This window comes from Halorussus sp. MSC15.2 (genome assembly GCF_010747475.1).
GTDB lineage: Archaea > Halobacteriota > Halobacteria > Halobacteriales > Haladaptataceae > Halorussus.
In genome coordinates this window covers 340,142-395,523 of record NZ_VSLZ01000004.1, presented here as the reverse complement: position 1 = coordinate 395,523, position 55,382 = coordinate 340,142, and the positions used below count along the sequence as shown (strand labels likewise).

At 66.1% G+C, this 55,382-nt stretch carries 53 protein-coding genes and 3 pseudogenes (2 of these 56 running past the window's edge); 26 read left to right on the top strand and 30 right to left on the bottom strand.

The annotated features are described in order from the left end of the window. Window positions 1–172, bottom strand: the 5' portion of a protein-coding gene (locus FXF75_RS16775) for a hypothetical protein (protein WP_163522991.1). It extends 56 nt beyond the left edge of the window; the window shows 172 of its 228 coding nt (coding positions 1–172); its start codon is at window positions 170–172; the stop codon falls past the left edge of the window. A gap of 77 nt (window positions 173–249) precedes the next feature. On the opposite strand from FXF75_RS16775, the gene FXF75_RS16770 reads away from it, so the two are divergent. After that, window positions 250–444: a hypothetical protein gene (locus FXF75_RS16770; protein ID WP_163522672.1), complete on the top strand. Its 195-nt coding sequence runs from the start codon at window positions 250–252 to the stop codon at window positions 442–444. A gap of 108 nt (window positions 445–552) precedes the next feature. Here FXF75_RS16770 and FXF75_RS16765 read toward each other — a convergent pair whose 3' ends face one another. Next, window positions 553–966 carry an EamA family transporter gene (locus tag FXF75_RS16765; protein WP_163522990.1) on the bottom strand — a complete coding sequence of 138 codons (414 nt, stop codon included), beginning with the start codon at window positions 964–966 and terminating at the stop codon, window positions 553–555. A gap of 235 nt (window positions 967–1,201) precedes the next feature. Here FXF75_RS16765 and FXF75_RS16760 point away from each other — a divergent pair, with 235 nt between their 5' ends. The 3 genes from FXF75_RS16760 to FXF75_RS22215 all read left to right on the top strand — a co-directional run bounded on the left by FXF75_RS16760 (window position 1,202) and on the right by FXF75_RS22215 (window position 7,921). Continuing rightward, window positions 1,202–2,686 carry a hypothetical protein gene (locus FXF75_RS16760; protein WP_163522989.1) on the top strand — a complete coding sequence of 495 codons (1,485 nt, stop codon included), beginning with the start codon at window positions 1,202–1,204 and terminating at the stop codon, window positions 2,684–2,686. Between the two features lie 193 nt (window positions 2,687–2,879). Next, entirely contained in the window at window positions 2,880–5,729 is a 2,850-nt protein-coding gene (locus FXF75_RS16755; RefSeq protein ID WP_163522988.1) for an FG-GAP-like repeat-containing protein, read from the top strand. A gap of 47 nt (window positions 5,730–5,776) precedes the next feature. Beyond that, window positions 5,777–7,921 (top strand): hypothetical protein, encoded by a 2,145-nt coding sequence (locus tag FXF75_RS22215; RefSeq protein ID WP_205427741.1) that lies wholly within the window; start codon window positions 5,777–5,779, stop codon window positions 7,919–7,921. Window positions 7,922–7,993: 72 nt separating this feature from the next. Here the strand turns inward: FXF75_RS22215 and FXF75_RS16740 are convergent, their stop codons facing one another. Beyond that, on the bottom strand, window positions 7,994–8,419 hold the full coding sequence (locus tag FXF75_RS16740) for a helix-turn-helix domain-containing protein (RefSeq protein WP_163522987.1): 426 nt from the start codon (window positions 8,417–8,419) through the stop codon (window positions 7,994–7,996). A 177-nt stretch (window positions 8,420–8,596) separates the two neighbouring features. Between FXF75_RS16740 and FXF75_RS16735 the strand changes: the two are divergent. Both FXF75_RS16735 and FXF75_RS16730 read left to right on the top strand, forming a co-directional pair. Continuing rightward, window positions 8,597–8,764, top strand: a pseudogene (locus FXF75_RS16735) (galactonate dehydratase); the annotation flags it as partial. Window position 8,765: 1 nt separating this feature from the next. Then, entirely contained in the window at window positions 8,766–9,101 is a 336-nt protein-coding gene (locus tag FXF75_RS16730; protein WP_163522986.1) for a hypothetical protein, read from the top strand. A 44-nt stretch (window positions 9,102–9,145) separates the two neighbouring features. On the opposite strand, the gene FXF75_RS16725 is transcribed toward FXF75_RS16730, so the two are convergent. Together FXF75_RS16725 and FXF75_RS16720 are read right to left on the bottom strand one after the other, a co-directional pair. Next, window positions 9,146–10,117, bottom strand: a complete 972-nt coding sequence (locus FXF75_RS16725; protein ID WP_163522985.1) for a Gfo/Idh/MocA family protein — start codon at window positions 10,115–10,117, stop codon at window positions 9,146–9,148. Between the two features lie 132 nt (window positions 10,118–10,249). Beyond that, a complete protein-coding gene (locus FXF75_RS16720; RefSeq protein WP_163522984.1) occupies window positions 10,250–11,323 on the bottom strand; it encodes a nitrogen regulation protein NR(II) in 1,074 nt (357 codons plus the stop codon). 161 nt (window positions 11,324–11,484) lie between these two features. On the opposite strand from FXF75_RS16720, the gene FXF75_RS16715 reads away from it, so the two are divergent. The 3 genes from FXF75_RS16715 to FXF75_RS16705 all read left to right on the top strand — a co-directional run bounded on the left by FXF75_RS16715 (window position 11,485) and on the right by FXF75_RS16705 (window position 13,131). Continuing rightward, entirely contained in the window at window positions 11,485–12,249 is a 765-nt protein-coding gene (locus tag FXF75_RS16715; protein WP_309221851.1) for an SDR family oxidoreductase, read from the top strand. Between the two features lie 154 nt (window positions 12,250–12,403). Continuing rightward, a complete protein-coding gene (locus FXF75_RS16710; RefSeq protein WP_163522982.1) occupies window positions 12,404–12,760 on the top strand; it encodes a HalOD1 output domain-containing protein in 357 nt (118 codons plus the stop codon). 119 nt (window positions 12,761–12,879) lie between these two features. Continuing rightward, window positions 12,880–13,131 (top strand): hypothetical protein, encoded by a 252-nt coding sequence (locus FXF75_RS16705; protein ID WP_163522981.1) that lies wholly within the window; start codon window positions 12,880–12,882, stop codon window positions 13,129–13,131. 17 nt (window positions 13,132–13,148) lie between these two features. Here the strand turns inward: FXF75_RS16705 and FXF75_RS16700 are convergent, their stop codons facing one another. From FXF75_RS16700 to FXF75_RS16690, 3 genes are all read right to left on the bottom strand, one after another. Then, window positions 13,149–15,332, bottom strand: coding sequence for a S9 family peptidase (locus tag FXF75_RS16700; RefSeq protein ID WP_163522980.1), 2,184 nt, complete (start codon window positions 15,330–15,332; stop codon window positions 13,149–13,151). Between the two features lie 91 nt (window positions 15,333–15,423). Further along, the gene (locus FXF75_RS16695; RefSeq protein ID WP_163522979.1) at window positions 15,424–16,920 is read right to left on the bottom strand and encodes a PAS domain-containing sensor histidine kinase; all 1,497 of its coding nucleotides are present in this window, start codon (window positions 16,918–16,920) and stop codon (window positions 15,424–15,426) included. Next, entirely contained in the window at window positions 16,860–17,456 is a 597-nt protein-coding gene (locus tag FXF75_RS16690) for an MEDS domain-containing protein (protein WP_163522978.1), read from the bottom strand. The genes FXF75_RS16695 and FXF75_RS16690 overlap by 61 nt, the downstream gene beginning before the upstream one ends. Window positions 17,457–17,686: 230 nt before the next feature. On the opposite strand from FXF75_RS16690, the gene FXF75_RS16685 reads away from it, so the two are divergent. Beyond that, window positions 17,687–18,586: a polysaccharide deacetylase gene (locus tag FXF75_RS16685; protein WP_163522977.1), complete on the top strand. Its 900-nt coding sequence runs from the start codon at window positions 17,687–17,689 to the stop codon at window positions 18,584–18,586. A gap of 171 nt (window positions 18,587–18,757) precedes the next feature. On the opposite strand, the gene FXF75_RS16680 is transcribed toward FXF75_RS16685, so the two are convergent. Then, a complete protein-coding gene (locus FXF75_RS16680; protein WP_163522976.1) occupies window positions 18,758–19,654 on the bottom strand; it encodes a DMT family transporter in 897 nt (298 codons plus the stop codon). Window positions 19,655–19,911: 257 nt separating this feature from the next. Between FXF75_RS16680 and trxA the strand changes: the two genes are divergently transcribed. The 3 genes and pseudogenes from trxA to FXF75_RS16665 all read left to right on the top strand — a co-directional run bounded on the left by trxA (window position 19,912) and on the right by FXF75_RS16665 (window position 23,479). Then, a complete protein-coding gene (gene trxA / locus FXF75_RS16675; RefSeq protein ID WP_163522975.1) occupies window positions 19,912–20,352 on the top strand; it encodes a thioredoxin in 441 nt (146 codons plus the stop codon). Window positions 20,353–20,424: 72 nt separating this feature from the next. Then, on the top strand, window positions 20,425–21,093 hold the full coding sequence (locus tag FXF75_RS16670; protein ID WP_163522974.1) for a class I SAM-dependent methyltransferase: 669 nt from the start codon (window positions 20,425–20,427) through the stop codon (window positions 21,091–21,093). A 1,143-nt stretch (window positions 21,094–22,236) separates the two neighbouring features. Further along, window positions 22,237–23,479, top strand: a pseudogene (locus FXF75_RS16665) (orc1/cdc6 family replication initiation protein). 620 nt (window positions 23,480–24,099) lie between these two features. On the opposite strand, the gene FXF75_RS16660 reads toward FXF75_RS16665, so the two are convergent. The 4 genes from FXF75_RS16660 to FXF75_RS16645 form a co-directional block, all read right to left on the bottom strand. After that, window positions 24,100–24,909 carry a hypothetical protein gene (locus FXF75_RS16660; RefSeq protein WP_163522973.1) on the bottom strand — a complete coding sequence of 270 codons (810 nt, stop codon included), beginning with the start codon at window positions 24,907–24,909 and terminating at the stop codon, window positions 24,100–24,102. Between the two features lie 91 nt (window positions 24,910–25,000). Next, window positions 25,001–26,620, bottom strand: coding sequence for a response regulator (locus tag FXF75_RS16655; RefSeq protein WP_163522972.1), 1,620 nt, complete (start codon window positions 26,618–26,620; stop codon window positions 25,001–25,003). A 167-nt stretch (window positions 26,621–26,787) separates the two neighbouring features. Continuing rightward, the gene (locus tag FXF75_RS16650; RefSeq protein ID WP_163522971.1) at window positions 26,788–27,459 is read right to left on the bottom strand and encodes a ThuA domain-containing protein; all 672 of its coding nucleotides are present in this window, start codon (window positions 27,457–27,459) and stop codon (window positions 26,788–26,790) included. A gap of 2 nt (window positions 27,460–27,461) precedes the next feature. After that, window positions 27,462–28,484, bottom strand: a complete 1,023-nt coding sequence (locus FXF75_RS16645) for an MBL fold metallo-hydrolase (protein ID WP_163522970.1) — start codon at window positions 28,482–28,484, stop codon at window positions 27,462–27,464. 145 nt (window positions 28,485–28,629) lie between these two features. Here FXF75_RS16645 and FXF75_RS16640 point away from each other — a divergent pair, with 145 nt between their 5' ends. Then, a complete protein-coding gene (locus FXF75_RS16640) occupies window positions 28,630–28,884 on the top strand; it encodes a hypothetical protein (RefSeq protein ID WP_163522969.1) in 255 nt (84 codons plus the stop codon). Between the two features lie 30 nt (window positions 28,885–28,914). Here the strand turns inward: FXF75_RS16640 and FXF75_RS16635 are convergent, their stop codons facing one another. Next, window positions 28,915–29,511: a ferritin-like domain-containing protein gene (locus tag FXF75_RS16635; protein ID WP_163522968.1), complete on the bottom strand. Its 597-nt coding sequence runs from the start codon at window positions 29,509–29,511 to the stop codon at window positions 28,915–28,917. 71 nt (window positions 29,512–29,582) lie between these two features. Between FXF75_RS16635 and FXF75_RS16630 the strand changes: the two genes are divergently transcribed. Next, window positions 29,583–29,753, top strand: coding sequence for a hypothetical protein (locus tag FXF75_RS16630; RefSeq protein WP_163522967.1), 171 nt, complete (start codon window positions 29,583–29,585; stop codon window positions 29,751–29,753). 31 nt (window positions 29,754–29,784) lie between these two features. On the opposite strand, the gene FXF75_RS16625 is transcribed toward FXF75_RS16630, so the two are convergent. The 6 genes and pseudogenes from FXF75_RS16625 to FXF75_RS16600 all read right to left on the bottom strand — a co-directional run bounded on the left by FXF75_RS16625 (window position 29,785) and on the right by FXF75_RS16600 (window position 36,371). After that, a complete protein-coding gene (locus FXF75_RS16625; RefSeq protein ID WP_163522966.1) occupies window positions 29,785–30,474 on the bottom strand; it encodes a uracil-DNA glycosylase family protein in 690 nt (229 codons plus the stop codon). A 98-nt stretch (window positions 30,475–30,572) separates the two neighbouring features. After that, window positions 30,573–32,813: an LUD domain-containing protein gene (locus FXF75_RS16620; RefSeq protein WP_163522965.1), complete on the bottom strand. Its 2,241-nt coding sequence runs from the start codon at window positions 32,811–32,813 to the stop codon at window positions 30,573–30,575. After that, the gene (locus FXF75_RS16615) at window positions 32,810–33,319 is read right to left on the bottom strand and encodes an LUD domain-containing protein (protein ID WP_163522964.1); all 510 of its coding nucleotides are present in this window, start codon (window positions 33,317–33,319) and stop codon (window positions 32,810–32,812) included. The genes FXF75_RS16620 and FXF75_RS16615 overlap by 4 nt, the downstream gene beginning before the upstream one ends. Before the next feature lie 262 nt (window positions 33,320–33,581). Beyond that, complete coding sequence (locus tag FXF75_RS16610; RefSeq protein WP_163522963.1) at window positions 33,582–33,770, bottom strand: DUF5786 family protein; 189 nt, start codon at window positions 33,768–33,770, stop codon at window positions 33,582–33,584. Window positions 33,771–33,834: 64 nt separating this feature from the next. Continuing rightward, window positions 33,835–35,099 (bottom strand): annotated as a pseudogene (gene tuf, locus FXF75_RS16605) (translation elongation factor EF-1 subunit alpha). A gap of 66 nt (window positions 35,100–35,165) precedes the next feature. Continuing rightward, window positions 35,166–36,371: an MFS transporter gene (locus tag FXF75_RS16600; protein WP_163522962.1), complete on the bottom strand. Its 1,206-nt coding sequence runs from the start codon at window positions 36,369–36,371 to the stop codon at window positions 35,166–35,168. A gap of 255 nt (window positions 36,372–36,626) precedes the next feature. Between FXF75_RS16600 and FXF75_RS16595 the strand changes: the two genes are divergently transcribed. The 4 genes from FXF75_RS16595 to FXF75_RS16580 all read left to right on the top strand — a co-directional run bounded on the left by FXF75_RS16595 (window position 36,627) and on the right by FXF75_RS16580 (window position 40,641). After that, on the top strand, window positions 36,627–37,721 hold the full coding sequence (locus FXF75_RS16595; RefSeq protein WP_163522961.1) for a hypothetical protein: 1,095 nt from the start codon (window positions 36,627–36,629) through the stop codon (window positions 37,719–37,721). Window positions 37,722–37,795: 74 nt separating this feature from the next. Next, on the top strand, window positions 37,796–38,752 hold the full coding sequence (locus tag FXF75_RS16590) for a VOC family protein (protein ID WP_163522960.1): 957 nt from the start codon (window positions 37,796–37,798) through the stop codon (window positions 38,750–38,752). Continuing rightward, complete coding sequence (locus FXF75_RS16585; protein WP_163522959.1) at window positions 38,749–39,438, top strand: alpha/beta hydrolase; 690 nt, start codon at window positions 38,749–38,751, stop codon at window positions 39,436–39,438. Before FXF75_RS16590 ends, FXF75_RS16585 begins: the two co-directional genes overlap by 4 nt. A 141-nt stretch (window positions 39,439–39,579) precedes the next feature. Continuing rightward, window positions 39,580–40,641 carry a zinc-dependent alcohol dehydrogenase family protein gene (locus FXF75_RS16580; protein ID WP_163523019.1) on the top strand — a complete coding sequence of 354 codons (1,062 nt, stop codon included), beginning with the start codon at window positions 39,580–39,582 and terminating at the stop codon, window positions 40,639–40,641. Window positions 40,642–40,704: 63 nt separating this feature from the next. On the opposite strand, the gene FXF75_RS16575 is transcribed toward FXF75_RS16580, so the two are convergent. Continuing rightward, window positions 40,705–40,920, bottom strand: a complete 216-nt coding sequence (locus FXF75_RS16575; protein WP_163522958.1) for a hypothetical protein — start codon at window positions 40,918–40,920, stop codon at window positions 40,705–40,707. Between the two features lie 192 nt (window positions 40,921–41,112). Between FXF75_RS16575 and FXF75_RS16570 the strand changes: the two genes are divergently transcribed. After that, window positions 41,113–42,366, top strand: coding sequence for a hypothetical protein (locus FXF75_RS16570; protein ID WP_163522957.1), 1,254 nt, complete (start codon window positions 41,113–41,115; stop codon window positions 42,364–42,366). Window positions 42,367–42,399: 33 nt separating this feature from the next. Here FXF75_RS16570 and FXF75_RS22210 read toward each other — a convergent pair whose 3' ends face one another. The 3 genes from FXF75_RS22210 to FXF75_RS16560 form a co-directional block, all read right to left on the bottom strand. Next, complete coding sequence (locus FXF75_RS22210) at window positions 42,400–42,543, bottom strand: hypothetical protein (RefSeq protein ID WP_205427730.1); 144 nt, start codon at window positions 42,541–42,543, stop codon at window positions 42,400–42,402. A gap of 100 nt (window positions 42,544–42,643) precedes the next feature. After that, window positions 42,644–43,246: an HD domain-containing protein gene (locus FXF75_RS16565; protein ID WP_163522956.1), complete on the bottom strand. Its 603-nt coding sequence runs from the start codon at window positions 43,244–43,246 to the stop codon at window positions 42,644–42,646. A 158-nt stretch (window positions 43,247–43,404) separates the two neighbouring features. Beyond that, window positions 43,405–44,070 (bottom strand): HD domain-containing protein, encoded by a 666-nt coding sequence (locus tag FXF75_RS16560; protein WP_163522955.1) that lies wholly within the window; start codon window positions 44,068–44,070, stop codon window positions 43,405–43,407. A 146-nt stretch (window positions 44,071–44,216) separates the two neighbouring features. Here FXF75_RS16560 and FXF75_RS16555 point away from each other — a divergent pair, with 146 nt between their 5' ends. Together FXF75_RS16555 and FXF75_RS22800 are read left to right on the top strand one after the other, a co-directional pair. Beyond that, window positions 44,217–44,555, top strand: a complete 339-nt coding sequence (locus tag FXF75_RS16555; RefSeq protein ID WP_163522954.1) for a DsrE family protein — start codon at window positions 44,217–44,219, stop codon at window positions 44,553–44,555. A 148-nt stretch (window positions 44,556–44,703) separates the two neighbouring features. After that, window positions 44,704–45,432 carry a class I SAM-dependent methyltransferase gene (locus tag FXF75_RS22800; protein ID WP_309221846.1) on the top strand — a complete coding sequence of 243 codons (729 nt, stop codon included), beginning with the start codon at window positions 44,704–44,706 and terminating at the stop codon, window positions 45,430–45,432. On the opposite strand, the gene FXF75_RS22795 is transcribed toward FXF75_RS22800, so the two are convergent. The 3 genes from FXF75_RS22795 to FXF75_RS16540 all read right to left on the bottom strand — a co-directional run bounded on the left by FXF75_RS22795 (window position 45,417) and on the right by FXF75_RS16540 (window position 47,966). Then, window positions 45,417–46,319, bottom strand: a complete 903-nt coding sequence (locus FXF75_RS22795; protein WP_240334717.1) for a hypothetical protein — start codon at window positions 46,317–46,319, stop codon at window positions 45,417–45,419. The genes FXF75_RS22800 and FXF75_RS22795 overlap by 16 nt on opposite strands. A gap of 76 nt (window positions 46,320–46,395) precedes the next feature. Then, window positions 46,396–46,872, bottom strand: a complete 477-nt coding sequence (locus FXF75_RS16545; protein ID WP_163522953.1) for a cupin domain-containing protein — start codon at window positions 46,870–46,872, stop codon at window positions 46,396–46,398. 125 nt (window positions 46,873–46,997) lie between these two features. Continuing rightward, window positions 46,998–47,966 carry an NAD(P)-dependent oxidoreductase gene (locus FXF75_RS16540; protein WP_205427729.1) on the bottom strand — a complete coding sequence of 323 codons (969 nt, stop codon included), beginning with the start codon at window positions 47,964–47,966 and terminating at the stop codon, window positions 46,998–47,000. Window positions 47,967–48,160: 194 nt separating this feature from the next. On the opposite strand from FXF75_RS16540, the gene FXF75_RS16535 reads away from it, so the two are divergent. Then, complete coding sequence (locus tag FXF75_RS16535; RefSeq protein WP_163522951.1) at window positions 48,161–48,982, top strand: phosphatase PAP2 family protein; 822 nt, start codon at window positions 48,161–48,163, stop codon at window positions 48,980–48,982. A 27-nt stretch (window positions 48,983–49,009) separates the two neighbouring features. Here FXF75_RS16535 and FXF75_RS16530 read toward each other — a convergent pair whose 3' ends face one another. Continuing rightward, window positions 49,010–50,251, bottom strand: coding sequence for a cytochrome P450 (locus tag FXF75_RS16530; RefSeq protein WP_163522950.1), 1,242 nt, complete (start codon window positions 50,249–50,251; stop codon window positions 49,010–49,012). A gap of 104 nt (window positions 50,252–50,355) precedes the next feature. Here FXF75_RS16530 and FXF75_RS16525 point away from each other — a divergent pair, with 104 nt between their 5' ends. Continuing rightward, a complete protein-coding gene (locus tag FXF75_RS16525) occupies window positions 50,356–51,324 on the top strand; it encodes an LLM class oxidoreductase (RefSeq protein WP_163522949.1) in 969 nt (322 codons plus the stop codon). A 136-nt stretch (window positions 51,325–51,460) separates the two neighbouring features. On the opposite strand, the gene FXF75_RS16520 is transcribed toward FXF75_RS16525, so the two are convergent. Continuing rightward, a complete protein-coding gene (locus FXF75_RS16520; protein ID WP_163522948.1) occupies window positions 51,461–51,940 on the bottom strand; it encodes a hypothetical protein in 480 nt (159 codons plus the stop codon). Between the two features lie 138 nt (window positions 51,941–52,078). Between FXF75_RS16520 and FXF75_RS16515 the strand changes: the two genes are divergently transcribed. Further along, complete coding sequence (locus FXF75_RS16515) at window positions 52,079–52,675, top strand: hypothetical protein (RefSeq protein WP_163522947.1); 597 nt, start codon at window positions 52,079–52,081, stop codon at window positions 52,673–52,675. Window positions 52,676–52,724: 49 nt separating this feature from the next. Here the strand turns inward: FXF75_RS16515 and FXF75_RS16510 are convergent, their stop codons facing one another. Continuing rightward, window positions 52,725–54,422 carry a thiamine pyrophosphate-binding protein gene (locus FXF75_RS16510; RefSeq protein WP_163522946.1) on the bottom strand — a complete coding sequence of 566 codons (1,698 nt, stop codon included), beginning with the start codon at window positions 54,420–54,422 and terminating at the stop codon, window positions 52,725–52,727. Between the two features lie 131 nt (window positions 54,423–54,553). Between FXF75_RS16510 and FXF75_RS16505 the strand changes: the two genes are divergently transcribed. Continuing rightward, window positions 54,554–55,382: the 5' portion of a hypothetical protein gene (locus tag FXF75_RS16505; protein WP_163522945.1), read on the top strand. The gene runs 125 nt beyond the window's last position; 829 of the gene's 954 nt are visible here — the first part of the coding sequence; its start codon is at window positions 54,554–54,556; its stop codon lies off the right edge, out of view.

The following is a 55,382-nucleotide window of genomic DNA, read 5'->3' as shown; positions in this document are numbered from 1 at the left end:
ACTCGGGGTCGCGGGGGACGTTCTCCGTTCGTCGGTCGGCGGGGGCGGAACCGCTGTCGGTCGTCGAGTCGTTACAACCGGCGAGACCCGTGAGGAGGGCGACTGCTCCGTGGAGAACGCGTCTGCGCGAGAGGGCGGGCGTACCATCACGAACAGGACAACGCCCGAACATCAAGATTCCGGACACGCGACGGTGACGCGAAGAGTCGTCACCCCACAGTTAAATCCCCGTAGGCCCTCAGTTTCCGTATGACTTCGACGTGGCGGCAGTTGCTGCCGCAGTTTCTGATAATGCTGTTGTTGTACTTCGCGGGTGTCCTCGTGCTGGAGGCGGCCGGTATCGGCGGGTTCGTCCCCCGAATCGCAATCGCGCTGGTGGTCGCGTTCGGCTACCCCGCGGCGCTGCGACGACTCGACCGCGCGCCGCCTGCGTGGGAGCGGTGAGACGTACTCCGGCCGCTACTCGTCGTCACGCCCAGTGACGGAACTCGTCCTGGCTTCAATCGGCGACCCGACCAGTTCTCCGGAGAACAACACCGTCTAGTTGAGCAGTCAGGTCGAGAGCAACGCGACCGCGCCGACGGCGAGCGCGATACCCGCCGCGTCCCGGGTCGTGAGCGAGTCGCCGAGGAAGAGAACGCCGAGGACTGCCGCGACTACGAAGTAGAGCGCGGTGACGGTGGTGGCGACACCGGCGGACCCCCGCTGGAGCGCGACGTAGTAGCTTATCGCCCCGATACCGGAGAAGAGACCGCCGAGCACTGCGTAGCCGACGCCGACCGTCGAGAGCGCCGGACGCTGCCCTTGCGCGAGGACGTACACCACGGCGACGCCGATACCTGCGACGTAGGAGACGACCATCGCAACTTCGGGAGCGAGCGACCGCGTAGCGAAGTCGGCGAACACCGCCCAGAGTCCCCACGCGACCATCGCCACGAGCGCGAACGCGATTGCCGTTCGAGTCATACGCGTTCGGTCTCGCGGCGGTGACGTATAGCCACGGATTGGAGACAGAATCGTAGTCGCTTCTTCTCGGTGGCTCCGTCGGGAGGGTAGCTACTGCTGGAACCGTCGGGTACGGCACGACGCTACCGACAGTACGCGACTCCCGACCGCCACCACCTCGTAGATAACCGACAGGTCCGGCCTACGCCATCACAGACGGCCCATAACAAAGCGAATCAGGCCCCGAGGGACGCGCATGCGAACACTCGCAGTGGCACTGGTCGTGTTGGTCGTGGGCGCAGGGGTCACAGCGGCCCTCCCCGCGGCCGCGAACAGCGACCGAGCACCCAGAGACGCCGACTCAGAGACCCGAGACGCACTGGCGGTCCGAGCGGACGGGCCGGTCGAAGGCGACTCCTCGGCGAACGAGACGCTGGCAGTGGAAGCACGTGAACCGCCGACGCTCCCCGAGCGGTGGCAACGCACCTACGGCGGAAGCGGCGACGACATCTTCGCCGACGCGGTGCGGACCGACGACGGCGGCTACCTGCTCGTGGGGTGGACCGGCGGTGAGAACCGCGACGGGTGGGTCCTGAAGACCGACGGCGAGGGCAACAAGCAGTGGGCCGAGACCCTCGGCGGGTCGGGCACCGACCGACTCTGGGGCGTCGCCCGGACCGACTCCGGCTATCTGCTCGCTGGCCGGACCGACGACGACGGCGCGAACGGATGGGTCGTCGAGATGAGCGCCGACGGTGAGACGCTGGAGAATCGGACCCTCGGTTCCGGGGCCTTCTACGCCGTCGAGCGCCGCGACGCGGGCGACGCCACCGGCTACCTGCTCGCGGGGTGGACCGACGGCGACGGAAGTACAGCAGGGTGGACGGTCGGACTCGACGCGAACCGCTCGACGGCGTGGCAGGAGAGCCACGCTGTACCCGAGGGCTACGACGCTGGCTACATCCGGGCAATCGTCCCCACCGACACGGGCTACTACCTCGCCGGGAAAATCGAGGGCGACAGCGACGACGCGTGGGCGCTCCGACTCGCCGCCGACGGCACCCGGGAGTGGCAGACCACGGCGGGCGGCCCGAGCAGAGACGACGTGTGGGCCGCCGCCTCGGCCGCCTCGCCCGGACCGAACGCCTCGGACGCCGACGCTGGCTTCGTCCTCGCCGGGGAGACCGAGAGCAACAGTACCGGCCCGCGCGACGGGTGGCTGGTGAAGTTCGGTCCCGACGGCACCGTCGAGTGGGAGCACAGGCCCGGCGGCGAGGGGACCCAGTGGCTCGATTCGGCGATGCGCACGGACGAGGGCTTCCTGTTCACCGGCGGGTCAGACGCCGGGCCGAAGGGGAGCGTGGACGGCTACCTGCTGGCGACCGACGCCGCGGGCGAGAGCGAGCGGCAGACGTACTACGGAACTGACGGCTGGGACAAGCCGTGGCCCGCCATCCGCGCCCACGGCGGGGGGTACCTGCTCGCCGGACAGACCTCCGGGAACGGCGCGACCGCCAGAGACGGCTGGCTCCTCCGAATCGGCGGGCAGTCGGCGAACGGGACCGGAACGACTGGCGAAGCGACCACAGACGGCGGAGGCACCACCGACGAGGCGATGCGGGGTGACACCGCCACTGCCACCGCGACCTCCGAGGGACCAATCCCCGGATTCGGCCTCGACGCGGCGCTGGTCGCGCTGGCGGGTCTCCTGCTGGTAGCCCAGCAGTGGGAGTCGAGGTGAGGTCGTGGTGACCGCGTCCGAGTGAGCGCGACGAGAGTCGGACGGAGGTCCGGCGCGGTCCGCGCCGACCGCAACGCCTTCGGGTGATAAGCCGACCCTGTCGCTCGGTCAGGTCCGGGCAACGCGACGTTACGCACCGCTTGCGCTCCCCATAACAAAGAACGGACGTGGGGTACTCCGCGAACGAGACAGAATGACACCCGGGGAGGGAGGCGACACGACACGGCGGCAAGACGCGTTGATTATCGCGTGGTTGTTGGTCGCCAGTAGCGTCGTCGGCGCGAGCGGACTCTCGCTCGCGGCCGGGGGAACGGTGGTCGGGGGTGCAGCGAACGGCGGTGGAGCAGTGTCCGGGAGCGCGGCGTCCGGTCACCCTGCGAGCGCGGGTGCGCCTGCATCCGGAAGCGGAAGCGCGGGCGCTCCCCCGAGCGAGGACACCGACGTTCCCGACGCTCGCGAGGACGAATCCTCGCAGGCACAGGAAAACCCGAGGGCGAGACGGGCGAACGCGGGGACGAGTGAGCAGGACCCGGCGACCAGATGCGGCCGGGGCGCGATTCCTCGCGGTCCGGCCGGGGCCGCGAACCTCTCGGACGCCGACGCCGAACTCTCCGGGGCGGCGAGCAACGACCGCGCCGGGTGGTCTACCGACTCCGGGGACGTGAACGGCGACGGCTACGCCGACGTGCTCGTCGGCGCGCCGTCCAACGACTCCGCCGGGAGCGACTCCGGCGCGGCCTATCTCTTCTACGGCCCGGTGAACCTGAGCGAGGTCGAACTCGCCGAGGCGAACGTCACCTTCCGTGCGCGAGCGCCCGGCGAGCACGCCGGGTTCGCGGTCGAACTCGGCGACCTGAACGACGACGGCTACGCCGACGTGTCGGTCGGCGCGCCCCTCGCGGACGCGAACGGTCCGAATTCGGGCGCGGCCTACGTCGTCTACGGCGACGCGGACCTGCCCGAGGTGGTCGAACTGAAGTACGCTACCGCGACGTTCTACGGTGCCTCGGCGGGTAACCGGGCCGGATGGGCGCTCGGCACGATGGCGAACGCGAGCAACGGGAGCGCGGGCCTGCTCGTCGGCGCGCCGTACCACGACGGGGTCGCCGACGACGCCGGTGCGGCCCACCTGATGTACATGCCGCTCGTGGGTACCTACAGCCTCGAAACCGCCAACGTGACCTACCTCGGGGAGGCGCGCAACGACTACGCCGGGTCGGCGGTGGCGGCGCTCGACGCGGACGGCGACAACGGGAGCGACGTCCTCGTCGGCGCGCGAGGCAACGACTCGACCGCCACCGACGCCGGCGCGGCCTACCTCCAGTACGGCCCGCAGTTGGAAGGCGTCTCGCTGCTCGTGAACGCGCCGGTCAAGTTCCGCGGACCGGCCGAGGACGACCGGGCCGGGTTCTCCGTGGCGGACGCCGGGGACCTGAACGACGACGGGCGCGACGACGTGGCTATCGGCGCGCCGTTCCACGACGTGCCCGCCGACGACGCCGGGGCGGCCTACGTGGCCTACGGCGGGGACCTCTCGCGCCTCGTGAACCTCTCTACGGAAGCCGACGCCGCGCTCCCCGGCGAGGCGGCGAACGACTACGCCGGGTGGTCTATCGCTGGGGCGGACGACGTGAACGAGGACGGGTACGCCGACCTGCTCGTCGGCGCGCCGTACAACAACAGCACCGCGAGGAACGCCGGGGCGGCCTACCTGCTCTACGGCTCTCAGATAGCCGAGCGCCACTCGCTGTCGGGTGCCCACGCCAAGTTCAGCGGCGAGGGCAGGGGCGACCTCGCCGGGTTCGCGGTGGCGGGCGGCGACGTGAACAACGACTCGGCGACCGACCTCTCGGTGGGCGCGCCGTTCACCGACGGGAGCGTCAACACGGGGTCGGTCTACCTCGTGAAAGGCGACTGTCCGCAGAAACCGCCAGAGGAGAACACGACGACAACGACGGAGACGACCACTACGACCGGGACGACAACAACGACCGAGACGCCGACGCCCGAACCCCTCCGGATTCGAGTCGCCTTCGACTGCCGGAAGGCGACCGTGGCGGCCGAGCAGTACACCCGCGTCGTCCTGACGTTCGCCGACGGCGACAGGCAGACGTTCTCCGGCGTCTTCAGCGGGACGAACACCTTCTCGGGCACCGGTGAGAACGCGGGCGAGGTCGTGACGCAGGTCCGGGTGTTCAACGGTCCGAACCGATTCGAGGTCCGGCGCAGCGACGCGAGCGGTTGCGAACCGGCCACCGAGCGACCGGACGAACCGTTCGCACCGAAGATATTCTTCCAGAGTTGCGAGAAGGTCGTGGTGCAGGCCGACGAGTTCCAGTCGGTGACGCTGGTGTTCGCCGACGGCGACCGTCAGACCTTCCGCGGGAACTTCCACGACCGCGCGCAGTTCGTCGGTACCGGCGACAATCAGGGCGAGGTTGTGAAGTTCGCCATCGTGAGAGGACCGGGTGACGAATCCGTGACGCGCCGGAACCCGAGCTTCGAGGCCTGCGCGCAACCGGAGACGACGACCACCACGACCACGACGACGACCGAGACGACCACGACCGAGACGCCCCGACCGCTCGAACCGGAGTTCGACTTCGCGTGCGAGGAGGTGGCCGTGACCGCGCACAGGTACGACGCCGTGACGCTGGTGTTCGCCGACGGCGACCGCCAGACCTTCCGGGGGAACTTCCGCGGCCGGAACGTCTTCTTCGGGACCGGAGACGACCGGGGGAAGGTCGTCGAGCGCGCGATAGTCAAGCGCGACGGCGAGACTGTCTCCGAGGACAACCCCGACTTCGAGGACTGCGTGGAACGGGACACGACGACCACCACGACCACGACGACGCTCGAACTGCCGACGACCACCACGACGGAGACCACGACCACCACCACGACTACGGAGGAACCGGGGCCGCCGCCGAACGCCCGCGCCTCGTCGCCGGACTGCGAGCGCCTGCGACTGGCGAACCCGACGACCGAACGCATCACGTTCTCGGTGACGGGAGAGTCGGGACTGACGAGGTCGTCATCCTGAACCCGGGACAGGCCGAGACGTTCGCCATCCCGCCGGGAACCTACCGGGTGCAGGCGAAGGCGGGCGGTCTGGTCGAACCGACCCGGCCTGCCACGGTCAACGGGAACGAGATAGCGACTATCGGCGTCGAGGCGTGTCCGACGCCGACGACCACGACGACAACCGAGACCACTACGACCACCACCGAGACGACTACGACGACGACCAGAACAAAAACCGAGACCACCACGACAGAAACACCGACTACAACTACAGAAACGCCGACAACGACCGAGACCACCACCACGGAGACGACAACGACGACAACCACGGAGACCACGACCGAGACTACCACTACCACCACGACCCCGACGACGACTGAGACGACCACCACGACTGAGACGACCACCACTACCACCACGACTGAGACACCCGAACCGCCGAACGTCGAAGTCCGTCCGGAGGAGTGCGAGGCGTTGACGGTCGAGAACCCGAGCGACCGGAACGTGACCGTCAACGTCACCGGCCCGGACGACTCCACCCGCGAGTTGGTGGTCGGTCCCGGCGAGAATCGGTCGCTCGCGAACCTGACGCCCGGCGACTACGCGGTCCGGGCGTGGGTGCCCGGCGGCGTCGACGTCGGAGGGGGCGAGGCGGACGAGGACGACCGCGGAGCGGCGACCGTCAACGGCGACGAGAGGGCGACCGTGAGCGTCGCCGACTGCCCGAACGTCGAGGTCGAGTCCGCCGCTCCCGAGTCGCTGACCCTCAGGAATCCGACCGACGTGAACGTGACGGTCAACGTCACCGGACCCGGCGACTTTAGCGACACGGTGGAACTGGCACCCGGCGACGAGGTGACGCTCGACGAACTGCCGCCGGGCGACTACGCGGTTCGCGCCCGGACCGGGTTCGTCGACGAGGAACCGGGGAAGGCGACAGTCAACGACCGTGCGAACGCGACCGTCTCCGTGGCGGCAGCGACGACCACAACCACCGAGACGACCACGACGACTACGACTGAAACACCAACAACGACCACAACGACGGAAACGACGACAACAACAGAGACCACGACTACCGAGACTACCACGACGACTGAGACGACAACAACGACAACCACGGAAACGACGACCACGACCACGGAGGAACCGGGTGCGGTGAACGTCGTCGCCGCGAGCGACGACTGCGAGTCGCTGACGCTGCGGAACGAGGGTCAGCGCGCGGTCCGCGTGAGCGTCTCCGGACCGGACGAGTTCGTGGAGGAGGTCACAGTGCCGCCGGGCCAGTCGCGGGCGCTGACCGACCTCGAATCCGGAGAGTACGTCGTCAGGCCCACCCGCGAGGGCGTGACGGTGAACGGAACACGGAGCGTCTCGGTCGCCGTCGCGGACTGTCCGACCGCTGCGGACGAGGAGACGACGACCCCGACGACGACAGAGACGGCGACCACGACAACCGAGGAGGCCACCACGACGACAACCACGACCACGACGGAGACCACGACCACAACCACTGAGACCACTACCACGACAGAGACGACAACCACCACGGAAACAACTACGACCGAAACGACCACGACCACTACCGAGACGACTACCACGACAACCGAGGAGACCACGACGACGACTGAGACGACTACAACAACGGAGGAAACCACTACGACAACCACGACTACCACCGAAATCCCCGCGCCGACGGTCACGCCGCGTCCGGTCGCCGGGTTCACCGGGTGCGAGGAGGACTTGGGTCTCGAACGCGGACTGACGCTGACGTACGAAGGCGGCGAGTTCACCAGCGAGAACGCCACTCGGGTCGGGACGAACACCTTCCGGTTCTCCGTCGAGGGCGAGACTCACGAGGTGGAGTTGGTGAACGTCGAACGTAACGAGGAGGGCGAACCCGTCTCGGTGACGTTCGACTCGACGCTCCGCGTGGACGCTGTCGTCGTCCGCGGCGGACCGGGCGGGAACGTCTACGCGTTCCCGGAGGGCGTCTCCGGCCGGGCCGAACTGCAGGCACCCACGAACCAGAACTCCGGCCGACCGTTCGCCATCGAGGAAGTCGCGTTCTGCTACGACCCCGAGACGCCGAACGATGCGGACCGGACCGACGGAGCCTTCGACCTCACGGGGTCGCTCGCTGGCGAGGCGACGACCACGATGGTCGGTCTGGCGGCCGCAGGAGCGCTCGTCGCTCGGCGGCGACGGTGACGGGAGCGACGAGACAGTTGACGGCGAGAGAAGCGGCGAGGCGGACGGTTCGACTCGGCCACCCGCGGCGACTCACAGGGACGCGTCGGAGTCCCGAATCAACCGCCGGACGTGCCCGAGCGAGTAGGAGACGTCGAACTCGCGCTCCACGAACTCCCGGACGAGTTGGGCCGTCCACGACGACGCGTCGAACCCGTACGCGGCGGGCGAGTCCGCGAGGGCGTCGAACAGGGCTTCGCGCTGCTCCGCGTCGAGTTCCGAGGGCCGCCCGGGTCGGTCGTCGTCCTCGACGGCCTCTGCGAGCGGTTCCTCCGCGATTCGGTCGAGCCAGTAGTACAGCGTCGATTCGGGGACGCCGTACCGCTCGGAGAGCACCGAGACCGACACGCCGTCCTTGTAGGCGATGGCGACCATCACGCGCTTCGCCGCCTTCGCACTCTCGACCGCGTCGAGTTGCTGCTGGAGCGACGAGAGCGGGACACCGTCGAGTTTGTCCATCGGCGTGAATTTTCACATTTTCGGGCTTTAATTCTGTCTGTTTTCGTCCGGTTGGAGGGGCGGTGATTCCACCGACAGCGAGGCGACGGTCGGGTCCGTATCGGGCTGACGACGTTCGAACGGTCGGCGCGTTCCCGAGGATTTAGGCCGTGGCCTGCGTAGTCGGTGAGCATGAAAGTCACCGACGCCTCGGTGTTCGAGTACGAGGACGGCTACGTCGAACTCCCGAACGGTCCGGGTCTCGGCGTCGAAATCGACGAAGCGGTCGTCTGCGAGGTGGCGGACGAGGTGGACTGGCACAACCCCGTCTGGCGACACGGCGACGGGAGCGTCGCGGAGTGGTAGCATGGCGGAACCACTCGACGCCTTTCCGGACGTGGGTGACGAGACGGACCGCGACCTCGTCGCGCGCCAGCAGGAGGCGGTGCGCGACCTCGACGGCGTGACGGTTGACGGACTGGTGTACGAGTACCGGACGCAGTTCCACCGCGACCCGCTCGTCACCCAGAGCGAGACGGCGTACTACCTCTCGGTCCGGGACCACGTCTGGACGGAGTTCGCCGAGCGGATGGGGTTGAGCGACGACGAGTTAGAGCGGTTGAAGCGAGCGCACGCCGAACAGTTCGCGGCCACCGTGGGTGAGGAGGCCGAGGACGAGGCGATGATTCTGACGAAGGAGTGACCGCACGGCTCTCGACGGAGGGAGTTCTCGCGGCGCTCGTCACTTCAGCCCGATTCGTGGACCCGTCTCGTGGCTCCGTCGGAGGCGAAGAGCGCGTCCAGCACTCGCTGAACGCTGTTCGCCTCTTCGAAGGAGACCAAGTCGCCGCCTTCGCCGTCGAGTTCCGCGACGAACTCGTCCACGAGGGTGAGGGTCGTCTGGCTCCGGGTATCGTTCAGTACGGTCTCGTCGTCCTCGCCGCGGTTCTCGACCAGTCTGTACCAGTCGAGGAGCGAGAGTTCGGCGTCCGACCCGAGGACGGTAATCGAGTTCTCCTCGGACTGCTGGTGGTCGGTCACGAGGTCGATGGTCCCGTGGATTCCGTCCACTGAGAAGTGGCCAGCCACCGAATCCTCATAGCGGTCTGGACCGGCGTAGGTGACGTTCGCGCTCACCGACTCGACGGGACCGAACAGTTCCTGCACGCCGAACAGGAAGTGGGTGCCGACCTCGCGGAGCGGACCGCCCTGTTCGCGGGACGTGAGCCAGTCCACGTCCTGCCACTCGCGGGGCCACTGCGGGAACCGAAAGGTGAGGTTGACTCGGCGTGGCGCGCCGATGTCGCCCGCCGCGACTCGCTCGCGCATCTCCACGAACCCGGGCGTGTAGCGGAACGGCAGGTTGATAGCGGTCGTGGCCTCGCTTTCTTCGGCGGTCTCGACCATCTTCCGACCGCGGGCAGCGTCCTCGGCGATTGGTTTCTCGCAGAGGACGTGCTTGCCGTGGTCCAGCGCGGCCGCGACGATTTCCGGGTGGTGTTTCGGCGGTACACCGACGTAGACGATATCGACGTCGTCGCTCCGGACGAGTTCGCGGTAGTCGGTGAACGCCTCGCAGTCGTACTCGTCGGCGAACTCGCTCAGTTTCTCCTCGTCTAGGTCACAACCCGCCCGGACGGTGGTACGCTCGTGGTCGGCGAACGATTCGGCGAGTCGATTCCCGATGACCCCGCAACCGACGATGCCCGCGTCGTACATACTGGAGCAGTTCGGCTTTCGGCATTTGTAACTGCGGGTTTTGAGACGGGTTAACAGGCGCGAGTCCGTAGTTCGGCACGACGAAAAGCGACGGCCGAGTGGGACACGGGAGAGCGAGGGGCGGTCACTCCGTCAGTCGTCGGTGACTATCTCTACGTCGGTGAACTCGAACCGCGCGCCGCCCTCCTGACTCTCGGCGACGACGAACTCCCACTCGTATGCGTCGGCCAGTTGCGCAACGAACGTCAGTCCGAGGCCGATTCCGTCCTCGTCGGTCGTGTACCCTGCCTCCGTGACCGTCTCGCGCTTGTCCTCGGGAATCCCCGGTCCCGTATCCTCGACGTAGAAGCCGCCTTCGATGGTCCCGACTCGCACCGTGACCGTCCCGTCACTGTGTTCGACCGAGTTCCGAAACAGGTTCTCGAAGAGGGACTGCAGATGCGTCGAGTTCGCGCGTATCGTCAGCGAGGTGGTGAGTTCGATATCGGCGTCGCCGGTCGCTGTGTCTTCCCACGCCTCCGTGGCGGCAGTAGCAAGGTCTACTGACTCTCGGTCGCCGACTCCGCCGTGACTCCGAGCGAGCACCAGCAGCATCTCGATTATCTCGTCGATTCGGTCGAGCGCCGTCGCTATCTCCGCGATGGTCGCCTCGTCGCCGTCGTCGAGGAAGTCGAGATATATTTGGGCGATTTCCAACGGGTTACGGAGTTCGTGGGCCAGCATGCTGGCGAACTGGTCGAGTCGCTCGTTCTGGCGTTCGAGGCGACGCTCGGCCTCCTTCCGTTTCGAGATGTCGCGGAACGTCCCCACGAAGTAGTGGTCGTCGTCGTGTTCGAACTCGTTGAACGAGATGGCGAGCGGAACTTCGTGGCCCTCCTCGTGGTAACCCGGGAGTTCGATGTAGGTCCAGTCGAGTTGTCTCTCGCCGGTGTCGAGATACTGCTGAAAGGCGCTGGTGTGGGCTTCCTTGAATCGGTCGGGAATTATCGTCAGCAACGGTTCGCCGACGAGTTGGTCCGGCGCGTAGCCCAGAATGCGTTCGACGGCCGGATTGGCGTATCGGACGACGCTGTCGTCGTCGAGCATGACGATGCCGTCGGCGGAGGCTTCTGCTAACGCGTCGAACGCTTTCCGGCGTTCCCCCGCGTCGTCGGGGTCCTCTGTCGGCGTAGATGGCGGCGTCTCCATCGACAGTTCGTTCGTCACTCACGTTGATAAGGAGAGGGATACCCCTTTCGTCACCGAGGTTAGTACAGTCCAACCCCGATTTCGGTCCGGACGAGCAACCGAACGCCACACCGTCCGCCTTCCGACGACGCAGACAGAGAACTGAAACGTCGCGCGAACGAGTATCTAGCCATGAACCGATTCGAGGACCGGTCGTCCTCGTTACGGGGTCGACCAGAGGTATCGGTGAGGGTGTCGCGAGGCGATTCGCACGCGAAGGCGCGTCGGTCGTCGTGACGGGACGAACCGCCGAAGACGGCGAGGCGACCGCGGAAGCGATTCGGGAGTCGGGCGGCGAAGCCACCTTCGTGCGGGCCGACATGCGCGACCCCGACGACATCGCGGCGCTCGTGGACGCGACCGCCGAGGAGTACGACGGCATCGACGTGCTGGTGAACAACGCGGGCGTCGAGACGGACACCTCGGTCACCGAGGCGACGATGGACGACTGGGACCTCGTCCTCGAAACCGACTTCCGGGCCTACTGGCTGACGGCCAAGCGCGCAGTCGAACACATGGACGAGGGCGCTATCGTCAACGTCTCCTCGAACCACGCGTTCGTGACGATGCCCCAGATGTTTCCGTACAACGCCGTCAAGGCCGGAATCGACGGGATGACTCGCGCGATGGCTCTCGACCTCGGACCGGACATCCGCGTCAACACCGTCAACCCCGGGTGGGTCGAAGTGGAGCGCACCGATGCGGGTCTCTCGGCGGAGAAGCGTGACCACCTCGAATCTATCCACCCCGCGGGACGCATCGGCGACCCCGAAGACGTCGCCGGGGCCGTCACCTATCTCGCCAGCGACGACGCCGCTTACGTGACGGGAACCAGTCTCCTCGTTGACGGCGGCCGGACCGCAGTCATGCAGGACGACACGCTCCCAGAGTACAACGCCGATTGACGTCCCGCGAATCCGACAGGAAGAACGAACCCAATCCGAAGGGGTAGCTACCGCTACTACTCCACGTTTTAACAGTCTAAATCGTGAAACTTTTCTGGTAGAAACTCGACGAACAGACACGTCGATTCGGAGAGCGGGGGACTTACGAACACGCATGAACCCAGACACACCGACCCTCACGGAGCGCGCGCCGTCACTCGACCGAGACGGACGTGCGGCGTACCGAGTACCGTCCACCGACTGGAGCGTCAGCACCGCCGTCGTCGAGGCCGTCGCCGAGGTAGCGGACTGTGACCCGCTCGCCGATAACTTCGTGCTGTACGACGCGGTCGACCCCGACGCGCTGGACTGCATCTTCGCCGACCACGAGAACGGAGCGGCCCGGACGTCGGGCCGCGTCGTCTTCGACGTTCGGGGGTGCCGCGTCGAGGTCCACGCCGACGGCGACCTCGTCGTTTTCGAACCCGGTGACAGTGAGGACGTACGCCGGTCGAGCGCACGGTCGGTGTGAAGTCGAGCGGCCAGAAAGAACGACCCGTAACGCCGGATACCGCGGTGAAACGGTCGGAATCAACATACGAAAGGGTAATCACTCCGTGCCCGAACCCTCCTTCAAGGAGCGATTACCGAATGGCCGCCACCGACAACGTCACGTTTTGGGAGATGTTCCGCGACCTGCCCGTCCGCACGACCGTCGCGACAGTCGTCCCCCTCTTTCTCGGTCTCGCACAGTTACTCAACGGATACGTCCACGGAGTGCCGATGGTCCGCGTCGCCGGGTTCGCCGCCGGGATGGTCATAGCGGCCGTGCTGGTGACCCAGTACCAACTCGTGGAGTACAACCGCAAGGAACTCCAGCGCGAGGTCTTCGGCGACGAGTAAGCGCCGACTGAGTCCGCTCACGACCCGGGGTCGTGGCGCTCGAACCACTTGCACAGTTCTCGGAGTCGGTGAATCGCACGGTCCGGGTCGCCGATATTGTGGTGTTCGTCGGGGTAGACGACCAGTCGCGCGGGAACGTCCTGTTTTTTGACGCTGACGTACAATTGCTCGCTCTGGGACGGCGGACACCGCCAGTCCTCACCGCCCGCAGTCACGAGCAGCGGCGTGTCCACCTCGCCGACGTCGGTGATGCTGGAGGCCGCGTCGTACCCCTCCTCGTTCTCCCACGGCAATCCGAAGTCGTTCTCCCACCAGACGTGACTGTCGTCGGTGCCGAACGCCGACCGGAAGTCGTAGACGCCGTGTTCGGCCGCGGCGGCCGCGAATCGGTCGCTCTCGGCCACGAGGTAGCCCGTCGTGATACCGCCGTAGGAGAACCCGGTGGCGAAACAGCGGCCGGGGGCGGCCCAGCCGCGTTCGACGGCCGCCTCGACCGCCGCCAGCACGTCGGCGGTCTCGCGCGGTCCCCACTCGCCGCGAATCTGCTCGCTGAACGTCCGACCGTAAGACGAACTCCCCCGATAGTTGGTCCGGACGACCACGTAACCCTGTCCCGTCAAGTAGGCGTGTTCGAAGGAGAACGTCGGCGCGTCGTAGGAGATTGGACCGCCGTGGATGGAGGCGACGAGCGGTCGCGGGGAGGGGTCTTCGGGGTCGAAGTCGTCGGGGAAGTAGGCGATGGCTTCGACTTCGTCGCCGTCGGACTCGAACGTGAAGCGCCGTGACTCCGGCGTGTGCCGGTCCGCCAGTAGGTCGTCGTTGAGAGCAGTCAGACGCCTCGGTTCGGCCTCACCGGTTCCCGCGCCGTCATGTAGTTCGATATCGTCTCCGGATTCGACGTCGGCGAGGTCCGCAGTGAAGAGGTCCTTGCCGTCCTCCGGGTCCGAGAGGACGACCGCCGCGGTTCCGCCGCGCGCGTCGAACCCCTCGACGGTCCGGTCCCGTCCCTGCGCGCCGAAGGTCCGCTCGGGGTCGCCGTCCTCGCGGAAGCGCGCGAGGCGGGTCAGTCCCTCGTCGCCGACGGCCGCGAGCAGGTCGTCGCCGTCCCACGAGGGGCGACCGTATCGGGCGACTGTCCGGTCGAGGTCGCCGGACCACGATTCGGACGCCCCCGTTTCCGCCTCGACGACGAACACCTCTGACGGCCGGTACCAGTTCTCGGGGTCGCCGCCGACGAACGCGAGTTGGTCCCCGTCCGGGTGCCAGCGAAGTCGGCCCGCGGTCAGGTCGGAATCGGTCAGTTTTCGGAGGTCGGAACCGTCGGGAGCGACGGTGTACACGTCCATCACGTAGTTGTCGTCGGGTCGGTCGGTGCGGTTCGAGAGGAACGCGATGCGGCTACCGTCGGACGAGTCGTCGCTCGCGGCGACGCCTGCGGGCGACCACGTGGGCTGGAGTCCCGTCGCCGGTTCGCGCGCTCCGCCGCCGTAGGCGTCGTCGAGTCGCTCGGTCTCGCGGGTGTCGTAGTCCACGACGAAGAGGTAGGTCGTCACCTCGTCTAACCAGCCCCGTCCGTCGAACTTGTGCTGGAGGCGCTCGGTCACGACCGGACCGTCCTCCTCCCGGCGGTGTTTCAGGTACTCGCGCTGGTCGTCGGTCGGGTCGCGGGCCGCGACGACGAGTCGCTCGCCCGCCGGACCCCAGTCGAATCCCTCCGCGCCCTCCTCGAAATCGGTTAACTGACGCGCGTCGCCGCCCAGTTCGAGGTCGAACGCCCACACCTGCGGTTTGGGTTCGTCGTTCGCGCCGTCCTCGGTTCCGTCTCCGGCGTCTTCGTCGCCGTCCACTTCGCTCCGGGAGTCGTCCTCGCTCTCGGTGTCGGCGTCCGCCGATTCAGGGTCGCCGTCTCCGTCGGGGGAGCGCGTCACCTCGATTTCGGCGTCGGTATCGCGAGCGGCGGTGAACGCGAGTTTCGACCCGTCGGGACTCCACGCCGGGGCGCTGGCGTCGGAGGCCCGCGAGAGTCGGTGGGGGTCGCGGCTTCCATCGGCCGGGACGACGAACAAGGAACTCCGGCGCTCGTCCTCGGCGCGGTCGAACTCGTCTGCGACGAAGGCGACCCGAGTGCCGTCGGGCGAGACGGCGAGGTCGGTCAGGAGCGTTAGGTCGTAGAAGTCGTCGAGTTCGAGGGGGTCGCTCATGTGGAACGCGTCACGGGCCGCCTCCTTGAGCGTGTGGGGAGAGGCAAGGCGGGATTCCGGACGTTCTCCGGTCCCGTTCAGTTGCGACGCCTCAGCGGACGTTCCGGAACTCGAACCGCGCTCCGCCGCTCTCGCTCTCGGTGACCGTGATGTCCCACTCGTACACGTCCGCGAGCTTTCTGACGAACGCGAGTCCGAGACCGGTACCCCCGCTGTCCGCGGCCGTGGTGTACCCCTGGTCGAAGACCGTGTTGCGGTCCTCCGGCGGAATGCCGGGTCCGTCGTCGGCCACGTAGAATCCCGACGGGAGTTCGCCGACCGTGACGGTGACGTCCGACCCACCGTGTTCGACGGCGTTTTCGAGCAGGTTGCGGACCATGTGCCGGAGGTAGGTCTCTTCGCCCTCTATCGTCCGTTCGAGTTCGAGGTCGAGTGCGGCGTCGGGTGCGTCGATTTCGTCCCACGCCTCCCGGGTCACCTCGGCGAAATCGATGGGTTTCGACTCGCCGACCGCCTCGCGGCCCCGCGTCAACACCAATATGACGTCTATCATGTCCTCGATGCGGTCGAACGCCTCCGAGACGTACTCGACCGCCTCCGGGTCCGTCTCCTCCCGGAGTTGCTGACTGTATATCTGGCCGACCGTTACCGGGTTCCGAAGTTCGTGGGCCAGCATGCTGGCGAAGCTTTCGAGTCGTTCGTTCTGCTGTTCGAGGCGCTCTTCGTGCTCCTTGCGTCCGGTGATATCGTTCCCGCTCGGCATGATGGCGACGACCTCGCCGTCCTCGTCGTACACCGGCTCTAACATCGCGTCCATGATGACGGTCTCACCGTCAGGGGACCGATGCGGAATCTCGGACCGGACGTACTCGCCGTCCGCGGCCCGTTCGATACCGGCCCGCAGTTCGTCCTGAAGTTCCTCGTCGTGGACGAACCACGGCGTCTCCCAGAATCGCTCGCCCTGAACGTCGGACTCGTCGATGCCGGCGAACTCTAAGGCCGTCTGGTTGATGCGCCGGACCGTGCCGTCGGGGTCGAGCAGGGCCACGAACGAGCTAGGGTTGTTGAACGCCGCCTCGAACTGACGCTCGACGCGTTCCAGTTCTCGCTTGCGCTCCTTCTGTTTGGTGATGTCGCGAGTCAGCGCCACTTGGACGGTCGTTCCGTCGGGACGACGCAACGGGGCGGCGTGCGATTCCATGTGTCGCCGCGTGCCGTCCAGTCCGACGATATCGAACTCCAACGTCCCGCGTTCACCCTCGCAGATTCGCTCGTTGAAATCGCGGAACCGCTGGCGGTCCTCGGAAGCAATCAGGTCGTAGACGGACTCGCCGACCACGTCCGAGTCCGAATCGGCCTCCACCATCCTCAGTCCGGCGGAGTTCATCTGAAGTAGGGTTCCGTCGGCGGCGACGGTTTTGATGCACTCGGGGGTGGTCTCGACGAGCGCACTCAGGTGCTGAGTGCGTTCGCGTAGCTCGCGCTCGCGCTGGCGGCGTTCGAGTTCGTACTCCGTCCACTTCCCCATCAAGTCGAGGAACGTACGCTTGGCCTGCGAGAAGTCCGCGTCGCGGGACTCCTCCGACACGAAGAAGAACGTCCGGTCCCGACCGCCCTCGACGGCGAGGGACGTGCCGAGATAGGTCTCCAGTCCTCGTTCGCGAGCAGGTCGCCCACTCTCGCCTCGTATTCCACGACCTGTTCGACCGTCGCGTCGGCCGGAAGCCACGTCGTTTCGGCCACGATTCTGAGCGACTCGTCCTCCTCGGTGGCGGTTCCGTCGGTGACCTCGTCGCGCTCGACCATCTCCGTGGGGTCGAACGAACTGTTTCGGACAGAGGTGTCACGAACGGTGTAGAACGACAACGCGCCCGGCTTAAGCGCTGCTCGAACGTCGATACCCCCGTCGCGCAGTGCCGAGCGCACCGCGGCTTCGCTGTCCTCGTCCGTGACGTACACGACGCGCTCGCCACGGTCGAGACCCCGGCGCACGAACGGGACGGCCGCGGCGAATCGCTCGGCGTCCGTCTCGTAGACGTTTGCAAAGTGGTGTTCGCAACGACGGCCCTCTCGGTGTTCAGTCGGCCCGCGGAACGCCGCCCCCGGCTCCGACGCTTCTGACACCCCCTCGAACCTCGTCGACTCTCGAAAACTGGCGTTCGGGGAGGCGTCCTCAGTCACGTGGACCCACCACCCGACGCGAGACCGCAGTCCCTCGACGCACAGTCTTCGCTCGTTTCATTCTACGGGACGACAGCGCCCGAACAGGTAAAAATATACTGCACCCTTCCACCGGGGAAATCGACCCCCTGCCACTATCTATTACTCGATGCGAGTACGATATAGCGGTAGATATGGGGGACATCGACGTAGCGATTGGTGTCGATGCGGACTGCGTGGCCGGATGGCTCGGGTCGTACGGTGGCGCGGACTCACCGGCAGACCTCTCGCGCGGGCTTTCGGCGGGAAACGAGGGGATTCCGCGGCTCCTGCAACTGTTCGAGGACGAGGACGTCCAGACATCGTGGTACGTGCCGGGCCACACTATCGACACGTTCCGGGACAACGTCGAGGAAGTTGCGGCCGCCGGGCACGAACTCGGCGTCCACGGGTACTCCCACGAGAACCCGACGGACCTGTCGCGCGAACAGGAAGACGAGATTCTACAGGTCTCGATAGACCTTATAGAGGAGGTGACCGGAGAGAGACCGGTCGGCCACCGGGCGAGTTGGTGGGAGTTCAGCGAGAACACGCCAGACCTCGTGGAGAAGCACGACTTCCTCTACGACAGTAGCCTGATGGAACGGGAGTTCGAACCGGGGTGGATGCGGAACGGCGACGAGTGGACGCCGATTCAGTACGAGGAGGACGCAGAGACGTGGATGGAACCGTACGAGTACGGCGAGGAGACCGACGTGGTCGAGATTCCCATCAGTTGGTACCGCGACGACATCCCGCCGATGCTGTTCATCAAGCAACCGCTCTACCACGCCGGATACAAGGACCCGCAGATGATGTACGAGCAGTACTACGAGGCGCAGTTCGACTTCCTCTACGACCGGCGCGGGGCGGGCGTCTACACCTTCACGATACACCCGGACCTCCACGGTCTCCCGCACATGATTTCGCACCTCGAAGCGTTCATCCAGTACGTGAAGGGTCACGAGAACGCCGAGTTCAAGACTCTCGAAGAAATCGCTCGCAAGTACAAAGACGACCCGTCGGTCTACGAGAGCGAGGGAGAGTACGTCTGAGCAATCGGTAACCGACGGCTAAATTTCTCTGAGAGTTCGACACACATTTATCTTTCATCACAGTCGTCTGTATGCCACCACAGTCACCTGCCTTGGTAGAGCGACGGCGGAATCTGGAGAGTGACCGCGAGACGTGTTCATTTCAAAACTGGTGGTAGCGAACGTCTCTACTCACGAGGTTGTAGAGGTGGAGACGATGTAGACGCCAACGGCCATGACGGCCCCGCCAACGACGAAATCCGGTCCGATTGCCTCACCGAGTAGCAGCGCACCGAGTAGCGCGCCCACGAGTGGTTGAACGAAGAAGAAGACCGCGACCGTCCCCGCATCGACGAACTCCAGTCCCTTGTACCAGAGATACCACGCGACGGCGGTCGAGAGCACCCCCAGATAGAGGACCGCCCCAGCGACCGGAAGCGAGAGCGGTACGTCGCCCAGCGAGAACCCCGAGACGGCGAGTTCCGCGGCCGCGAGGACGCCCAGCATCGGCACCGCAGCGACGGTCGAGTAGGTCGCGGTCTCCAGCGCGGAGTAGGCCCGCACGAGCGGTTTGCCGTAGACGGTGTAGGCGGCCCACGCCAAACTCGCCACAAGCAGGGCCGCGACACCGACGGCGTTCCCGGACGCCATCCGGGTCAAGTCGTACCGCCCCGCGAGGACCGACAGGGTGCCGACCGCCGCGAGCGCCATACCCGCCGACTTCCGACGGGTCATGGGTTCCGAGAGCGCCGAGACTCCGAGCAGGAGCGTGAACACCGGCGTCAGGACCGTCAGGAGCGCACCCTGACTCGCGTTCGTGAGGTCGGTGCCGACGAACTGAGTGACGATGGTCGCCGTGACCGCCACGCCGAGGGCTACGAACCTGCGCCGGTCGGTGCGCGAGAACTCTCGCGCGGGTCGAGCGCGGCGGACCACCACCAGCAGGACCGCGGCCCCGATTACGACCCGGAGGAATCCGAGCGTGACCGGGGGTATCGCCGAAAACCCCCACTTGCTGACGACGTACATCCCGCCCCAGAGCGACGCCGCGGCGAGCGGCGCGAGGGCGTAGACGGGATTGGTTTCCATCTCGTAGACGATACTGTGCGCTCCGGTATTTTAACGTTCGTGTCTTTGCCGGGACAGTATATCTGAGCGTGATTCCGACGCACGGGTGGTCCGACTACGCAGTACCGACTTGTCGGATTCGTTCGGTGCTTACTCGACGGTCGGACTTGTCCGATACGTCGGGATTATCACAGTTGTCCGATACTCGGTCACTTCACGACGAGTATTGTAGGGTTTTTACAGAGCAATTAAATCCGTGGAGCGGTAACCGTCGCGTGATGAACGAGGACGAAGTCGAATCTATCCCCGACCGGAAATACGACGAACTTCTCGACGAAGATGTGAATCTTTCCACCGACGGGAGTCTCGATACCGAGGAACTGGACGATAGCGCGGCCGAACCGGACGAAACGGTTCACGTCGAAAGCGTCGAACAGTTTTCCGACGTTACTACCCGAGACGATGTGGTGCTCGTGGACTTCTACGCGGACTGGTGTGGCCCGTGCAACATGCTCGAACCCATCGTGGAATCCGTCGCCGCCAACACGGTGGCGACGGTGGCGAAGGTGGACATCGACCAGCAGCAGGGTCTCGCCGCGCAGTACGGCGTCCGGAGCGTCCCGACGTTGGTGCTGTTCGCCGACGGTGAGCAGGTCGAGCAACTGGTCGGCATGCAGAACGAGCAAAACCTGACGAGACTCGTCGAGCGGTACAGTTAGAGTTCAAGCAGTCTTGCATCTCTTCCACACGTCACACAGTTGTTAAGGTGGTCGGCCCTCGATTCCGTGACGATGGGCTTTCACACGTTCGACCCCGAGTCGGCCGACAGACTCGAAGACGAGTCGCGGTATCGCTACCTCTCGCGAGAGGAACTGGTCGGTGCGCTGGCTCTCGGGTCCGGCCGGGGCGACACGGTGGCGGACCTCGGAAGCGGGACCGGTTTCTACACCGACGACGTGGCTCCGTTCGCCGGTGAGGTCCGCGCTATCGACGTGCAGGCCGAGATGCACGAGTTGTTTCGCGAGAAGGGCGTCCCGGAGAACGTCGAGTTGGTGACCGCCGACGTCGGAGACCTGCCGTTCGCCGACGGCGAACTCGACGCCGCGTTCTCGACGATGACGTTCCACGAGTTCGCCGGAGACGGCCACGGTGCAGAGGCCGAAGGAGGAACTGAAGACGGCGCAGGGGACGGAGCAGAAGAGGAAGCAAGGACCGGAGCAGAAGACGACGCAGAGACCGAAGTCGGACCCGGTGCAGAGACCGAAGTAGCCCGCGTCCTCGCCGACGGCGGACGCTTCGTCGTCGCCGACTGGTCGGCGAACGGTGACGGCGAGAGTGGTCCGCCGGTCTCGGAACGGTACGACCGCGACGAAGCGGTCGAACTTCTCGAAAGCGCGAACTTCGAGGTGCTTCGGGCCGACGAGCGCCCCGAGACGTTCTTCGTCGTTGCAGAGCGGTAAGCGACCGTTCGGACGGAGGAGTACGAGTCACTGGAAGTTGACGGAAACCGAGTGCTCGCGGGAGAACGCGTCTCCCGACTTGCTTCGGCGACCCCGCGGTTTCCGCTGTCTCGACGGAGGCGGGGTTCGTTTTAGAGGCGTTAAGACGGCCGGTATCGGAAGAAAAGAGACGGTCGAGACGAGATACTCGAACCAAGACGGCGAACGTAACCCCACAGTTTCCGCAGTTTTCGGGCCACCATCTCGGAAACCGAGAAGGACATCGATGTTCTCGACCGTCAAGTGACGGCGACGGAGAGAGGACGAGAAGGTAGGTACACCACGATTTCCGCTGTCCACCGCCGTATCTTGGGTTCAATCGCCGGCCGTGTGTGGTTCTACCGTCTATCGTCTGTGATTTGGTCGTCGGTGGTTCGGCCTGCTGTCGCCAATCGTCCGAGCGTACTTCGATGGTCCGTTCGACCCCTGTCGGGGTTTCATCGGCGTCAGCGCGGGTCGAGCGAACGGAGGGACACCCACCCCACTGTTTCCGTTGTTGTCGAGAGTGCGTCGGAGGGGGTGTGTCGAGGGAGAGGGGGGACACCCACCCCATCGTTTCCGCTGTTTCGGTGGACGAGAGGGGGACGGAGAGAATCGAGACGGTGAGGGTGGTGATAGAACCCGAGCAGAGAGCGTCAATTTCGAGAGAGAAGGTGGTTCGAAGAGAAACGCAGAACAGAGAACGCGAAATACCGATACCGAGCGCTCGGCCGCAGAGTGTTTCGGACATCGTCAGAAGTTGTCGAGTATCTAGTTAAACTATCGAGCGGTTCTAACGTGCGTTCTTTAGCGGTTTCTCTAAGTAAAAGTATACTCCAACAGCTAGGAGGCGTTTAGTCTATTTTGCTTATTTGTACTACGGATATGGTTTTCCACGTTCCTATATAAATCTTTCCCCTCATTTAGAAGCAACGTGACACCCCACACTTATCCTGCCGATAGCTCCGGAAACGATGGGGTGGGTGTGTGTTTAAGTCAATCGGGACAACGGAAACGCCGGATACCCGCCATTGCATCCGGACATAAATATGTCCGGGACAGAAGAAACAGCGGACACGCCGCTAACCACGACACTTTATATCCCCATCCGTTCAAGCATCGTGCATGTCATCGTTTAGCTTCGACCGGGACAACTCCCTCTACAAGAATCGGGACGCTCTGCTCGAGGAGTACACCCCGGACAACCTCGTGGGACGAGACGAGGAACTGGAGGAGTACCACGCCGCACTCCAGCCTATCATCAACGGCGAGGCCCCTTCCAACATCTTCCTCTACGGAAAGAGCGGGGTTGGAAAGACGGCGGCCACTCGCTTTCTCCTGAACCGACTGCAGGACGACGCCGCCAAGTACGACGATATCTCGCTCAACGTCATCGAAATCAACTGCGACGGTCTCAACTCCAGTTATCAGGTCGCCGTCCGTCTGGTCAACACGCTCCGCGACCCCTCCGAGCAGATTAGTAACACTGGCTATCCCCAAGCGCAGGTCTACAGTTTCCTCTGGGAGGAACTCGACAAACTCGGCGGTACAGTCATCGTGGTTCTCGACGAGGTGGACCACATCAACGACAACTCCATCCTCTACCAGATTCCGCGCGCCCGCAGCAACGGCTACCTCGAACACGCCAAAATCGGTCTCGTGGGTATCTCTAACGACCTCTCGTTCCGCGACTCGCTCTCGGCGAAGGTTCGGTCGTCGCTCTGCGAGAAGGAAGTCTCGTTCCCCCCCTTACGACGCCACAGAACTCCAGAAAGTCCTCAGCCAACGCGAACAGGTCGCGTTCCACGACGACGCGCTCGCCGAGGACGTGATTCCGCTCTGTGCGGCGTACGGCGCGCAGGACGCCGGAGACGCTCGGCAGGCTCTCGACCTCCTCCTCGAAGCGGGGGACCTCGCTCGTAAGGAGGCCGTCGAGCAGGTCACAGACGACCACGTCCAAGAGGCCCGCGAGAAACTCGAACGCGACCGAATCATGGAGGGCGTGGCCGACCTCACAGAACACGCCCGCCTCGTCCTCTACGCGCTCACGTCGCTCGAAGCCGAGGAAGAGACGCCCGCCCGTTCACGCGACATCCGGCCTCGGTACGAACAGTTGTGTAACCACGTCGGTACTGAACCCTTGACGAGTCGCCGAATGCGCGACCACCTCGCGGACCTCGCCATGCTCGGGGTCATCTCTTCGACGGAGAAGAACGAGGGCATGTCCGGCGGGAAGTACCGAAAACACGCCTTGAAACAGGACCTCCAGTTGGTGGTCACTGCACTCGAAGACACCATCGAGTTCGCGGGTGTCCACGAGAGCATCCGCCCCTACTATCAGACGACGTTCGAGGACGCGGAGAACTGACTCTCTTCCTCCCGCATTTGCTATTCCGTCGTCTTCTCTCGTCGGCGGCGACCCCACTGTTTCCGCTGTCTACTCCCGACCTCCCTGCGAATCAACCCCGTAGTTTCCGCTGTCTACCGTCAACCGTGCGTTGTTTTTTCGGTAACACGACCCTGATTCCGTTCGAGCAACTGCGATTCTATCCGATTACAGTCTCCGACCCTCGACTCGCCGGACTCGGAGAGAAAGACAGCGGAAACGGTGGGGTTGCAGTGAGACTCGGTTACCGCCATAACAGCGGAAATACTGGTGTTGGGAGCGCCGTTACCCGAGTCGAAAACAGCGGAAACTACGGTGTTCCGCCGACCGGAAATCGGACGGAGTGACGAGAACCGTCGGAAGACAGCGGAAACAGCGGGGTCGTGGTGACCGCGATAGACAGCGGAAACGATGGGGTCGAACGTCGGCGAAACTTCGTGCGAGAACGTCGTGCGAGTTCGAGGATAACACCCAACAGCGAATCGGGAGTATCGGGGCAGGAAGAAAACTGAAACCGAAGACGAGAGAACTGAAACAGTGAAGGCGTGTGATAGAGACCGAAGACGTGGAATAGCCCACGAAGACCCGACCACGAACTGCGGTTACTGGTCGTGTTCGACTTCCAGAATTCGGGAGTCGCATTCCGAACAACTGACTGCGACCACGTCCATCGTCCGACAGCACGATTCGACGGTTTCCTGTTCCATCGCGATGTCGCCGCCGCAGTCGGGACAGGCGTCGAGGAAGATTCGGAGACCGCTCAGCACGCGACTCTGGTTCGTGACGCTCAACGCGTCCCAGTCGGGGTAGCGAGTTTCGAGCACCTTCGCAGCTGCGAGGTCGGCGACGAGTGCCGCGCGCGACTCCCACTGTCCGAGGTGGCCGCCGTCGTACTGCGCGACCAGCGCTTCGTCGTGTTCGTCGAACGTGAGTTTCTCCTCCTCCACGTCGAGGACGTGACTCAGGTCGCTCTTCTCGGTTCCGTCTGACTTGATGGACTCCATGTTGTCGTACCACGTCTGTCGGAACGACTCGGAGAGACAGAGGTCGTCCATCTCCTCGCAGGGTTCGACCGCTCCGGCGTCGGCCAGCACTTCCTCCGGTTCGCGCTCGTCCTCACTGATTTCCACGGATTCGTCTTCGAGTTTGTCGAATCGCGCCAACACCCAGTCGGGGAAGTAACGCTTCGTCAACGTCGGCGTGCCCGGCACCAGATACCCCCGGAGGTAAATCGACGCCAGCGACAGCGCGAACACCACTGCACCACCGACTGGCGTCAGTAGGTATGAAGCGACCCCGCTCGCCACGACTGCGATGACGACGTTGACGATGGTACACGGTGTACATCGATTCTCGCCGGTGTACTCCGGTTGGCGGAACCGTTCTACGAACCCATTCGATTTCGTGCTCATATTGTCTGTATTAATCACTTTGCTCGTATATATTTGTCGGTGGTGCGAACGAGTCGGCTCCTTCCGATGGACGACGGTTACGCTGGTGTAGTTACTCGTACTCTAACGGCGAAATATCTTGCCACGGTGAAACTCCCTCGGTCGCCTGCTGGAGTCGCAGAGTCACTTCACCGCCGTTCGTATGGTAGTCGTCGAACGTCAGGTCGCCGCCGAACTTGCCGACAATCCAGTTCGAGAGCCAGAGACCGAGACCGCTCCCGTGGTGAAGCGCCGTCTCCTCGCCTTCTGCGAGGACTTTGCGCTCTTCCTCCGGGATACCGGGTCCGTCGTCCAAGACCGTCACTTCTACCCACTCGTCGTCCCCGCTGGCCGAGACCGTCACGCTCACCGACGGGCGGTCGCCACCGTGTTCGATGGCGTTCTCTACGATTTCGCTTATCGCGGCTTCGAGCGTCTTGTCGCCGTACACGACTGCGCTCTGTGGGGTGTCGGTCGTTATCGCGACGTCCGGGTACGACTGGCGGAACTCCTCGCAGGTTCGTTTCACGCAATCGGTCACGTCTATCTGCTTGGTGGCCCGGTTCTCGCCGTCGAGGGTCTTCCCGACCTCGCGCGCCTTCTCGCTAATCTCGATGAGTTCGCTCGCTTTCTGCCGAATGATACTCGCCTCGTTCGCGGCCGGGGGAAACTCTTCGGCGATGTTCTCGGCCCGACCCAGTACGACGTTGAGGTCGTTTCTGAGGTTGTGTCGCAGGATTCGATTGAACACCTGCAGTCGCTGTTCGCGCCGGACGAGTTCCTTGCGCGTCTGGACCGAATCGATTGCGTACGCGAGGTTGTTGCCGAACTTCGAGAGGACGCGGCGCTCGGTCTCGCCGAACGCGTGCCGGACGTCCGACCAGACGCTCAGGACACCGTACGCGCGGTTCTCGTACACGAGCGGGACCGCGGCGACGGCGTAGCGTTCGACGTTCGCGTCGACTTCGTTCTGGAACCGCTCTTTCAGTCTCGCACCGCGTTTGACCTGCACTTTTTGGGTTTCGACCGCCTTCCTCACGGGGACGCTGTCACCTTCTTCTCGGTCCCCGTCGAGAATCACGGTGTCGAGATACCGTTGCTCGACGCCCGCGGACGCCTCCGGTCGAACGGAGGCGGTCTCTTCGTCCACGGTTCCGACCCACGCGAGGAGGTAGGGTCCCGAGTCGGCGAGGCGTTCGCAGACGATTTGCTCGATATCCTCGCGGGACGACGCCTGTAAAATCGCTTGGCTCACGTCCCAGATGAGGTCGTTGACCGCGATTTGACGGTTCGCCAGTCGCTCGGCGCGTCGCCGCGAAACGGCGTTCTCGATGCGATTGGCCAACACTGCGAACTGCTCTTGGTCCGTCCCCTTTTTCAGGTAGTCGGTGACACCTGCCGAGATTGCCTTACTCGCTATCTGTTCGCTCCCGCCGCCGGTCAGGAGGATAAACGGGACGTCTCGGTCGGTCTCTCTGACCGCGTCCAGTAACTCCAACCCGTCCATGCCGGGCATGTCGTAGTCACTGACGATACAGTCGAACCGGTTGGTTTCCAACCGTTCGAGTGCTGCTTCCGCGCTCTCCACCGTGAACACGTCGATGTCGTACTCGTCGGCGAGAATTCCTGACGTGACCTTAGCGAAGAAGTCGTTGTCCTCGACGTGCAGTACACGGGGGTGCGCCTCCGGCATCCTCTGTCTTGCCGGAATCACGGCTACCTAATAAATGGTTTCCTTCCTTTAACTTTACAAAATCAGGCGGTAGAGCCGATGATTGGAGACCGAGAGGAACGACAACGCCGGAGACGGCCGTTTTACTCCCGATGAGATGAACGCGGAACGTTCCCGACTGAAGATGATTACGTTTCGACAGGTGTCGCCCACGAGACGGCGTTGGCCACGACCGTCTGAATTTCGGGGTGGTGGTAGATGGGGTACGTCTCGTGGCCCGGCCTGAAGTAGAAGATTCGGCCCGACCCGCGGCGGTAACAGCACCCGCTTCTGAACACTTCGCCGCCCTCGAACCAACTCGTGAACACCAAGGTATCGGGTGCCGGGACGTCGAACCGCTCGCCGTACATCTCGGTCTCTGGCACCTCGATGCACTCGCCGATACCCTCGGCGATGGGGTGGCCGGGTTCGACCGTCCATATCCGCTCCGTCTCGCCCGACTCGCGCCACTTGAGGCCGCAACTCGTCCCCATCAATCGCTTGAAAATCTTCGAGAAGTGGCCCGAGTGGAGGACGAGCAGGCCCATCCCCGACAGCACTCGCTCGTGGACGCGCTTGACCACCTCGTCGCTGACCTCCTCGTGGGCCTCGTGACCCCACCACGTCAGCACGTCAGTATCGTCCAGCACGTCCGGCGTGAGGCCGTGTTCGGGGTCGTCCAGCGTCGCCGTCCGAACGTCGAACCCCCGTTCGTCGAGGGACTCGGCGATGGTCGCGTGGATACCGTCGGGGTAGACCTCGCGGGCCGCGTCGTCCTCTCGCTCGTGACGGTACTCGTTCCAGACTGTGACGGTGGTCACGGTCAGTCCTCCGTCGCCGCGCTCGGTTCGGTCGCTTCGTCGTTCTCACCGCCGTACTCGAACATCGCGTCGAGGTCTGGGTTCTCGTCGAGGAGTCTGTATCCCGCGTCGGTCCGCTCCGCCACGCCGTGGCGTTCGAGGTGGTCGAGGTGCGCCCACGCCTCGCCCGGCCCGTGCATGATGTGGATGTTCGACAACTCGCCGAACAGGTCGGCGCTGACGGTCCACGCGTCGGCCTCGCCGCGCTCTCGGAGCACCGACAGCACGCGCTCGGTTCGCTCGCGGTGGTGGGCGGCGATTTCGCGCGCTCGGTCCGCGGGGTCGTCGATGGGGTCGCGGTGGCCCGGCCACGCGCGGTCGTAGCCGTTCTCGATGACGCGGTCCAGCGAGTCGAGGTAAGTGCCGAGGGGGTCCTCAACCCGGGGGTCCGCGCCGCCGACGTTCGGGGTGTACTTCGGCAGGAGCGCGTCGCCGGAGAGCAGTTCGCGGTCGTCTCCGTCGGTCAGTGCGAACCCGGACAGTCCGGCGGCGTGGCCGGCCAGGTGGACCGCTTCGAGTTCGACGCTCCCGAGGTCGAACGTCGCGCCGTCTGTGAACGTCTCGACCGCCGGGGACCGGCCCTGAATCTGGTCGTGGAGACCGAGGAAGTCGAGCAGTTCCCGGGCCTTCTCGTCGGGGACGCCCCACCGCGCGAACAGGTCGCGCTCCTCGATTTCGGTCTCGTGGTTCATGCCGTCCTCGGCGACCATCGGCGCGTCGGCCTCGTGGACGTACACCGTCGCGCCGCTCTCGTCCTGAATCTCGCCCGCGAGACCCGCGTGGTCGTGGTGCCAGTGCGTCAGCAGAATCGCGTCCACGTCGCCGAACGAGACGCCGTACTCGGTGAGTTCGTCCTCTAACTGCTCGCGGACCCCGGGCGAGGCGACGCCGGTGTCCACGAGCGTCGTCCGTCCGGAGTCGTCCCCGAACAGGTACACGTCGTTCCGTCCCTCGAAGACGGTGTTTCCGAGTTGAATCCGTTTCACGGTCGTACTCCGCGCGTGTCAGGTAAGTCGTTTTCTCTCCCGTCGTTCCCTCCGGCGTCGCCCGCCGCGGGGAGTTTTAGTACACTCGTAGTGAAAATTAGTACGGAACTTTTATGATAGATACCGTCCGCCCTTCTACCACGCGATGAGCGAACGACTGGAGCGACGGGAGCAGGACGCCGACCCGGTGAACTGGAAGCGAACCGACGGCGGCGTCGAAATCTACGACGAGACGAACCCCGACGCGTGGGTGCGGATGGAGTTCGTCAGCGGTATCGACCCGGACAAACGCCTCTACGGCATCTGCGACGACTGCGGTCTGGTCACGCCCCAACGCGCACTGCCCGCCGAGAGCATGGCTTGTGGCAACTGCGGGACGGAGTTCGGCGACGACTCGTAGTCGGCCTTCAGAACGTTCGGCAGTCGATTTTCAGAGCAGTCGGTCGATGAACGACTGGAACTCGCCGCCTTCCGAGACCGATTCGAGCGTATCGAGCGCGTCGCGGTCCTCGTTTCTGTTCTGTTCGAGTAGGTCCACCGCCTCGGGGTCGGCGTCGAGCACGTCCGCCAGCGCGAGCAGTCCCTCGTAGGCGGTGAGTTCGAGTCGCTCGGCCTTCCGACCGACGTGGTTGTAGAGCGTGTTCTGCACCGCCACGTCGTGGGAGTCGGTGTCGGCCTCGCGCTTCTCCTCCCGGAGCGCGTCGACCGTCGGCACGTTTCGCTCGTGCGGTTCGAGACCCAGCAGGTCGAAGACGCGTTCGAGGCGCTCGACGTGGACCTCGGTCTCGTCGCGGTGTTCGGCGAACCCGTCCACGAGGTCGGCCTCCGTCGCGCTGGTCTGGAGTTCGTCCAGCAGGTCGGCCAACTCCCGCTCGGCGTAGTATATCCCACGGAGTTCGTACTCGAACAAGTCCTCGGGCGTATCGAGAGCCATCTCCAGAACCGATACCCCGTACACGTCCTTAGCTATTGTTGCGGATTCGAGGGGGTCCGTCTGCGTTCGGGCCTGCCGATACCTCTCGACCATCACTCGTCGCTTTCCACTATCTTGCCGTTTCCGACACCACCGTTATCACGGATGCCGTCGTGGAGACGTTCATGGCCGTTCCGAAGCCGACATCTCCGCTCGAAATCGCGGCGGTAGCCGTCGGCGCTGTCTTCGCGCTGTTTATCGTCGTGCCGCTCGTCCCGCTGGTACTCGACCTCGTCGTCGGCGTCTTCAGGGGGTTCTTCGACGTTATCGTCCCCGGCGGACGGACGTACTCGTAGACCTCCCGACGGACCCGAATCCGTCGCTCCATCACCGGACTTCGTAGGTGTCGTGTTCCGCGAGGAACCGGCCGAGGTCCGCGGTCTGGCGGTAGTCCGACGACAGCAGGTCGGCCAGCGAGGCGGCCAGTCGTTCGCCGTCGCCGTCGTCCCACTCGCTCGGTTCCCGAACCGGGACGACCAGAAAGCCCCGGCCCGGAACGTGGTCGGCGTGGAGGTCGGCCATCCGGTCTTCTCGCTCACCGCCGTCCAACAGCGCCTCGCGGGCGGCGTAGGTCCCGAGGACGTACCGGGTCGCGCGCTCGCCCACGGGCAGGAGGACGTGGGCCGCGATGGCCCGCAACTCCGCGTCGAAGAACGGTTCCAGTTCGTCGTAGTCGCGGTCGGTCGGCGCGCGACCCTCGGGGAGACAGCACATGTGACGATAGCTGAAGAAGCAGTCCGCCGCCGCGGGTTCGTCGCTGTAGGCGTCTCCGAGCAGACCAACCTCGTTCAGGACGGGTTGGAGGCGCTCGCCCGCAAGACTGCCGGTGAACGGAATCCCGGTCTCGCGTCCGCCGTGGACGCCCGGATGGTCGCCGACCACGTGGAAGTCCGCGTTGGCGTCCCCGTAGCCGAAGACGGCGCGGGGGCCGGAGCCGTCGCCCGACCCATCGCACCCGTGGTCGCAGGGCGGCGTCATCCCGAAGGGGTTGCTGGTTCTGTCCGTGACGTTCTTCACGCCGCCGAGTAGTGGGTTCGAAGGTAAATCCGCCCCGATTTCGAGCGGCGGTGCGTGAGCGCTCGCATCAGTGGGTGAGAGACCAGACGACGTCAGCGTCACCGCGCCGGGTCGAGCAGTTCGACCGGATGACGGGTCGGCCGACCCAACAGCGAGTCCAACTGCTCCAGACAGGAGGTGCCGCTCGCGACGACGAGGCGGTCCTCGGCTTCTGGAGCGCTGAACTGGTCGCGCAACTGCTCGCCCACGTCCACGCTCAGTTCGTAGTACTCGGACTTGTAGCCAAAGCTCCCGGCCATCCCGCAGCACTCCACGTCGGAGGTCAGCACGTCGTAGCCCGCCGCCTCCAGCACGGCGGTCGTGTACGGTTCGAGGTCCAGCGTGCGCTGCTGGCAGTGGCTGTGGTACGCGACTTCCGTCCCGTCCCCGCGGGTGAGCGCGTTCACCGTCTCGTCCGCGTCCGCCTCGCCCTCTTCGAGCAGGCCGTAGACGTACTCCAGTACCTCGTAGCTGTCGTCGGCCAGCGCCTCGTGGCGCTCGGCCTCGAGGAACTTCCCGTACTCGCGCTCGAACATGGCGAGGTCACTCGGTTCTATCACGACCACGTCGCGTCCGGCCTCGACGTGGTCGAGGAGCGCGGGCGCGACCGACTCGGCCCGGCGTTTCGCGGTGGCTATCATCCCCTGCGAGAGCGGCGCGCGACCGCTCGACCCGACGTCGGGCACCCTGACCGAGACGCCCAGCGCCTCCAGCACCCTGACGGCGGCCTTCCCGCGCTCGACCTGCACGTGGTTCGTGTAGAGGTCCGGGTAGACCGCGGCGACGCGGTCGGCGTCTGTCGGCGAAATCCGGGACCCGCCGCGGTCGGCGAACCAGTCGGCGAAGGTCTCGCGCTCGAACTCGGGGAGGTCTCGTCGCCGGTCGATGCCGAGGCCGCGCTCCATCGCCCACCGCGCGGGAGCCGTCTCGGCGAGCCAGTTCGACGCGGGAGCCAGCGCCGACCCGGCGCGGGCCACGGTCGAGAAGTTGCCGAAGAACCGCTTCTGGAGGCTCAGGCCGCCCGACTCCTCGTCGGGCGTCAGCCCCTCCACCAACCAGTCGAACTCGCCGTCCTCGCCACGGTTGATGCGGTCGCGGACCACCGTGTTTATCCACGGGATGTCGATGCCGACCGGGCACTGATTCACGCAGCGCGAACACCCCGTGCAGAGGTCGTTGAACTCCGCGGCGGTATCCAACCCCTCGACACCGGCCTCCCATCCCGTGGCGATGCCGCCGGAGTAGGTCTCGCCGCCGAAGGCGTGACCGCCGACCGACTGGAAGTTCGCGCAGGAGTTGGCGCAGGCCGAACACCGGATGCAGTAGAGCGTCTCGCGCAACTGGTCGTCCTCGCGCATCGCGGTCCGTCCGTTGTCCACGAGGACGAGGTGGAACTCCCGGTCGTCCGGGTCCCCCGACTCCGATAGCGGCGTCTCCGGGTCGTCGAAGTCGACGGTCGGCGACCCGACCGGCGGACTGAACAGCGAGACGTAGGAGGTGATGTCCTGTCCGGTCCCCGACCGACCGATGAGTTCCACGAACGGTTGGAGGTCCGAGAGGTTCGGAATCAGTTTCTCGACGCCCGCGACGGCGACGTGGGTGTCCGGCGCGACGACCGATTTCCGGGCGTTGCCCTCGCTGGTCACCAGCGCGATGGTGCCCGACTCCGCGACCACGAAGTTCGCCCCCGTCATCCCCACGTCGGCGTCCTCGATGCGCTCGCCGAGGTACTCGCGGGCGAACTCGGTGAGTTGCTCGGCGGTTTCGAGCGGTTCCTCCGGTTCGAAGTGGGCATTGAACAGGTCCGCGATGGACTCCCGTGACTTGTGGATGGCCGGCGCGACGATGTGGGAGGGCGCTTCGTCTGCCACTTGCAACACGAACTCCCCGAGGTCCGTCTCCCAGACCTCGACGCCAGCGTCTTCCAGTCGCTGATTGACCTCTATCTCCTCGGTGGTCATCGACTTGCTCTTGACCAGCGTCTCGGCGTCCCGGCGCTCGCAGACCTCTTCGACGTAGCGGTTGGCGTCCGCGGCGTCGTCGGCGAGGTAGACGGTGCCGCCGTTGGTCTCGACGCTCTCGCGGACCCGTTCTATCAGGTCCGGCAGGCGCTCGATTGCGTCCTCCTTGATTGCCCGCGCCTCCTCTTTCAACTGCTCGTAGTCGTCCAACTTCCCGACCGACTCGTAGCGCCCCTCGTTGAAGCCGCGGGTGTTCGCCGCGACGCTGTCGCCCTCCTCGTCGAGGAGTCGCCGAATCTCCGCCGCCTTCGCCTTCCGGGTCGCGCGGTCGGAACTCATCGGTCCTCCAGCAGCAGGACGTGGACCGCCTTGGGACCGTGCGCTCCGTACACCAGTTCGCCCATGTCGGCGGTCGCGCTCGGTCCCGTGGCGACGACGACGTCGTCGGTGCCAGCCGCGAAGGCGGTCTCCAGTCGCTCGAAAGCGGCGGGCATGTCCGGGACCACGTCGCTCTCGCGCAGGACGGCGACGTGGGTCTCGGGGAAGAGACTCACCGGTTCGTCGCCGTCGGGCGACGACCGGACGACCACCGACCCGTAGTCGGCGATGCCGAGTTCGACGGCGGTCACGCCGGTCTTCGCCGCTCGCAACTGTGACGGGGTCGGGTCGAGTTCGACCTCGGTGTCCGCCAACGAGACGCCATCGAACGGAAGGGGCGACCCGACCGCGGGCGTCTCGACGACCGAGGTCAGCGCCGCCTCGAACGACCCGGTCTCGACTCTCGTTCGCCCGACGTTCATCCGGCGGAGGGACGCTTCGAACTGACCGAGGATGTCGGTCTCCATGGTTCGGGATAGCGTAGCAACTGTAATTGATTTTCGCTTAGCGGCGGTCTCCGGGCGAGCAGTCACGTCCGACCTCGGTTCCGCGAGGGGTCGAGTCGGTCGAGCCTCTGGGTCTCCGATTTCGGAAGCGACGCTGAGGACCGAGACTGACGAGCGACGACGGAGGTCCGAACTGAGAGCCGAACGCGTGTTCGGAACTACGATGAACGATGAAAATGCAGAAAAACGCCGTCTTCACCCCCGCTACCCCTCTCGGGGTGGGCTACTCCTCGTCGTCCTCGCCGCTGTTCTTTATCTCGTTCAGTTGGTCGAGAAGTTCGTCCTGCGAGGCGTCCGAGTCGAACGAGACTTCCCCTTCGTGGGTGTTCTCGTGGACGGACACGCCGTCGTCCTCGTCGAAGTCGTTTTCTTGGTCCTTTTGTTCGGACTCGTCGTAGCTACCAAAACCCATACCGAACACGAGGGTCTCCGAGTAGTAAAGTCATCCGGTGTTCGCCGAGGTGTCGCTCGGCGACTCAGCGCTCGGTGACTTCCAGCACGCGTCCGGCCGCGATGGTCTGTCCCATGTCCCGGATGGCGAAGCTCCCGAGTTCCGGAATCTCCGACGAGGGTTCGATGCTCAGCGGCTTCTGGGGCCGGACCGTGATGACCGCGGCGTCACCGGACTGGATGAAGTCGGGGTCCTCCTCCTCGACCTCGCCGCTGGAGGCGTCTATCTTCTGGTCGATGGACTCCAGCGTGCAGGCGACCTGCGCGGTGTGAGCGTGGAAGACCGGCGTGTAGCCGTCGGTAATGACGCTCGGGTGCTGCATCACGACGATTTGCGCGGTGAACGTCTCGGCCACGCTCGGCGGGTCGTCGGCCGGGCCGCAGACGTCGCCGCGGTGGATGTCGTCCTTCCCGATGCCGCGGACGTTGAACCCGACGTTGTCGCCGGGTCCCGCCTCGGGCACCTCCTCGTGGTGCATCTCGATGGTCTTGACCTCGCCGCCCACGTCGGAGGCTGGAACGACACGTTGTCCCCGGTGTTGAGCATGCCCGTCTCGACGCGTCCGACCGGGACCGTCCCGATGCCCGAAATCGTGTAGACGTCCTGAATCGGGAGTCGGAGGGGTGCGTCGGTCGGCGGCTCAGGCTCTTGGAGGTCGTTGAGCGCCTCCAGCACGAGTTCGCCGTCGTACCACTCCATGTTCCCGCTGCGCTCGACGACGTTGTCGCCCTCCAGCGCGGAGATGGGAATGAAGCTGGCGTCCTCGGTGTTGAACCGGACTTGATTCAGGAGGTCCTGCACCTCGGCGACGACCTCCTTGTAGCGGTTCTCCTCGTAGTCCACCCGGTCCATCTTGTTGACGCCGACGATGAGTTCGTTGATGCCCAGTGTCCGCGCGAGGAAGACGTGTTCCTGCGTCTGGGGCGCGACGCCGTCGTCGGCGGCGACGACGAGGACGGCGTTGTCGGCCTGACTCGCCCCGGTAATCATGTTCTTCACGAAGTCGCGGTGGCCCGGCGTGTCCACGATGGTGAAGTAGTACTCGTCGGTCTCGAACTCCTGATGGGCGATGTCGATGGTGACGCCGCGCTCGCGCTCCTCGGCGAGGTTGTCCATCACGTAGGCGAACTCGAACCCGCCCTTGCCCTTCTCCTCGGCCTCCTCCTTGTGCTGTTCGATGACGTGTTCGGGCACGCTCCCCGTCTCGAAGAGGAGTCGTCCCACGAGCGTCGATTTTCCGTGGTCTACGTGGCCGATGATGGCCAGATTCTGATGTGGTTTGTCTGCCATGGTATTCCCCACCGTACAACTGTGGTAGTCGTCCCGCAGAACCAAAAGGGCTTCCGGCGATTGAGGTCACCGCACGTCCGGCGCGTACCACGCCAGCGCCACGCCGACGACCGCGACGACACCCGCGAGCAGGAACGCCGGGCGATACCCCACGCGGTCGATTATCGCGCCCCCGGCTATCGGGGCGGCGAACGCGCCGAACAGGCCGACGCTGGTCAGCATCGAGATGGCCGTGGACCGGACCGTCGGCGCGACGACTTCCGCGACGTAGGTGTAGAGCAGGCCGATGGTGAGTTGGACAGCGAACCCCGCGACGAGTAGGAGCGCGATAGCGGGACCGACCCGCGAGACCACCACGAACCCCGTGACCGCCGGCGCGGCCGCGACGAACGCCAGCAGGACGACCGGGCGGCGCTCCCCGCCGAACAGCCGGTCCGAGATGACGCCGCCCCCGGTCCGCGAGACGACGCCGACCGCGGGGAACAACGCGGTCAGCAGTCCGCTCAGCGCGAGCGAGACGCCGAGGCGGTCGGTCAGATAGCTCGGGAGCCAACTGTTGAGGAACAGGTACAGCGAGAACGCCAGAAACGAGAGGGCGTAGAGCGTCCACGCCGCCCGATTGGCGAGTAGGTCGCGCACCTCGGCGCGACTCGGCGCGCCGGTCTCGACCGCGAGGCTCCGGCCGCGCGTCGCCAGCAGGAACACCGCGACGCCGACCACTGCGATGGCCGTGAAGATGGGGAGCGTGGCGGGCCACCCGAACAGGTCGGCCAGCAGCGGACTACCGAACTGCCCCAGCGCGAACCCGACCGGCGCGCTCGCGGTGAACACGCCGACGGCCGTCGCGCGAACGTCGGGACCGACGGCCTGCCCGACCACGTTCGCCCCGGCGTTCCAGAACACGACGTAGGCGAACCCGCCGAGGATTCGCGAGGCGAACAGCCACCAGTAGGCCCCCGCCGTCGCGGCGACCCAGCCCCAGCTACCGGCGACCAGCAGTGCGACGGCGGCCGCGGCGACGGCCTTCCGGACCGACACCCGGTCGAGCGCGACCCCGACCGGGACGCTGGCGACCACCGCAGTGAGGTACATCACGCTGACAAGCCATCCGGCTAACGTCGGACCGACGCCCAGCGACTCGCGGACCAGCGGCAGGATACTCGCCGGTGCGATTTCGTACGCGCCCGCCGCCGTCGAGAGCGCGAAGAGTCCGGCGACGAGACCGACGGTCTGGCCGCGAGAGGGGGTCGGCGCGTCTTCGTCGTCGCTCACGCCGCTACGTTTTCAGGACGGGTTTAAAGTTCCGGCTGTCTCGGAAATCACGGTGACGGGGAGGGCGCGGTCAGGTGGGGTCTCGGTCAGGTGTGCTTTCGATGATAACGAGGTCCCGGCGTCGGGTGCGCACCTGAAGTGTCGAACCGAGAACAAAAATACGGTTCAGCTAACACTTTTGGCCGATTCGCGCGAACCTCGATTCGTGCGACTGACCCCAGATTCACCCACGCGATGTGCCGGGAGCGCGATACGATGACCGTCTGGAGGAGCGCCGACCCGGAGACTCGACTGACCCGCGCCGACGACGCCGCCCCGCCCCGAGAGACAGCGCCCGCCGACGCGCAGGCCGCGGTGAACTTCGTCGTCTTCGAACCCGAGTGGCTCCCCGACGACTGTCGCGTCGAGACGGTCACTCACCGCCCCGAGCAACCGCCCGGCCGCCCGAGCGACGTGGCCGCCGAGGACATCGACCAGACGCCCCACAGCGACGGCAACCCCTGCAGCGTTCGCACCGCGGTGGCGGGCGAGGACCGGCGGCTCAGGCTCAAGCAGTTCTGCTACGACTGGGCACCGCCCTCGGCGAGTATCGCCCCGCTGTGGCGCACGCCCGACCCCGCGCCGTTCGAGTGCGGCGACGCGGTGGGGTGGCTCGGCACCGACTACAAGGACAACCGCGGTGCCTGCGTCCAACGCGACCGAACGCAGGTCGAACTCTCGGTCTCCGAGGGCGAGTTCTCCGACGAGGAACTGACGCGTCTCCTCGACGGACTGACGCCCGCCGACCCCGAGGGTGCCCGCCGAGTCCGGCGCGTCCCGTTCCACAGGCTGAACTATTGGGTGCGCTACGGCTGCCGCCCGCCGGTCGTTCCCCACGGCCTGTGGGACTACGCGCCCGAGCATCCCTACGAGGCCAGCCTCGTCCTCTCACCGGTCGCGCTCCGGACCGACTCGCCGGTCCCGGCGCTCGTCCCCGGTGGTTCCGATAGTTCCCCCGGCGGGCAGTTCGTCCTCGACTCCGCACTGACGTTCACCGAAGCGGACGCACTGGAGGCGGTCTTCCGGAACCGAGCGAACGGGAGCGACCACCTCTGGCTACTGGCGGCCGACGAGGACAGTCCCCTCGCACCGTCGCTCCCGCCGGACCCCTCCGACCAGTCGGCCGAGACGCGGGCCGCCCTCGACCTGCGGGGTACGACGGTCCACTACGCCGCGCTGACGGAGGACCGCGGCGCGTGGGAGGCCCTCTGGGCCGAAGACGGCGTCCGCTACGCCGTCTGGGCCGGGTCGTCGCGCTCGCTGGACGGGGCGGCGTTCCGGGAACTGGTGGACTCGATGGAGTCGCCCTGACAGTCGGCGGACCCACCGCGAGTTGCCGAGGCCGCCACAGTCATCCTCGCGCGACCGAAACCTACGCACGACCGATGCTCGACGACTCTCCGGGCGTCCACCACGTCACCTCGATAGTGGGCGACCCCCAACGCAACGTGGACTTCTACGCGGACGTCCTCGGTCTCCGCCTCGTCAAGCGGACGGTGAACTACGAGGACATGCTCCGGTACCACCTGTACTACGGGAACGAGACCGGCGACCTCGGGACGCTCCTCACCTGTTTCCCGTACCCCAACGACGTGCCGGGCCGCCTCGGCAAACCCCAGATAAGCGGCGTCTCGTTCGCGATTCCGCCGGGTTCCGTTCCGTACTGGACCGACCGCCTCGACGCTCGCGGCGTCGACGTGACGGGACCCCGCCGCCGCTTCGACGAGACCGTCCTCCGGTTCGAGGACGACGCCGGAACCCCGGTGGAACTCGTGACCGCCGACTCGCCCGTCAAACCGTGGACCGGCGGGTCGGTTCCGGCCGACGCCGCGATTCGGGGCGTCCACGGCGTCACCCTGTTGCCGACCAACCCGTACACGACCGCGGGAACGCTCGAAACGCTCGGCTTCGACCTCGCTGGCGAGGAGCGCGACGGCGACGTCAATCGGATTCGGTACCGCGCCTCGGGCGACCACGCGACCGTCGTGGACGTTCTCGACCGCTCGGCCTCCTTCGGCCGCGAGGGAATCGGGACGATTCACCACGTCGCGGTTCGCGTGGCGAGCGAGGAGCAACTGTACGAGTGGCACGACCTGTTCCGGGAGCGCGACTACGACGTCTCCCGGGTGCGCGACCGCCACTACTTCCACTCGCTGTACGTCAGGGAACCCGGCGGTATTCTCTTCGAACTGGCGACCGAATCGCCGGGCCTCACCGCCGACGAGGACCCCGCGACGCTCGGCGAGTCGCTCGTCCTGCCCGACTGGTTCGAGGAGGACCGCGACCTGATAGAGCGCCAACTCCCGCCGGTCGAACTCCCGCGCAGGAACGAGTCGGAATGACCGACGGTTCCGACGACCGGCAGAGTCCTGCTGGTTCCGCGGAGGACCCCCACGCCGACCAACACGTCGTCACGGCGGGCGCGCCGATTCGGGCCGCCGAGGTCGCGGTCGTCCTCCTGCACGGTCGGGGCGCGACGGCGCAGGGCGTGGTCAACCTCGCCGAACCGCTCTACCGCCACGGCGTGGCCTTCTTCGCGCCGCAGGCCGCCCGGAGTCGGTGGTATCCCCACTCGTTTCTGGCCCCGGTCGAGCGCAACGAACCGCACCTCTCGTCGGCGCTCTGCGCGGTCGATGCCGTCGTGGACGACGCCGTGGCGAAGGGCATCCCGCTCGACAGGGTGGTGCTGTTCGGTTTCTCGCAGGGGGCCTGCCTCGCGGCGGAGTACGCCGCGCGCAACCCACGACGGTACGGCGGCGTCGCGGCGCTCTCCGGCGGTCTCGTCGGTCCGCTGGACGCCCGCAGGGTGTACGACGGCTCGCTGTCTGGGACGCCCGCGTTCTTCGGGTGCGGAGACGCCGACGACCACGTCCCGGTCGAGCGCGTCCGTGAGACCGCAGCGGCGTTCCGGGACCTGAACGCCGAGGTGACCGAGCGAATCTACCCCGGACTGGAACACGCCGTGAACGACGACGAGATGGCGTTCGTCGGGTCGCTCGTGGAGCGACTCGCTGGGTCGCCGGAGTGAGGCCGAGCGTCTCTCGGAATTGTCCTGCGGAGGACGCCGATGTCTCTCGGCGTCCTCTCCCGAGTGTCGGCGACGCCCGACCATCTCGCCGCGACCCACCGATTTAACCCCGCACCGACCCACCGGACTGATAGTACCAGCATGAGAGCAGCAGTTCTGCGCGAGTACGGCGAACCGCTCGAAATCGAGCAGGTCCCCGCCCCCGACGCCGACGACCACGGCGTCGTCGTCGAGACCGAGGCCTGCGGCGTCTGCCGGAGCGACTGGCACGCGTGGCAGGGCCACGGCGAGTGGGCCGACGACCAAGTACCCGAGGGCCAAATTCTCGGCCACGAACCCGCGGGCACCGTGGTCTCGACCGGCCCGAACGTCGAGCGCTTCCGCGAGGGCGACCGAATCGCGGTCCCGTTCAACCTCGGACGCGGCGACTGCGAGCACTGCCGGAACGGCCACGGAAACGTCTGCGAGGACGGACTGGCGCTCGGGTTCGAGGCCGACGCGCCCGGCGCGTTCGCCGAGCGGGTCCACGTCCCGTACGCCGACTACAACGCCGTGGCGCTCCCCGACGGCGTCTCGCCGGTCGAGATGGCCGGACTCGGCTGTCGGTTCGCCACGGCGTACCACGGACTCGCTCACCGCGCGGACCTCACCCCCGGCGACTGGGTGGCGGTCCACGGCTGCGGCGGCGTCGGTCTCTCGGCGGTCCACGTCGCGGACGCGCTCGGTGCGAACGTCGTCGCGGTGGACCTCGCGGACGAGAAACTGGCGAAGGCCGAGGAGTTGGGCGCGGACGAGACGGTGAACGCCGGAGCGGTCGCCGACGTGCCCGGGCGAATCCGTCGTCTCACCCCCGGCGGCGCGCACGTCTCGGTGGACGCGCTGGGCGTCGCCGAGACCTGCCGCAACTCCGTCGCGTGCCTCCGCAAGCGCGGCCAGCACCTCCAACTCGGCCTGACGACCGACGAGGAGCGCGGCGAGGTGGCGCTCCCGACCGACGCGATGACGATGAACGAAATTACGTTCCTCGGGTCGCGCGGGATGCCGCCGACGCGCTACGGCGAACTGCTCCGGATGATGGACCGCGGCACCGTCTCGCCCGCCGAACTGGTGACGCGGGAGGTCGCGCTGAGCGACGTGCCCGACCGACTGGCGGCGATGAACGACTACGGCACGGTCAGCATCGAAGTCGTCACGGAGTTCTGAGCTAGGAGCGCCGGTCCGTCCGAAGAGTAGACCTGGCGGTCCCTTTCGGCCGCGATTCCGGTGCTACTCGCCGTCGCGGTTCGGCCCGGCGAAGTCTCCGCGAAGATAGAGGTGGAATATCAGGCCCGGGATGCCGAGGACGCCGAGTCCGAGCGCCCACGCGAGCGGCCGCGACTCGCCGCGCCGCTTCCGGTCTCGATAGACGTAGTACGCGACTGGCGGCCCGAGAACCAGAACGGTCGCGACGAACCGGACGAACTGCCACGATACGTCTGTCATGCATGCGACAGTAGTGCGTCTCGATAGAAAAACGTGTTCCATTCACCGGTCGTTCGGGGTGACTGTCACGTTCGAGGGCGTTCCGCGCGCTTCCGAAACGACCCACGAGCCGTCTCGGATTCCGGGGATTAGAGGTTCGATACTGTCGATACGCTGTGAATAACTTTGATTCCACCCCTCGTAGCGCTCCGTATGGGCAACGAGAACTCTCGTCGGCGGTTCCTCGCGCGAGGGGTCGCCGCCGCAGGTGTGACACCGTTCGTCGGCCGCTCCGTCTCGGCGCACGTCGCGCCCTCGAAGACGCTCACAATCGAGAGCGACGGCGGCGGATTCGCGGCCTACGAGTTCACTGTGAGCGGCGACCTCGGACAGGAGGACAGCGGCGACCGGGTCGGCGGCAGTCGCGCCGCGGGCAACGTCGGTCCGGAGCGGGGAACCGACACCTTTCGATACTCCGGGGATATCACCGGTCTCGTCCTCGCAGGTCCGGCGACGCTCTCCCGCGACGGCGAGCGAGTCAAACCGTCGTCGTTCCCGCGACCGACCGGGTCGCTGGCGGGCGACGATTTCGACGCCGGGTCGGGGACCGACCGTCTTCGCGTCGAGAGCGACGGCGGCGGCGTCGCAGTCTACGAGTTCACGGCCAGCGGTCCAGTCAGACAACGCGACGGCGGCGACAGCGTCGATGGGTCGCGGGCCGTCGGCCACGTCGGTCCCGACCGCGGCGTAGACGAGTTCGATGTAGAAGGCGAGATAACGACGTTCGCGCTCGCCGGTCCCGCCACGGTCTCGCTGAACGGAAACGAGGTGACGCCCTCCCGGCCCTCGCCGACCGTCTCGCGCGGCAGTCCGAAACGGGAAATCACGGTCAAACCGGACGTCCCGGTGTTGTTCGAGACCGCCGTCAGCGACTACCCCGGCGACTACGTCTCGGCGGAGTGGTACGTGGACGGCGACCGGCGCGTCGGTCCCGACCTGTTCTACGGCCACCTCGGTTCGAGCAGTCGAGCGACGTTCACCCATCGCTTCGAGTCGCCCGGTACCCACCGAGTTCGCTCGGCGGTCTACCGCGAGGGCGAGTCGTCTCACGAGGGCGACGACCCAATCGACACCGTCAGTTGGACGGTCGAGGTCGGTTCGGACGGGAATCGACCGCCCGTCGTCGAGCGTCTGAACCCCTCGGCCAGAATCCTGCGGACGGAGTACGAGACGACCGAGCGGATTCAGTTCGAGGTTTCCGCGACAGACTCCGACAGCGAACTCGACCGCGTGGTCTGGTGGATAGCGCAGGGCGACTCGGTCCACGGCGTGTCGCAGGTTTCGGGCGAGTACGACACCGCCAGAATCAGCTACGACGTCGACCCCGGTCTCCCCTTCGGCGCGTACGCTATCGACGAACACGGCGCTATCTCGCGGTTCCGCGGGTGGAACGTCAAAAGCGAATAGGCGAAAACGAAAACGTAAACGCAAACGGAAACGCTACTCCGACCCCCAGTCGGAGATGCCGAGGACCGAATCGCACTCCGGGCAGGTCCAGACTTTCGGCGTGCTCGCGCGCTCTCCCTGCTCCAGTCGCTGCGCCCACTCGGTGATGTCGGACTCACAGTGTGGACATGTTGCCATGAACTGCGTTACCACGGGCGGCGGTTTGTAAGTTCGGGCGGAACCGGAGTCGGGAACCGCTTCGGACGGGACCTCCGCTACGGACTCGGATTCCGTCCCCTCAGTCGCTCGTCTGCGAGTACGTCTCGACCCACTCCTGTAGCGTGATGCCCATCGCCGACTGGGTAATCGCGTTCGAACTCGCCGAGTTGGCGCTCTTGACCAGTTCCGCTTCCAGCGTCCGCTTGGGTACCTCACCGAGGAAGTGGGGAATCGCCCGCTGGACCGCCAACGGACACCCCACTTCGTGGGCCAGCGCGTACCCCGAAATCGAGTGGGGAATCTCCTCGCTGACGTAGGTCGGGTCGGGGTCCAGCAGTTTCTCCCCGTCCACGTGGTCCACGTACTCGTAGCACTTTCCAACGTCGTGTAGCAGACAGGCGGCCCGAATCACGTCGAGGTCGGGGTCTGCGCCGTGGAACTCCCGCTGTTCCTCGGCGGATTTCGCGGCGATTCGCGTGACCCCGCGGACGTGTTCGACGTTCGAAACCTCGTGAATGTTCCACGCGTAGGGAACGTCGGAGACGTCCTTCCATCCGCCACGTTCGAGACCGAGCGTCCACGCCTCCGTGACCTGCTCGCGCAGACTCTCGTCCTCGATGTCCCGAATCTCGGGGAAGGCCGATTCGACCTGCTCGCGGTAGTCCGGAGCTTCGTCGGTCATACGTGTCGAATCTCTCGGCCGGACCGTAAGGGTTCGTGTCTCGGAACTGAACTGTCGGCGGACGCAGTTCCGCGGCCTCTCGCCTCCGCGTCGTCGCGAGTCTCGACCGCAATCTTCTGCACCCGATACTCCGCGTTCTGTCCGAGTCTCTGTAGGGACTATCCCTTTCCGTGGACCCCTATCTCGCGGTCGAACTGCGCGAAGAACTCCTCCATGAAACGCCACCGCGACTCTCCGAGACGTCGTCCGGGTGGCGTGTGGACCCTAGCCAGACGCTCCTTCGCCCAGTCTCGGAGAAGAGCAATGTCCGGAACGTCCGAGGTTTCCACTCCCCGAACTGCCGAGTTCCCGATTGCCGCGTACTTCTCGCCCGCTCTCCCCGAGCGCTCGCCGACGATACAGGCCATGCGAGCGATACCGACCGCGCCGGTCGCCTCCAACTTGTCCGCGTCGAAGAGCAGTTTCGCCTCGGGACTCTCCGGGTCCGGGGAACTCGACCGAATACTGTGCGTTCGGATACAGTGCTGGACGGCCTCGATTCGGTCGGCCGCCACCTCCTCGTTTTCGAGGAGGTCCCTCGCCTCCTCCGCGGCCCACCTGTCGTGATTCTCGATTTCGCCCGACCGCTCAAGCGGGCGACCGATGTCGTGTAGCCACGCCGCCGCGGAGAGAACCTCTCTATCGACCGTCCGCTCCCATTCGTTCGCCAATCGAACCGAAAGACTCCGAACTCGATTGGCGTGGAACTCGTCGTGCCCCGGGAGGGCGTCTTCGTAGTACGACAACGACACCGCTTGGGCGAGGGGACCTAGTTGCTGTGTCACGGGTGGTGTGAGCGGTCCATTCCCAGCGGCATAGTGGTTGTGGAGTTGTCATACGGCTGTCCGAAACGAACGCGCTCCCCGTGGCATTTCTCGTCGCAGGTCGAGGGGCCAGCAACCACTTCCGAACCAGCGACGTACGCAAGACGATGCGAACCGCATTCCACCTCACGAGCGGCGACGAGGACCACCAGAACACCGTCCTTACGATAGCGGAGAACCTCTCGAAGGACGAGACCATCGAGATGGATGACATCGCGGTCGTCGCGCAGGCCGAGGGCATCGACCCAGTTACGCGAGACGGAACCCACAGCGACACGGTGCAGGAACTCCTCGACTCGGGCATCGCGTTCAAGGCCTGTAGCAACACCCTCGACATGATGGACCTCGACGACGGTGACCTCGTCGAGGGCGTCGAGACGGTCTCCTCGGGCGCGAGCGAACTGACCCGATTGCAGGAGGACGGCTACGCGTACCTCCAGCCCTGAGAACCCGGCCGACCCGCGCTTCAGTTCACTCTTTTCCACGCAATCGAGGCAGTGACCGGAGCCTCTCACCGACGCGTATCACGCGCAGGTTCGACACGCCGTCTGCATAATGGTTGGATTTAATACTATTCTGTGCGTCTTCAGTCGCGTGAACGAGAATCTGTACGCGGAGTACCCCGAGACCTACGACGCCATCTACGCCGAGAAGGACTACGACGCCGAAGTCGAGTTCGTCCTCGACCGATTCGCGGCGGTGGCCGGGGGCGACGCCGACGCAGAGCGCGCGCTAATCGTCGGCTGCGGTACCGGTGAACACAGCAAGCGACTCCGCGAAGAGGGATTCGAAGTCGTCGGCGTGGACAAGTACCCCGCGATGGTCGAGCGCGCCCGGACGAAGTCGGATGCGGAGTTCCGGGTCGGCGAACTGCCGGACCTCCCGGTGGACGGGCAGTTCGACCTCGTCTGGTTCCCCTTCACGGTCGTCCAGCACCTCGACCCCGACGCCGTCGCCGAGAGTCTGCGCGCAGCGGCCGACCACCTTACGGCGGACGGCGTCCTCGTCTTCGACCAGTTCGCGACCGGCGAGGAGGGAACCTACCCGCGACTCGTGTCCTACGAGTCCGACGATGGAACCTACGCCCGACTCACCGACGTTCACGAGGTGGGCGACTCGTCCTACCGCTGGGACTCGCTCGTGTTCACGCCGGACGGCGAGTTCTTCGCGGACACCCATCGCCTGTACGACCACGACGCCGCGTACCTCGACGGCGTCTGCGGCGTGCTAGGTCTCTCGGTCGAACGCCACGGTTGGTACGACGCGGACGCAGACCCCGACGAGAGCGGCCACGCCGTCTTCGTGGCTCAGAACACCGACTGAGTCCCCCGGAACCGCTGGAATCGCCGGAGGTACACCGCGACGGCGTCTTCCCCCCGAACTCGTCGAATCGCGTACTCGGTCGGGTAGAACCCGCGAGTCGGGAACCGCCGCGGGGTGGGAACCTCGCTGACGACCCTCCCCTGCAGGTTCTCGAGGAACTGTCTCGTTATCATGGGTTCGAGGAAGTTGATTCGACCGTCGAACGACCCGTAGATGTAGGTGTGCGTGAACTGCTCGCCCTGCAGTTCGGGCGCGTCCCGCTTCACCCAGTGGTTGCCCATCCCCGGAACCACGTCGTCGGTCGGCACGTACCCCGGCGGTCGCTGGGCGTCTGGGAGCGGTTCGGTGGCCCGCTCGTACACGTCGCAGGGCACCGGACTGTCGTTCTCCCCGTCGCCGTCCGCGTCGCACCCGCCCGGCGGAATCCGTCGCTCGACTCGCTCCTGCGGGTCGAAGTAGAAGTGGAAGTCGAAGTGGGGCACGTCGTACACGTCCTCCGGCCCGTGTCCGTGCGGGTTCCAGTCCGCGGTCAGCCACTCGACGTTCGCGACGGTCGCGGTCCCGTCCGGGAGCGGCACCGTGTGCCTGACGTGGTCGCCCTCCTCGGGCAGTCCGCTCAGCGCGTCCTCGCTCAACCAGACGCCGAGGAAGCGCGGCGCTCCCGAGCGTCCCCGCGTGAGGAAGGCCCGCGCGTCGCCGTTCCCCACCGATACCGCGTTCCCCCACCGGGTTCGTTCGCTCGGCGGGAACCCCTCCTGCGCGCTCGCTGTTCCGCCGGTAGCGAGACCGAGACCGAGCGCGGACAGTCCGCCGCCGACCGTCCGAAGCGCGGTTCGCCTGTCTATTCGAAGCGATGCGTCGCTTTCGGAGTCGCGTCCTCTGACCATTCTCGTTCCCCCCAACTCCGACAGTGCGACGACCGTGTAGATATAGTTTGCCCGGGGGTCTTCGAACGCCGCCCGACTATCCCTGCGTCGTCCCGCACTCGGTGCAGGTGAGTTCGAAGGTGCCGTCCGCCATGCCCACGTCCTGCGTCGTCTCGGCCTCGCACTCCGGACAGTAGGCCCGCGACTGGAGTTCGTCCCAGTCGTGCATCGCGCCGGGCGCGCCGAGCGCCCACCCCTCGACGGTCGTCTCGCCGTCGTTGTACCCCTTCTGGAACTCGCCGGGCGGGAACCGAATCAGTTCGCCCGCTTCGACTTCGACCGCCTCGCGGTCGAGTCCGACCTCGAACGTCGCGGTCCCCGACTCGACGTAGAACACCTCCTCTTGGTCGTTGTGTCGGTGGAGACCGCCGGAGAACGACTCCCCCGACTCCAACTCGAAGTAGTTCATCGCGAAGTGGTCGGTGCCGAGCGCCCGAGAGACCGGCTTGCGGACGCTGTGAACCTTCATCGGATTCCGCTCGTTCTCGACCGCTTCGATGGCGACTTTCTCCATGGCGGACACAGGTCGGACGCCCGGAAAAAGTTGTTCGAACTGATATTCGGTTTCCGAGGATTCTCCCGTAAGCGCGGACGGTACCGGGAGGAAACGCTTCCGAAAATCGGCTCGCCGGTCTCGTACTACTCCAGCGGGTCCAGTCCCTCTTCGGCGCGGAGGGCGTCGATGTAGGCCCGGAACCCTGTTTCGAGGTCGTACTCCGGTTCGTACCCTAAATCCTCTCTGGCGTCGGTCATGTCGAGTCGCTGGGTCCACGGGAGTTCGCCCTCGTCGCTGACCTCGATGTCGGCGTCGGGCACGATTCTGCGGACCGTCTCGGCGGCCTCCCGAATCGTGGCGACCTCGCCCCGGACGTTGTAGATACGCTGGCTCAGGTTCTCCTCGGGCGCGAACGCCGCCTTCCGGAACGCCTGTGCGATGTCCTCGACGTACTGCCAGTCGATGACTTGGTCGCCGTACTCCACCGAGAACGACTCGCCGACCGCCGGTTTCTCCACGATGTCGGCGAGGAACGCCGACCCGCCGGTCTCGCGGTAGGGACCGTAGGCCACCGTGGGGCGCAGGCCGACGTGGCTCACGTCGTGGTCCTCGAAGTAGACCTTGGCCTGATGCTCGTTGTACTCCTTGGTCGCGCCGTAGAGCGTGTCGGGGTAGACCAAATCCTCTTCGTCCACCCAGTCGCCCTCGTAGTTCGCGGGCGGCGCGTACACCGCGGCCGAGGACGCCCACGCCACGCGCTCGACTTGGTCGTCGAGGGTCCGCGCCGCCTCGAAGACGTTGTTCGTGCCCATCACGTTGACTTCGGCCGCGCCCCGGGGGTTGTCTCGCGCGAGGTTCGTCAGCAGGGCCGCGAGGTGGACGACGCGGGTCGCGCCCGACTCGCGGACCGCCCGAATCACGCTGGTCGGGTCGGTGATGTCGCCGCGGACGACCTCCACGTCGTCGGCTACGCCGAGTTTCTCCAGAATCCGCGTGTCGGTCGAGAGGTCGTAGGCCACCACGTCGTGGCCCGCCTCCGCGAGGTCCTGCGCGACGTAGGAGCCGATGAAGCCGGTGCCGCCCGTGACGAGTACGGTCGCTGATTCGCTCATCACTCGCAAATATATCCGGAACCCTCAAAAAAAGTGCAACACGCCGAATGAAAATTCGTTGACTCGATACCTCTCCCACAGCGTTATCACTCACACGTCTCCTTCGTCAGCTATCGACCTCACCCCGCCGTGTCGGTTCAGAGATGCGGCGTTGCCCGCCACGTACAAGGTTCGGTCGTGCCTATACCCCGACGATGACTGCGACTCCGGTCGTGGGTCACGAAATCGGCGAGTTCATCCGACAGGTGATTCCGCCGTGGCTGATACCAGTGTTCGTGCTCATCACGCGAATCGGCAATCCCGCGTTCTTTCTTGCGCTGTTCGTCCTCGACTACTGGTTCGCCGACCACGAGCGGGGGTCCCACGCCATCGGACTGGCGATAGCCGGGATGGCGCTCGTCACCGCGCTCAAGACGTTCTTCGACGCGCCGCGGCCCTCGGAGATGACCGCCGTCATCCCGATTTCGGGCTACAGTTTCCCCAGCGGCCACGCGACCGGTTCGACCATCGGGTACGGCATCCTCGCGTACGACTTGGAGGTCGGGTCGCGGCGCTCGCGGTACGCGGTCGCCGCCGTCCTCGTCGCGCTGATAGCCCTCTCGCGGGTCGTCCTCGGCGTTCACTTCGTCCGCGACGTGGTCGCGGGGATGATTATCGGCGTCCTCTTCCTCGCGGCCGCGTTCGCGCTGACCGAACACGACCCGCGGGAGGCGTTCGTGCTGGCGCTGGCGTTCGGGGCGCTCGCGTTCGTCGTCAGCGGCGCGAGTCACGACGGGGTGGCCGTCCTCGGCGCGGCGGTCGGCGGGGCGCTGACGTGGGAAGCGCTCGATTCGGTCCCGACGCTCGACTCTCTCCGTAGTAAACTCCTGTTGCTCGTGGGCATCCTCCCCGTCCTGCTCGGTATCGGCTACGCTGGCACGGAGTTGGACGTTCCGCTCGCGTTCGCGTTCGTCGCCAACGCCGCGGTGATGGCGGGGGCGCTCGCCGCCCCGGTCGCCGCCGAACGGTTCGGTTGACCCCGATTCCGCCCTTCCCGGAAGACGCTAACTCCGCTCGGAGTACCGAATCGGGAGCGACTCGACGCCGTAGACGAACGAACTCCGAGTCGGGCGCAGTTCGGCGTCGGCGATGCGGAGGTCCTCGGCCCTGTCGAGCAGTTCGCCGAGCGCGATTTTGGCTTCGAGTCGCGCCAGCGGTGCACCCAGACAGTAGTGGGTGCCGTGACCGAACCCGAGGTGCTGGTTCGGCGACCGGTCGGGCCGGAACGCGTCGGCGTCCTCGAACCGTCGCTCGTCGCGGTTGGCGGACCCGAGCCAGACGATGACCCGGTCGCCCTCCTCGACGGTCTCGCCGCGCATGGTCACGTCCTCGGTCGCGATGCGGGTCATCGCCTGCACCGGCGACCGATAGCGCAGCGTCTCCTCCAGCGCGGTCGTGAGTCCGCGCTCGTCGCCCCGGAGTCGCTCGAAGAGGTCTTCGTCGGCGTCCGCGAAACACCTGACCGCGTTCGCTATCAGGTTCGTCGTCGTGATGTTGCCCGCGACCAGCAACAGGATGCACATGCCCAGCGCCTCCTCGCGCGACAGGGTACTGCCGTCGCTCAACTCCGCGGTGGCGATTTGGGACAACAAGTCGTCCCGCGGGTTCTCCCGGCGGTCGCCTATCGCCTCTACGAAGTACTGGGCCATCTCCATCTGGGCCTGCTGCTGGCGCTCGGCGTACTCCTCGCTACCCTCGTCGTCGCTCGCGGCCGAGACGAGGGTGTCGGACCAGCGCTTGAATCGGTCGCGGTTCTCGGCGGGGACGCCCAGCAACTCGGCGATGACCGTCACCGGGAAGGGGTACGCGAGGTCCTCGACCACGTCCATCCGGCCGCCGCCGTCCTCCACGGCGTCGTCGAGCAGGTCGCCCGCGAGGTCCCGGAAGTGCGACTCGCGTTCCCGCAGCGCCCGCGGTTGGAACTCGTCGTCCACGACGCCGCGGAGTTCGTCGTGGCGCGGCGGGTCCTGAAACAGCATCGTGTCGAAGATGAGACCCTCGCCCGGGTTGTCGGGTTCCACGAAGTCGCTCGCGAGTCGCGGATTCACCGAGAACGCCTCGTCGTCGTCCAGAATTCGCTTGACGTCCTCGTACCGGAACACGTCCCACGTCCGGCGGTCGGGGTCGTACCTGACCGGGTCGTCGTCACGCATCTCGCGGTACCAGTCGAACGGTTCGAGCCACGACTCCCTGCTCGCCAGTTCCTCGGGGAACGCCTGCAGGCCTTGCGGGTTCGCGGAACTCATGTTACCTCGCTACGACGTTGGCGCGTTAAACTGTCCGGATTGGTAGCGCGGGTGACTATTACGGAAACGTCGCTTTCTCGTGTCGGGAACCCCTATCTCCGCCCGTGACAGACCGCGCGAACCGAGGCCGCGAGAACAGCGACCGCGCGAACCGCGGTCACGAGAACCGCGGCTTCCGACGCCTCTTCGGCGACGACGACCTCTCAGTCGGCCTGTTCTTCCCCATCACGACCGCCGAGGACGACGTGCCGCCGATGGACGACCAGATGGAACTCGCCCGGGACGCCGAGGAACTGGGCTTCGACGCGCTCTGGGTCAGGGACGTGCCGACCTACTGGCCCAAATTCGGCGACGCCGGACAGGTGTACGACCCGTGGGTCTACCTCGGACAGGTCGCGGCCCGCACCGACGACGTGGCGCTCGGGACCGGGAGCGTCGTCCTGCCGCTCCGCCATCCCCTCCACGTCGCGAAGTCGGCCGCGTCGGTGGACCGACTCTCCGACGGCCGCCTCGTGCTGGGCATCGCCACGGGCGACCGCTCGCCGGAGTACTCCGCGTTCGGCGTCGAGGAGGCCGCGCGCGGCGAGCGGTTCCGCGAGCACGTCCGGGTCCTCCGGACGGTCTGGGCCGAGGAGTTCCCGGAAGTCGAGTCGGCGTACGGGACGCTCGACGGGAACCTCAACGTCGTTCCCAAACCTACCACGGAGACGCTTCCGCTGCTCGTGACCGGCAACTCCCGCCAGTCGCTCGACTGGATAGCAGACAACGGCGACGGCTGGCTTCACTACCAGATGCCCCTGAAAACCGTCGAGAGCGTCGTCGGCGACTGGCGCGAGGCCGCGGGCGACAAGCCCTTCGCGCAGGCGACGACGGTCAACCTGAAGGCCGACCCCGAGGCCGGGATGGAACACGTCCATCAGGGGTTCGCCGCCGGGAGCGAGTGGTTCGTCGAACACTTCCGCGCGCTCGCCGACCGGGGCGTGGACCACCTCGCAATCGGCATTCGGGGGAGCGACCGCGACGCGAGGACGGTGCTGGCCCAGTTCGCCGACGAAGTGCTGGACGAGTTGTAAGTTCGGCGGACGACGACCGGGATTCGTTCGTCCGCCAGCGCGATACCGTCGCACGAACGACGGTGGGGGTCGTCCCGTTTCGCGGGGACGACCCGCAGGAGAGGTCCTTACGCGATATGGTCTACGGCCGTCCGGACTATGGAGACTCCCGAACGAACAGATACGCCAACACCACGGCCAACGCGACCTCCGAGGTGAGAGCGAGGAACTTCACCGGCCCGGCGAACAGGTGGTCCAACAGGAAGGGGACGAGCGGTCCGGTGTGACCTGCGCCCTCGCCGAACAGCAACAGCGGTCGGTGGCCGGTGGCGTGCCACGCGAAGTAGCCCCCGACGTACACGGCCATCAGCGCGATACCGCCGAGGTAGAGCGGGCGTCGATACCGGCCGCGCGTGGCTAGCACGAGACCGACGACGAGCGCGACCCCGGAGAAGACGAACAGCGGCCACCGGAGGTCGCGCGGAACGAGGAACCCGGCACTCGCCCACCGAATCCAGTTGTAGAGTCCGAGCGTGACGTGAATCACCGCGACGAGTACCGCGAGGTGGGCCGCGAGGAGGTACACCGGCGCGGGGAAGTCCGATTCCTGTGCGGGCGAGGCCACTTCGGAGTTCATCGGTCCGACCGAGGAACGGCATACGCAAGACTCTCACGGTTCGCCGCACGTCTGTGGCGTATTGACAGACGTGCACAGTCTCGCGCTCGACTCGAACGCCGCGTAACGCACAAGTAGCCCCGGTCCGACGGCACGGTCATGCGAGTCGCCCTCCAGCGCGCCATCGCGGGCGCGGCCGCCTACCTGCTCGCGTACGGTCTCGCGGCCGCGCTGACGCTCTATCGCCTCCCGACACTGCTCGGTCGTCACCTCGCCCCGTCGAGACAGCAGCAGTACTGGGAGTACTACGTCGCCGCCGGAGAACCGACCGAGGCGGTCGTCGGATGGTTCCTCGCCAGCGCCCATCGCGTCCCGATGATGACCGTGACCGAACCCGGTTCTACCGGCGTCTCCGCCGCCGACGTGTTCGCCGCGCGAGCGCCGTCGCTCTACTTCGCTCCGGCGCTAGCGTGTCTCGTCGCGGGGTTCGTCGCGGCGCGACGCCCGTGGGAGCGCGCTCCGGTCCCGGTCGGCGTCGGCGCGTTTCTGACTGTCGGCTACGCCGCCGCGTTCGTCGCCTCGGCGTTCCAGTTCCGGGTCGATACCGGGAGCGAACGGGCGTTCCCCGCGCTGTTCAACTACGGGTCGCTCCAGTGGGTCGTGTTCGTTCCGCTGTTCCCTCTCGTTTTCGGGACGCTGGGCGCGTTCGTCGGAACGAGCGTCTCGGTCCGGCAGTTGATGCCGTCGGTCGAGTAGTCGGTCGGGAACCTCCGTCGCCCCGGGACGACTCCCGATTTCGCCGACGCTACTCGTGAAGGCCGCCGACCTCGGCGTAGAACGACGACCGCAACTGCTCGGCCATGTCCTCCTCGCGGTCGATGCGGGCGTCGATTACCGTCGGCACGTCGTTGTCCTTCCCCTCGGCGAGCGCCACGCCGAGTTCGTCCGGGGTCGTCGCCCGGATTCCCGCCGCGCCGAATCCCTCCGCGATGGCCACGAAGTCGGTGTCGTGGAACTCGACGCCCGCGATGTCGCCGTCCTCCTCCTGCATCTGGCGGACCATCCCGAGGCTGGTGTCGTTCAGCACGACGAAGGTGGGCGCGACCCCCTGCTCGACCGCGACCTCCACGCTGGTCATCGTCATCGTGAATCCGCCGTCTCCCGCGACGCCGATTACGTCTCTGTCGGTCGCGATGGCGGCCGAGACCGCCGCCGGGGTCGCCCACCCCATACCGCCGACGCCGCCCGACCCGAAGTAGGTCCGGATACCCGGGGTCTGGAGGTAGTTCAGAAGCCAGAAGCGGTTGTTCCCGGAGTCGGCCGTGACGATGGTGTCCTCGTCGGCGACCGCCTCGATTTCCTTCACGGCGCGCTGAGGTTTGATGGGCGAGGCGTCGGACTCGCACTTCGGGTCAGAGAACGACTCGCGGGCCGACTCGGCCCGGTCGCGCGCCCAGTCGTTGCTTCCCTCGCCTGCCGCTTCGAGCGCCCGCAGGCTCTCTTTGGCGTCGCCGATGAGGCCCACGTCGGCGGGGTAGACCCATCCCGCGTTCCGGGTGTCCACGTCCGCGTGGATAATCGTCTGTTCGTCGGGTCGGACGAAACTCGGGGCCTGCCAGTTGGTGTCCATCGGGTTCATCCGACACCCCGCCACCAGCAGGGCGTCGGCCTCGCTCACGACCTGATTCGCGCCCTCGTGGCCGAACGACCCGATGACGCCCGCCGCGAGGTCGTGGGTCTCCGGAATCGTGGACTTCCCGAGGTAGGAGGTCACGACAACGGCGTCGTACGCCTCCGCCACGGCCCGCAACTCGTCGTAGGCCTGCGCGGCGTGGACGCCGTTGCCCGCGATTATCACGGGTCGCTCGGCCGCGGCGAGGGCCTCGGCGGCCTGCTCCACGTCTTCGTCGGTCGGCGCGGCGTCCCAGTTCCGGACCTGCTCGTCGGCGTCCCAGACCGGCGGAATCGGGTCCTCGGGCACCTCCTCGGTGACCGCGTCGCCGTCGAGGATGACCGCGGTGGGACCGGGCCGTCCCGCGGTCGCGTGCTTGAACGCCAACTGGACGCTCCGGAGGGTCTCGGTCGGCGAGCGCGGGAACCAGTGTTCCTTGGTCACGCCGTCCAGAATCTTGGGGAGGTCGAGACCGCCGTAGTCGCCTCTGGACTGCTGGTAGGGCGCGAGCGTCGAGTAGTCGCCGCGCTCGCTGGCCTCGGTCAGCACGACCATCGGCGACGAAGAGAGGCGGGCCTCCATCTGGCCGATGGTGCCGAGGCTCCCTATCCACGGTCCCTGCCCGGCGAGGACGCCCGGCGTCTGGGTCAGGCGACCGTACATCTCGGCCATGACGCTCCCCTCGCGCTCGTCGCGCGGGCGGACCACGTCCACGTCGGACTCGGGGAGTTCGTCCAGCAGTTCGATGACGCGGCCGCCGGGGTAGCCGAAGACGTACTCGACGCCGAGGGCTTCGAGTTGGGCGACGAGTTCCTCGTTGGTTGCTGCCATGAGACGACATGACTCGGGCTTGCGTCTTTGTTCTGTCGCTCCTCGAAGGTGTCTCGGGGGACCGTCGGCCGCGACGAAAATTCCACTCTCCGACCCGATATTTTATGACTGACCGACAGCAATGCCGCGCCATGGACCGCCGCGAGTTCCTCGCGACCGGCGCGACCCTCACCGTCGCCGCGCTCGGCGGTTGTACGGGCTGTGCCCGGATGCCCGCCGCCTCCCTCCACATGGAGACTATCACCGACGCCGAAATCGCCGAGAAGGTCACCCACGAACTCGAAGATGGGGCCTCGGACCGACGCCGACTCGTCACCGACGCCGTCGAGAACGGGTCGGCCACCGTCGAGGACGTGGACCCGCCGCTCCCCGCGAACAGGTCGTTCGTCTACGAGGGGTCGGTGTATCGGCTCTCACACGACGTGGTGGCGTCCGCGCCCGCGACCACGTTCCACTTCACGCTCGACCCGGTCGAGGGGTCGGTCGCCGAGAGCGAGACGGTTCGCTACGCGGACCTGCCGGCCGTGGACCGCGAGAAGTTCGCCGAAAACGGGTGGGACGACGGGAGTTTCCTCGGGTTCGGGTCGTCGCTGCTGTATCTCGACGGCGAGATTCCCGACTCCGCGCTCGTCCCCGACCCCGAGCGCCCGGTCGTCGTCTGGGACTCCGAGACCAAGGGGCGATTCGAGGTGGACGATTCGCACGCGACCGAACTGAAGACGTACCGGTACGCGGCCGAGGTGGTCAATCCCTCCGCCGAGCGGTACGGCGCGGAGGTTCGAGAGCGATACGCGTTCGCGCTCTCGGGGCTGACGAGCGCGGAGCGCGACATCGTCCGGCAGGCCGTCGAGAACGAGGGCGGCTATCGGGTCCCGCCGGACGAGACGCCGCCCGACGCGATGTGGAAACTGGCCGAGCGATTCCGTCGGAACGAGGAGGTCCGCTACGCGTGGGAGGACG

What these genes read in the sequence shown, in the direction of transcription:
- FXF75_RS16595 (WP_163522961.1), top strand. Translation starts at nt 36,627, where the DNA reads ATGACCGTCTGGAGGAGCGCCGACCCGGAGACTCGACTGACCCGCGCC.
- FXF75_RS16670 (WP_163522974.1), top strand. Translation starts at nt 20,425, where the DNA reads ATGGGCTTTCACACGTTCGACCCCGAGTCGGCCGACAGACTCGAAGAC.
- FXF75_RS16575 (WP_163522958.1), bottom strand. Translation starts at nt 40,920, where the DNA reads ATGACAGACGTATCGTGGCAGTTCGTCCGGTTCGTCGCGACCGTTCTG.
- FXF75_RS16660 (WP_163522973.1), bottom strand. Translation starts at nt 24,909, where the DNA reads ATGAGCACGAAATCGAATGGGTTCGTAGAACGGTTCCGCCAACCGGAG.
- FXF75_RS16610 (WP_163522963.1), bottom strand. Translation starts at nt 33,770, where the DNA reads ATGGGTTTTGGTAGCTACGACGAGTCCGAACAAAAGGACCAAGAAAAC.
- FXF75_RS16725 (WP_163522985.1), bottom strand. Translation starts at nt 10,117, where the DNA reads ATGTACGACGCGGGCATCGTCGGTTGCGGGGTCATCGGGAATCGACTC.
- FXF75_RS16555 (WP_163522954.1), top strand. Translation starts at nt 44,217, where the DNA reads ATGCGAACCGCATTCCACCTCACGAGCGGCGACGAGGACCACCAGAAC.
- FXF75_RS16530 (WP_163522950.1), bottom strand. Translation starts at nt 50,251, where the DNA reads ATGAGTTCCGCGAACCCGCAAGGCCTGCAGGCGTTCCCCGAGGAACTG.
- FXF75_RS16520 (WP_163522948.1), bottom strand. Translation starts at nt 51,940, where the DNA reads ATGAACTCCGAAGTGGCCTCGCCCGCACAGGAATCGGACTTCCCCGCG.
- FXF75_RS16700 (WP_163522980.1), bottom strand. Translation starts at nt 15,332, where the DNA reads ATGAGCGACCCCCTCGAACTCGACGACTTCTACGACCTAACGCTCCTG.
- FXF75_RS16765 (WP_163522990.1), bottom strand. Translation starts at nt 966, where the DNA reads ATGACTCGAACGGCAATCGCGTTCGCGCTCGTGGCGATGGTCGCGTGG.
- FXF75_RS16760 (WP_163522989.1), top strand. Translation starts at nt 1,202, where the DNA reads ATGCGAACACTCGCAGTGGCACTGGTCGTGTTGGTCGTGGGCGCAGGG.
- FXF75_RS16740 (WP_163522987.1), bottom strand. Translation starts at nt 8,419, where the DNA reads ATGGACAAACTCGACGGTGTCCCGCTCTCGTCGCTCCAGCAGCAACTC.
- FXF75_RS16630 (WP_163522967.1), top strand. Translation starts at nt 29,583, where the DNA reads ATGGCCGTTCCGAAGCCGACATCTCCGCTCGAAATCGCGGCGGTAGCC.
- FXF75_RS16540 (WP_205427729.1), bottom strand. Translation starts at nt 47,966, where the DNA reads ATGAGCGAATCAGCGACCGTACTCGTCACGGGCGGCACCGGCTTCATC.
- FXF75_RS16710 (WP_163522982.1), top strand. Translation starts at nt 12,404, where the DNA reads ATGAACCCAGACACACCGACCCTCACGGAGCGCGCGCCGTCACTCGAC.
- FXF75_RS16705 (WP_163522981.1), top strand. Translation starts at nt 12,880, where the DNA reads ATGGCCGCCACCGACAACGTCACGTTTTGGGAGATGTTCCGCGACCTG.
- FXF75_RS16635 (WP_163522968.1), bottom strand. Translation starts at nt 29,511, where the DNA reads ATGGTCGAGAGGTATCGGCAGGCCCGAACGCAGACGGACCCCCTCGAA.
- FXF75_RS16655 (WP_163522972.1), bottom strand. Translation starts at nt 26,620, where the DNA reads ATGCCGGAGGCGCACCCCCGTGTACTGCACGTCGAGGACAACGACTTC.
- FXF75_RS16755 (WP_163522988.1), top strand. Translation starts at nt 2,880, where the DNA reads ATGACACCCGGGGAGGGAGGCGACACGACACGGCGGCAAGACGCGTTG.
- FXF75_RS16730 (WP_163522986.1), top strand. Translation starts at nt 8,766, where the DNA reads ATGGCGGAACCACTCGACGCCTTTCCGGACGTGGGTGACGAGACGGAC.
- FXF75_RS16510 (WP_163522946.1), bottom strand. Translation starts at nt 54,422, where the DNA reads ATGGCAGCAACCAACGAGGAACTCGTCGCCCAACTCGAAGCCCTCGGC.
- FXF75_RS16680 (WP_163522976.1), bottom strand. Translation starts at nt 19,654, where the DNA reads ATGGAAACCAATCCCGTCTACGCCCTCGCGCCGCTCGCCGCGGCGTCG.
- FXF75_RS16615 (WP_163522964.1), bottom strand. Translation starts at nt 33,319, where the DNA reads ATGGAGACCGACATCCTCGGTCAGTTCGAAGCGTCCCTCCGCCGGATG.
- FXF75_RS16580 (WP_163523019.1), top strand. Translation starts at nt 39,580, where the DNA reads ATGAGAGCAGCAGTTCTGCGCGAGTACGGCGAACCGCTCGAAATCGAG.
- FXF75_RS16770 (WP_163522672.1), top strand. Translation starts at nt 250, where the DNA reads ATGACTTCGACGTGGCGGCAGTTGCTGCCGCAGTTTCTGATAATGCTG.
- FXF75_RS16620 (WP_163522965.1), bottom strand. Translation starts at nt 32,813, where the DNA reads ATGAGTTCCGACCGCGCGACCCGGAAGGCGAAGGCGGCGGAGATTCGG.
- FXF75_RS16545 (WP_163522953.1), bottom strand. Translation starts at nt 46,872, where the DNA reads ATGGAGAAAGTCGCCATCGAAGCGGTCGAGAACGAGCGGAATCCGATG.
- FXF75_RS16590 (WP_163522960.1), top strand. Translation starts at nt 37,796, where the DNA reads ATGCTCGACGACTCTCCGGGCGTCCACCACGTCACCTCGATAGTGGGC.
- FXF75_RS16515 (WP_163522947.1), top strand. Translation starts at nt 52,079, where the DNA reads ATGCGAGTCGCCCTCCAGCGCGCCATCGCGGGCGCGGCCGCCTACCTG.
- FXF75_RS22795 (WP_240334717.1), bottom strand. Translation starts at nt 46,319, where the DNA reads ATGGTCAGAGGACGCGACTCCGAAAGCGACGCATCGCTTCGAATAGAC.
- FXF75_RS16565 (WP_163522956.1), bottom strand. Translation starts at nt 43,246, where the DNA reads ATGACCGACGAAGCTCCGGACTACCGCGAGCAGGTCGAATCGGCCTTC.
- trxA (WP_163522975.1), top strand. Translation starts at nt 19,912, where the DNA reads ATGAACGAGGACGAAGTCGAATCTATCCCCGACCGGAAATACGACGAA.
- FXF75_RS22210 (WP_205427730.1), bottom strand. Translation starts at nt 42,543, where the DNA reads ATGGCAACATGTCCACACTGTGAGTCCGACATCACCGAGTGGGCGCAG.
- FXF75_RS16640 (WP_163522969.1), top strand. Translation starts at nt 28,630, where the DNA reads ATGAGCGAACGACTGGAGCGACGGGAGCAGGACGCCGACCCGGTGAAC.
- FXF75_RS16585 (WP_163522959.1), top strand. Translation starts at nt 38,749, where the DNA reads ATGACCGACGGTTCCGACGACCGGCAGAGTCCTGCTGGTTCCGCGGAG.
- FXF75_RS16685 (WP_163522977.1), top strand. Translation starts at nt 17,687, where the DNA reads ATGGGGGACATCGACGTAGCGATTGGTGTCGATGCGGACTGCGTGGCC.
- FXF75_RS16570 (WP_163522957.1), top strand. Translation starts at nt 41,113, where the DNA reads ATGGGCAACGAGAACTCTCGTCGGCGGTTCCTCGCGCGAGGGGTCGCC.
- FXF75_RS16535 (WP_163522951.1), top strand. Translation starts at nt 48,161, where the DNA reads ATGACTGCGACTCCGGTCGTGGGTCACGAAATCGGCGAGTTCATCCGA.